This window comes from Gemmatimonadales bacterium (assembly GCA_036279355.1).
Classification (GTDB): Bacteria; Gemmatimonadota; Gemmatimonadetes; order Gemmatimonadales; family GWC2-71-9; genus DASQPE01.
The window spans coordinates 1-57,671 of the sequence record DASUJH010000014.1; the positions used below are offsets into that span (position 1 = coordinate 1).

42 protein-coding genes and 1 CRISPR repeat array (1 of these 43 running past the window's edge) are annotated in these 57,671 nt (G+C 71.2%); of the genes, 24 read left to right on the plus strand and 18 right to left on the minus strand.

Features of this window, described 5'->3' with window-relative positions; all coding sequences use genetic code 11:
* Positions 1-5: 5 nt before the first annotated feature.
* Positions 6-327: direct repeats of the CRISPR family, unit length 36 nt; unit sequence ATTTCCGCGGGCGATCGTCCGCGGCTCCATTGAAGC.
* A gap of 352 nt (positions 328-679) precedes the next feature.
* From VFW66_03095 to VFW66_03125, 7 genes are read right to left on the minus strand one after another with little or no spacing between them, the layout of a single operon-like run.
* On the minus strand, positions 680-1,504 hold the full coding sequence (locus VFW66_03095) for a hydrogenase maturation protease (protein HEX5385669.1): 825 nt from the start codon (positions 1,502-1,504) through the stop codon (positions 680-682).
* A 5-nt stretch (positions 1,505-1,509) separates the two neighbouring features.
* Positions 1,510-2,529, minus strand: a complete 1,020-nt coding sequence (locus VFW66_03100) for a hypothetical protein (GenBank protein HEX5385670.1) — start codon at positions 2,527-2,529, stop codon at positions 1,510-1,512.
* Positions 2,526-2,747: a hypothetical protein gene (locus VFW66_03105; protein HEX5385671.1), complete on the minus strand. Its 222-nt coding sequence runs from the start codon at positions 2,745-2,747 to the stop codon at positions 2,526-2,528. Before VFW66_03105 ends, VFW66_03100 begins: the two co-directional genes overlap by 4 nt.
* A complete protein-coding gene (locus VFW66_03110) occupies positions 2,744-3,403 on the minus strand; it encodes a DUF5947 family protein (GenBank protein ID HEX5385672.1) in 660 nt (219 codons plus the stop codon). The genes VFW66_03105 and VFW66_03110 overlap by 4 nt, the downstream gene beginning before the upstream one ends.
* A complete protein-coding gene (locus VFW66_03115; protein HEX5385673.1) occupies positions 3,400-3,972 on the minus strand; it encodes a NifU family protein in 573 nt (190 codons plus the stop codon). Before VFW66_03115 ends, VFW66_03110 begins: the two co-directional genes overlap by 4 nt.
* Positions 3,973-3,979: 7 nt before the next feature.
* A complete protein-coding gene (locus VFW66_03120; protein ID HEX5385674.1) occupies positions 3,980-5,782 on the minus strand; it encodes a nickel-dependent hydrogenase large subunit in 1,803 nt (600 codons plus the stop codon).
* 38 nt (positions 5,783-5,820) lie between these two features.
* The gene (locus tag VFW66_03125) at positions 5,821-6,942 is read right to left on the minus strand and encodes a hypothetical protein (GenBank protein HEX5385675.1); all 1,122 of its coding nucleotides are present in this window, start codon (positions 6,940-6,942) and stop codon (positions 5,821-5,823) included.
* Positions 6,943-7,169: 227 nt separating this feature from the next.
* Between VFW66_03125 and VFW66_03130 the strand changes: the two genes are divergently transcribed.
* The 16 genes from VFW66_03130 to VFW66_03205 all read left to right on the plus strand — a co-directional run bounded on the left by VFW66_03130 (position 7,170) and on the right by VFW66_03205 (position 27,762).
* A complete protein-coding gene (locus VFW66_03130; GenBank protein HEX5385676.1) occupies positions 7,170-7,565 on the plus strand; it encodes a hydrogenase maturation nickel metallochaperone HypA in 396 nt (131 codons plus the stop codon).
* Positions 7,546-8,244: a hydrogenase nickel incorporation protein HypB gene (gene hypB, locus VFW66_03135; GenBank protein ID HEX5385677.1), complete on the plus strand. Its 699-nt coding sequence runs from the start codon at positions 7,546-7,548 to the stop codon at positions 8,242-8,244. Before VFW66_03130 ends, hypB begins: the two co-directional genes overlap by 20 nt.
* Before the next feature lie 101 nt (positions 8,245-8,345).
* Positions 8,346-10,649 carry a glycogen debranching N-terminal domain-containing protein gene (locus VFW66_03140; protein HEX5385678.1) on the plus strand — a complete coding sequence of 768 codons (2,304 nt, stop codon included), beginning with the start codon at positions 8,346-8,348 and terminating at the stop codon, positions 10,647-10,649.
* 1 nt (position 10,650) lies between these two features.
* Positions 10,651-11,664: an SDR family oxidoreductase gene (locus VFW66_03145; protein ID HEX5385679.1), complete on the plus strand. Its 1,014-nt coding sequence runs from the start codon at positions 10,651-10,653 to the stop codon at positions 11,662-11,664.
* On the plus strand, positions 11,661-13,463 hold the full coding sequence (locus VFW66_03150; protein ID HEX5385680.1) for a thiamine pyrophosphate-requiring protein: 1,803 nt from the start codon (positions 11,661-11,663) through the stop codon (positions 13,461-13,463). The genes VFW66_03145 and VFW66_03150 overlap by 4 nt, the downstream gene beginning before the upstream one ends.
* Before the next feature lie 25 nt (positions 13,464-13,488).
* A complete protein-coding gene (gene larA / locus VFW66_03155) occupies positions 13,489-14,790 on the plus strand; it encodes a nickel-dependent lactate racemase (protein ID HEX5385681.1) in 1,302 nt (433 codons plus the stop codon).
* 19 nt (positions 14,791-14,809) lie between these two features.
* The gene (locus tag VFW66_03160; GenBank protein ID HEX5385682.1) at positions 14,810-17,950 is read left to right on the plus strand and encodes an FAD-binding and (Fe-S)-binding domain-containing protein; all 3,141 of its coding nucleotides are present in this window, start codon (positions 14,810-14,812) and stop codon (positions 17,948-17,950) included.
* 9 nt (positions 17,951-17,959) lie between these two features.
* The gene (locus VFW66_03165; GenBank protein ID HEX5385683.1) at positions 17,960-18,646 is read left to right on the plus strand and encodes a cytochrome c3 family protein; all 687 of its coding nucleotides are present in this window, start codon (positions 17,960-17,962) and stop codon (positions 18,644-18,646) included.
* Between the two features lie 32 nt (positions 18,647-18,678).
* Positions 18,679-21,729, plus strand: coding sequence for a TAT-variant-translocated molybdopterin oxidoreductase (locus VFW66_03170; GenBank protein HEX5385684.1), 3,051 nt, complete (start codon positions 18,679-18,681; stop codon positions 21,727-21,729).
* On the plus strand, positions 21,716-23,107 hold the full coding sequence (gene nrfD, locus VFW66_03175) for an NrfD/PsrC family molybdoenzyme membrane anchor subunit (protein ID HEX5385685.1): 1,392 nt from the start codon (positions 21,716-21,718) through the stop codon (positions 23,105-23,107). Before VFW66_03170 ends, nrfD begins: the two co-directional genes overlap by 14 nt.
* On the plus strand, positions 23,104-23,682 hold the full coding sequence (locus tag VFW66_03180) for a DUF3341 domain-containing protein (GenBank protein ID HEX5385686.1): 579 nt from the start codon (positions 23,104-23,106) through the stop codon (positions 23,680-23,682). Before nrfD ends, VFW66_03180 begins: the two co-directional genes overlap by 4 nt.
* Positions 23,679-24,353: a cytochrome c gene (locus tag VFW66_03185; protein ID HEX5385687.1), complete on the plus strand. Its 675-nt coding sequence runs from the start codon at positions 23,679-23,681 to the stop codon at positions 24,351-24,353. Before VFW66_03180 ends, VFW66_03185 begins: the two co-directional genes overlap by 4 nt.
* Complete coding sequence (locus VFW66_03190) at positions 24,350-25,552, plus strand: hypothetical protein (GenBank protein HEX5385688.1); 1,203 nt, start codon at positions 24,350-24,352, stop codon at positions 25,550-25,552. Before VFW66_03185 ends, VFW66_03190 begins: the two co-directional genes overlap by 4 nt.
* Complete coding sequence (locus tag VFW66_03195; GenBank protein HEX5385689.1) at positions 25,549-26,868, plus strand: Xaa-Pro peptidase family protein; 1,320 nt, start codon at positions 25,549-25,551, stop codon at positions 26,866-26,868. The genes VFW66_03190 and VFW66_03195 overlap by 4 nt, the downstream gene beginning before the upstream one ends.
* Positions 26,865-27,437, plus strand: coding sequence for a vitamin K epoxide reductase family protein (locus tag VFW66_03200; protein ID HEX5385690.1), 573 nt, complete (start codon positions 26,865-26,867; stop codon positions 27,435-27,437). The genes VFW66_03195 and VFW66_03200 overlap by 4 nt, the downstream gene beginning before the upstream one ends.
* Positions 27,418-27,762 (plus strand): hypothetical protein, encoded by a 345-nt coding sequence (locus VFW66_03205; GenBank protein HEX5385691.1) that lies wholly within the window; start codon positions 27,418-27,420, stop codon positions 27,760-27,762. The genes VFW66_03200 and VFW66_03205 overlap by 20 nt, the downstream gene beginning before the upstream one ends.
* A 76-nt stretch (positions 27,763-27,838) precedes the next feature.
* Here the strand turns inward: VFW66_03205 and VFW66_03210 are convergent, their stop codons facing one another.
* Entirely contained in the window at positions 27,839-28,288 is a 450-nt protein-coding gene (locus VFW66_03210) for a Uma2 family endonuclease (GenBank protein ID HEX5385692.1), read from the minus strand.
* Positions 28,289-28,521: 233 nt separating this feature from the next.
* Here VFW66_03210 and VFW66_03215 point away from each other — a divergent pair, with 233 nt between their 5' ends.
* Positions 28,522-37,392 carry a glucoamylase family protein gene (locus VFW66_03215; GenBank protein ID HEX5385693.1) on the plus strand — a complete coding sequence of 2,957 codons (8,871 nt, stop codon included), beginning with the start codon at positions 28,522-28,524 and terminating at the stop codon, positions 37,390-37,392.
* A 221-nt stretch (positions 37,393-37,613) separates the two neighbouring features.
* On the opposite strand, the gene VFW66_03220 is transcribed toward VFW66_03215, so the two are convergent.
* Positions 37,614-38,891: a pyridoxal phosphate-dependent aminotransferase gene (locus tag VFW66_03220; GenBank protein HEX5385694.1), complete on the minus strand. Its 1,278-nt coding sequence runs from the start codon at positions 38,889-38,891 to the stop codon at positions 37,614-37,616.
* Between the two features lie 106 nt (positions 38,892-38,997).
* On the opposite strand from VFW66_03220, the gene VFW66_03225 reads away from it, so the two are divergent.
* The 7 genes from VFW66_03225 to VFW66_03255 all read left to right on the plus strand — a co-directional run bounded on the left by VFW66_03225 (position 38,998) and on the right by VFW66_03255 (position 50,114).
* Positions 38,998-39,606: a hypothetical protein gene (locus VFW66_03225; protein HEX5385695.1), complete on the plus strand. Its 609-nt coding sequence runs from the start codon at positions 38,998-39,000 to the stop codon at positions 39,604-39,606.
* A 79-nt stretch (positions 39,607-39,685) separates the two neighbouring features.
* On the plus strand, positions 39,686-41,311 hold the full coding sequence (locus tag VFW66_03230) for an electron-transfer flavoprotein:ubiquinone oxidoreductase (protein HEX5385696.1): 1,626 nt from the start codon (positions 39,686-39,688) through the stop codon (positions 41,309-41,311).
* 105 nt (positions 41,312-41,416) lie between these two features.
* A complete protein-coding gene (locus VFW66_03235) occupies positions 41,417-41,659 on the plus strand; it encodes a hypothetical protein (GenBank protein ID HEX5385697.1) in 243 nt (80 codons plus the stop codon).
* A gap of 1 nt (position 41,660) precedes the next feature.
* Complete coding sequence (locus VFW66_03240) at positions 41,661-43,052, plus strand: class I SAM-dependent methyltransferase (protein ID HEX5385698.1); 1,392 nt, start codon at positions 41,661-41,663, stop codon at positions 43,050-43,052.
* On the plus strand, positions 43,049-44,611 hold the full coding sequence (locus VFW66_03245; GenBank protein ID HEX5385699.1) for a sulfatase-like hydrolase/transferase: 1,563 nt from the start codon (positions 43,049-43,051) through the stop codon (positions 44,609-44,611). Before VFW66_03240 ends, VFW66_03245 begins: the two co-directional genes overlap by 4 nt.
* A gap of 51 nt (positions 44,612-44,662) precedes the next feature.
* On the plus strand, positions 44,663-47,368 hold the full coding sequence (locus tag VFW66_03250) for a protein kinase (protein HEX5385700.1): 2,706 nt from the start codon (positions 44,663-44,665) through the stop codon (positions 47,366-47,368).
* Positions 47,369-47,393: 25 nt separating this feature from the next.
* Positions 47,394-50,114 (plus strand): protein kinase, encoded by a 2,721-nt coding sequence (locus VFW66_03255; protein ID HEX5385701.1) that lies wholly within the window; start codon positions 47,394-47,396, stop codon positions 50,112-50,114.
* Here the strand turns inward: VFW66_03255 and VFW66_03260 are convergent.
* The 9 genes from VFW66_03260 to VFW66_03300 all read right to left on the minus strand — a co-directional run.
* Complete coding sequence (locus tag VFW66_03260; GenBank protein HEX5385702.1) at positions 50,092-50,514, minus strand: secondary thiamine-phosphate synthase enzyme YjbQ; 423 nt, start codon at positions 50,512-50,514, stop codon at positions 50,092-50,094. The two genes, VFW66_03255 and VFW66_03260, sit on opposite strands and share 23 nt — an antisense overlap.
* Positions 50,515-50,575: 61 nt before the next feature.
* The gene (locus VFW66_03265) at positions 50,576-50,860 is read right to left on the minus strand and encodes a hypothetical protein (GenBank protein HEX5385703.1); all 285 of its coding nucleotides are present in this window, start codon (positions 50,858-50,860) and stop codon (positions 50,576-50,578) included.
* A 138-nt stretch (positions 50,861-50,998) separates the two neighbouring features.
* Positions 50,999-51,892: a 2,3,4,5-tetrahydropyridine-2,6-dicarboxylate N-succinyltransferase gene (locus VFW66_03270; protein HEX5385704.1), complete on the minus strand. Its 894-nt coding sequence runs from the start codon at positions 51,890-51,892 to the stop codon at positions 50,999-51,001.
* Positions 51,885-52,790, minus strand: coding sequence for a 4-hydroxy-tetrahydrodipicolinate synthase (dapA, locus tag VFW66_03275; protein HEX5385705.1), 906 nt, complete (start codon positions 52,788-52,790; stop codon positions 51,885-51,887). The genes VFW66_03270 and dapA overlap by 8 nt, the downstream gene beginning before the upstream one ends.
* Entirely contained in the window at positions 52,787-53,488 is a 702-nt protein-coding gene (locus tag VFW66_03280) for a dihydrodipicolinate reductase C-terminal domain-containing protein (GenBank protein ID HEX5385706.1), read from the minus strand. Before VFW66_03280 ends, dapA begins: the two co-directional genes overlap by 4 nt.
* Entirely contained in the window at positions 53,482-54,831 is a 1,350-nt protein-coding gene (gene lysC, locus VFW66_03285; protein ID HEX5385707.1) for a lysine-sensitive aspartokinase 3, read from the minus strand. The genes VFW66_03280 and lysC overlap by 7 nt, the downstream gene beginning before the upstream one ends.
* Positions 54,828-55,883, minus strand: coding sequence for an aspartate-semialdehyde dehydrogenase (asd, locus tag VFW66_03290; protein HEX5385708.1), 1,056 nt, complete (start codon positions 55,881-55,883; stop codon positions 54,828-54,830). The genes lysC and asd overlap by 4 nt, the downstream gene beginning before the upstream one ends.
* The gene (locus tag VFW66_03295) at positions 55,880-56,986 is read right to left on the minus strand and encodes a M20/M25/M40 family metallo-hydrolase (protein HEX5385709.1); all 1,107 of its coding nucleotides are present in this window, start codon (positions 56,984-56,986) and stop codon (positions 55,880-55,882) included. The genes asd and VFW66_03295 overlap by 4 nt, the downstream gene beginning before the upstream one ends.
* Positions 56,987-57,185: 199 nt before the next feature.
* Positions 57,186-57,671 carry the 3' portion of an ornithine cyclodeaminase family protein gene (locus tag VFW66_03300; GenBank protein HEX5385710.1) on the minus strand. 417 nt of this gene lie beyond the right edge of the window, so the window shows 486 of its 903 coding nt (coding positions 418-903); its start codon lies beyond the right edge, outside the window; the stop codon is at positions 57,186-57,188.

Below are 57,671 nucleotides of genomic sequence, written 5' to 3' on the forward strand. Positions count from 1 at the left end.
CCCAGATTTCCGCGGGCGATCGTCCGCGGCTCCATTGAAGCGCGTAGGTCTAGGGCACCTGGCCGACATGCTCGCGAATTTCCGCGGGCGATCGTCCGCGGCTCCATTGAAGCCATGAGCGGGGAGCGGGGCACGCCGACGTTGACGTATTTCCGCGGGCGATCGTCCGCGGCTCCATTGAAGCAGCATCGAGATCGAGCGGGCCGACGATGCCCTCGGGATTTCCGCGGGCGATCGTCCGCGGCTCCATTGAAGCCCGACCCGCGGCCGAGCGTATCCCCGACCACGTTTATTTCCGCGGGCGATCGTACGGCCGGCCCCGCATTTTCATTTCGCACGGCACGCCCGACCCCGTGCTCCCCATCGAGCGGTGCAGCCGGCGCATCGTGCCTGAGTTAGACGCGCGGGATACGACGTGCGCTACCGCGAGTTCGACGGCGGACACGCGGTGCCGCCGTCGATCGCCCGAGATGCAACGGAGTGGGTCATCGGCCCGGCGGGTTGAGGGCACAAGACGTCCGCGCGCGCGGCCACGCGCACCGCGCGCCTCACGCCACGCACCCAACGCCCGCCCTACATATCCCGCATCCGCAGGTATCGCCGAAGGTCCGGGAACTGCGACACCAGGATCGCGCCGGCACCGGCCGCGAGGGCGATCAGGAGCGCGCGCCGCATAGGCTCACCGTCTTTCATTGAAAAGAGTCGCCACGACCGATTCCACCAGCTCCACCGCCGCATCGAGCGCCGCCCGCACCGGCGCGCTTAGCTCGGCCACGATCTCGCTCGGATCGAGATCGGCCGGCAGCGGCTCGGGCTCACACCCCACCACGAGCGTCCGCGGTGGCTCGCCGCCCAGCGCACGGGCCAGGTGCAACACCTTGACCGGATCCATCCCGTGCGCGTCGACCGCCACCTCGGCCGCCAAGTCGAGCGCGGGCTCGATCACATAGAGCGTGCCCGGCGCGCCGCCGCGCGGCACCGCGTCCACCAGCACCGCGGCGGCGTAGCCCCGCTGCAGCTCGTACGCGAGGTCGAGCCCGCGGATGCCGAACTCGCGCACCTCGACTCCGACGGGCCACGGGCGCGACGCGAGCCGCTCCGCCATCGCCACGCCGAAGCCGTCGTCGCCCAGGAAGATGTTGCCGATGCCGGCGACGAGGATGCGCGTCGCCATGGCACCCGCTACCGTCTCCGCTGTTCCGGGCGGGCCGTCCGGCTCGAGCGGCTCGACTTCATCGGATGCGAAGAAGAAGCGATGGCCGGGAAAGCGGCCGGCGCCGAGATCGCGCCCCGGATCGTCGTCGAGCGTCACCGCGAGATGTATGGCACCGCTCACGTCATGCTCCACGCTCTCCACCCGCGCCGCGCGTCCGGCGAGTATGGCATCGAACGCATCGCGCCCCGGCTTGGGCCGGAGCCGCACGCGGCTCCCCGCCCGCAGCTCGACGCCGTCCACCTCGACCGAATCGGCGCCCGGCCGCGCCAGCTCCTGCCAGAAGTCCATCGGACTCACTCCGCGCCGAGCACGCGAAACTCGCGCACCGCGCCGTGGAGCCGCCGCATCTCGTCGGGCGCCAAGGCGGCGCAGCGCTCCAGGATCTCGCGGGCGCGCGGGTCGGAGTCGGCCATCTCGCGCCGCTCGTCGTCGGTGAGCGCCAGGACGTTGAGGATCAGCAACTGGTCGATCTCGCCGCCGTCGAAGAGGTCGCCCGGACTCTCCGGCGCGATGCGGGGATAATCGCCCAGGATGATCGGCGCGGCGAGCAGCGTGTGACGCTCGCCCGGCTCGCCCACGAGCGCGGGCCAGCTACCGATGCTCCGGCACGCCGCTGAGGCCGCGCGCAATTCGGGGGGCGGATCGATGGGAGACACGAATGCGCCGCCCTCGATGCGCAGCACCGCGTGGGTCGAGACGAGCGCGTGTCGGAGCGCCAGCTCGCGCGGGCCGCCGGTCCAGGGCGTGGTGTTGACGACCTCGACGTGGACGCGCCACACGCCCGGCTCCGCCTCGTCGGCGCGCACGGTGAGGGTGCCGAGGATTCGGCGCCACGAGCGGACGAGCGCAGCCACGCGCGCGCCCGCCTCCTCGATCGGTTCCTCCAGCTCGCCGGCCGCGATCTCGATCGGCACCGAATGCCCGGCACCGAGCGCGGCGAGCTCAAGCCCCGTCGCCACGATCTCGCGCTCCGTCGCCTCCTCCCAGGTGAGATGGCGCCGTCCCGACACGGCAAGCTGATCCACCGCCACGCGCTCGCCGCCGCGCTCGTCCATCACCTGTCGATCCACCACGTGCAGAAACCGCACGCGCACGTCGAGTCGCGCGCGTTCATCGGCTTCGACCAGGCACTCGACCGTCATCCGCCACGGATCGTCCTCGCCCCGCGCACGGCTGTACGTCTCGGGAAAGACCCCGCCGAACGTCCAGCGCTGCCGGTTCTTGAGGGCCGAACGCCGGTAGGGCCAGAGCAGGTACCCCTCGTACAGCACCGCCTGCGCGATGCGCGCGACCGGGTCCGCCGCGGTGATCACGCCGGCGACAGGTTCGGCGCCCGCGGATCGATCGGGTTCCGCGCCCCCGCATTGATGCCGGTCGAGCGCTCGGCCGTCGAGTTGCCGTTGGGCAGGTGACCGCCCTGCCGCGCGTAGTTGCCCGGCGCGTTGCCTTCCTTTATACCCGACACATGCGCCGGCTTGGTCGGCGTGGTCTGCGGCCGGCCGACCCGCAGGTTGACGTGCTTTGCGGTCATCGTGTTGCCTCCGATCTGATGAGCTCGCCGAAGAAGCGATCGATTTCCGTCCAGACTTCATCGCCGCCCGTGAGCCCGGTCCATTGCGTGCGCACCAGCGCCACCAGCCGGTAGCAGAGGTCGATCGGCGCGATCCAGCACTCGCGATCGCCGCGCATCCGATTCACCAGCAGCGCCTCGACCTCGGGCTCGAGCGCGCGCACCGCCGGCTCCGCGGCTTCGAGTGCCGCCCACGCCTCCGGTGCCACCGGCGCGTCGGTGGGGCCCAGCGCGCCCGGAAAAATCGCCGTCACGGCGTCGCCGCGCCGCACGAGAAACGCGAGCGACACCGGAAGCCCCAGGTCGCGCCAACGCGCGTCGTCGCGCGCGAGGTCGGGCAGCTCCACTCGACGCTCCGGCACGAGACGATACCTGCCGCCGCCCGCCGCCGGCTGGCCCAGGACGAGCGCGCACGCCCGGCAGGCGCAGCGGAGCCCGCCCGTCGTGGTGTCGAGGAGGTGCGGGTGCTCGGCGCCGATCGGTACGGCGCAAAGCTCGCAGCGCTGGTTGGGCGCCTCCCCGACTTGCGTACCGCCGGCCGGCGCGGCCGGCGCGGCCGGCGCGGGCGGCGCAACGGCGCGCCGGCGCCGCGCCAGCTGCTCGAGCCGCCCGGTCACGCGCCGTTCCGCGCCGCTCCGGCGAGCTGCACCAGTGCGGCGGGTTCCGGCGCGGTTCGCGCGGGCGGCGCGGTGCCCTCGGCGACGATCCCGTCCAGCTCGGGCGCCGCCTTCCGCACCGCCTCTTCGATGGCGTGCCGCAGCGTGGCGGTGGACGACGGACAGCCGTGACAGCTCCCCTCGAGCTTCACCCGCGCCATGCCGTCGGCCACGCCGAGCAGCTCGACGCCTCCGCCGTGCGAGCGAAGGTAGGGGCGCACCTCGTCGAGCCCGCGCAGTACCCGCGCCTCGACGCTGTCCGGGTGCAGGTCGTGCACCAGCAGCAGGTGGCCGATCAGCTCGTCGTCGGCGAGGCGACGCACGGCCGCCGCGCCGCACGACTCCGACACGCCGCCCAGCACGCGGGCGAGCGCCTCGCCATACAGCTCGACCACCGCCTGCACCGCATCGAGCGCGGTGGTGCGCGCGCGATCGTCCGGCAATGCGTCGAGTGCCGAGAGCAGCGCCTCGACCTCCTCCACCCGCGCGCGCACCTCGCGATCGTCCAACGCGCCTCTCGAGGGCGTCATCCGCCGCTCACCCGTGCTGCCCGAACATCGGCGCGTGCACCTGCTTCACCACCCGGCCGCCGCCCAGGTACATGTGCACGCCGCAGGGCAGACAGGGATCGAAGCTGCGTACCGCGCGCATGATGTCGACGCCCTTGAAGTTGTCGGGCCCGTTCTCCTCGAAGATCGGCGTGCCCTGCACGGCATCTTCGTAGGGGCCGGGGGTTCCGTAGGAGTCGCGCGGGCTCGCGTTCCACGGCGTGGGCGGATACGGGTGGTAGTTGGCGATCTTCTTGTCCCGGATCACGAGATGGTGCGAGAGCACGCCGCGCACCGCCTCGTGGAAGCCGCAGCCGATGGCCTCGTCGGGCACCGAGAAATCGGTGAACACCTTGGTGCGGCCGGCGTGCACCTCGTCCATCGCCTTCTCCAGGAAGAAGAACGCGAGCGCGGCCGAATAGGCCACGAAGTACATCCGGGCCCGGTCGCGCTCGATGGCGTTGGAGTGCTGCGGCACCTTCCACTCGAGCTGCATTTCGGGATGCTTGGCGCTCTTCGGCAGGTTGATCTGGACGCTGTGCCCCGTCGCCTTGACGTAGCCGGTGTCGACCAGGCCCGCGAGCGCCGTGACCCAGAGCCGCGCGATGGCGCCGCCGCCGGTGTCGAGCGCGAGGTGATCCTTGCTCTTGGGATCGTACCACCGCGGGCTCATGACCCAACTGTAGTTGCCGCCGTCGAGGTCGCGCTTCTGCGGCTTGGGGAGCGTCGTCTGATTCCACGGATGGCGCCGATCGACCGGATTGCCCAGCGGGTCGCGGGTCACGAACATCGGCTCCTGCTCCCAGTCGTCGTAATACGAGCTGCCGAGCAGGATCCGCATGCCGAGGTTGATGTCGACCAGGTTGGTGGTGATGAGCTTGCCGTCGATGAGGATGCCGGGGGTGACGTACATCGCGCGGCCCCAGTCGTTCATCGTCTCGTACTTGTAGTCGCACACCTTCGGGTTCTGGAACGAACCCCAGCAGCCGATCAGGATGCGGCGCTCGCCGACTCTCTCGTAGCCGGGCAGCGCGTCGAGGAAGAAGTCGAAGATGTCGTCGTTCATCGGCACGGCCTTCTTCACGAAGTCGAGCACCCGGATGAGGCGGCTCGCGTAGTCGGTGAAGACCTGCGGCGTCGCCACGGTGCCCACGCCCCCCGGGTACATCGTGGACGGGTGGACGTGACGCCCTTCCATGAGGCAGAACATCTCGCGGGTCACCCGGCTCATCACCAGCGCTTCCTGGTAGATCGAGCCGACGAACGGGTTGCACGCCCGCATGATGTCGCCGATCGTGCGGAAGCCGTGGATGGCGGCATGCGGCGCGTCGGTGCGGTTGGCGCGGTCGAGCAGGCCGGGGTTGGTCTGCTTTACCATCTCCTCGCACCAGTCCACGAACACCAGGTTGTCCTGGAAGATCGTGTGGTCGAACATGTACTCCGCCGCCTCGCCCAGGTTGATGATCCACTCGGCCAGGTCGGGCGGGCGGATGCCGTACGCCATCTGCTGCGCGTAGTGGGAGCAGGTGGTGTGATTGTCGCCGCAGATGCCGCAGATGCGGCTCGTGATGAAGCCGGCGTCGCGCGGGTCCTTGCCCTTCATGAACACGCTGTACCCGCGGAAGATCGACGAGGTGCTGTGGCACTCGGCGACTTCCCGGTTGTCGAAGTCGATCTTGGTGTAGATGCCGAGATTGCCGACGATACGGGTGATCGGGTCCCAGTTCATCTCGACCAGCCGGCCGCGCTCTTCCCGGGTGCCCGGGCCCGCCGGCATCGTGCTTGTGGCCATGACCGCTGCTCCTTGTGCTTGCGTGTAGCGTCTGTCCGTCAGCCGCGCCGGCTCACCGCGCCGTTGGAGGCGTAGCGCTCGCCGCCGTTGCCGCCGGTGGGCGACGCCGGACCATGCCGCGGATAGCGCGGCGCGTAGCCGGTGGTGAGCGCGGGCCCGTTGTGCCGCCAGCGGGGCTCCTTGTTCACCGTATGATTGGTGATGCCGCGGAGGCGCCGGATGAGCGCGCCATAGCTTCCGATGAGAGTGGCGGACACCGTGCCGCCGGGCGGCTGGTCCATGAAGGGCATGAACTTGTCGGGGAAGCCCGGCATGGTGCAGCCGATGCAGATGCCGCCCACGTTGGGGCAGCCGCCGATGCCGTTCATCCAGCCGCGCTTGGGGACGTTGCAGTTCACCACCGGCCCCCAGCAGCCGATCTTGACCTGGCACTTGGGCGAGTTGTAGTCCCCCGCGAAGTCACCCTGCTCGTAGTAGCCCGCGCGGTCGCAGCCCTCGTGCACCGTCTTGCCGAAAAGCCATTGGGGCCGGAGCTGATCGTCCAGCGGAATCATGGGCGCCTTGCCCGCCGCCTGCTTGAGCAGCCAGACCAGCGTCTCCATGAAGTTGTCGGGTTGGATGGGACAGCCGGGGACGTTGACGATGGGGAGGCCGCCGGCCGAGCGGAAGTTCCAGCCGAGGTAGTCGGCGAGCCCCATACACCCGGTGGGGTTGCCCGCCATGGCGTGGATGCCGCCGTAGGTGGCGCAGGTGCCGGCCGCGACCACGGCCCAGGCGCCCGGGGCGAGCCGATCGATCCAGGTGTTGAGTGTGATCGGCTGACCGGTCTCGGGGTCGTTGCCCATCGAGGTCCAGTAGCCGTCTCCATCGATGTGCTCGTTCGGAATCGAGCCCTCGACCACGAAGACGTAGGGGCCGAGCTCGCCGCGCGCCGCCTGGCGGAACGGCTTGAGGAACTCCTCGCCGCCCTGCGTGGGCGAGAGCAGCTTGCTATGGAGGTGGACCTTGGGCAATCCGGGCACGAGGCCCAGGATCACGTCCTCGATGCTGGGCTGCATGGCGGCGGTGAGCGACACCGAATCGCCGTCACAGCTCATGCCCTCGGAGGTCCAGAGGATATGGACTTCGTCTACCCCGTGCCGCTCCCTGGTTTCGGCCATGATCTACGCCTCCCGGAAACGACCTGAGCCGGTCCCTGCCGGGCGAAGTTCACCCCGGAAAGACCGGCTCAAGCCTGTTGCATTGCGTTGTCATCGTGCCGTGCGACCTTCCCGCCGCCCCGCCCGCTGCTGCTTGCCATCACGAACGCTGCCAGCCATTGTAGGAAAGCGCTCGGCACCCGTCAATAGACGCTGCAGCGGATTGTAGCTTCCGGCAGGGCACCACGATGCACGAACTCTCGATCGCCATGAGCCTGGTGGACGCCGCGTGCGAAGAGCGGCGGCGCCTGGGCGCGGTGCGGGTCCAGGCGCTCCGCGTACGGCTGGGCGCGCTCTCGGGCGTGGTGCCGGACGCGCTGCTCTTTGCCTTCGACCTCGCGGTGTCCGACAGCGAGATCGCGGGTGCCAGGCTCGAGATCGAAGAGGTGCCGGTCGTGATCCATTGCGGCACCTGCGGCGAGGAGCGGCCGCTCGCCGGCATCCAGCACTTCCGCTGCCCCGTGTGCAACACGCCCGCCGTCGAGGTCCGGAGCGGCCGCGAGCTGCAGCTGGTAGCGCTGGAGGTGTTCGACATGAATCCCGGAGAGGTGGAGGCGCACCACGATGCACCCGCGAATCGTTGAGGTCCGGCGCGACCTGCTCAAGAAGAACGACGTCCTGGCCCGCGCGCTGCGAGAGCGATTCAGCCTGGCCGGCGTGCGCGTCGTGAACGCCGTCTCGGGGCCGGGCGCCGGGAAGACCACGCTGCTCGAGGCGACGCTTTCCGCGCTGGCTCCGCGCCGCCGGGTCGCCGCGCTCGTGGGCGACCTCGCCACCGATAACGACGCGCGCCGGCTCGGCCGGAGCGGCGCGCCGGTCCGCCAGATCACCACCGGCACCGTCTGCCATCTCGATGCCGAAATGGTGGAGCGGGCGCTCGAGGGCTGGGACCTCTCGGCGCTCGACCTCCTCTTCATCGAGAACGTGGGCAATCTCGTCTGCCCGGCGAGCTTCGACCTGGGCGAGCAGCTCCGGGTGGTGCTCTTCTCGGTGACGGAGGGCGAGGATAAGCCGCTCAAGTATCCCACCATCTTCAACAGCGCCGACATGGCCATCGTGACCAAGATCGACCTGGCGGACGCGGTGGGGTTCGACCGCGCGGCCGCGCACCGGAACGTCCGCGAGGTGCGCCCCGACATCGAGATTCTCGAAGTGTCGGCGCGCACGGGCGCCGGAATGGGCGCGTGGCTCGCGCGCCTCGAGTCGGCCGAGGCTGTGGCACCGGCGGCTGTTCCCGTGACCCCAATCACTGTCCGCACCTGATCCACGCCCCTATATGCATTGCCATACTCCGATCGGCTTCCACGCTCCGCCGCCATGCCGCTCCCGCGCGCCGGCACCGGGGCGCGACCCGGGATTCCGTAATGGTGAACCAGCAGGCGACCGACCAGGCGACCGGCGACAAGGCGGCGAAGCCGAAGGCGGCTGATCACGAGGCAGCCGACCGGAAGGCAGCCGACCAGAGCTCACGCAAGTGGCAGGTCCTCACCCGCGGTCCCGAATCCGTCGCCCGCACCATCGCCGATGCCGTCGTCATCAAGTCCGGGGACATCTTCCTCCTCACCGATCCCGACGGGCGCGTGCCTCGAGGCCAGGAACACGGCCTCGGCCTCTATTATCACGACTGCCGCTTTCTCCGTTCCTACGACTTGAGGCTCGCCGGCACCGCGCCCGTGGGGCTCGGCAGCACCGCGGTCGCGGGCAACAAGGCCGTTTTCCAGCTTACCAATCCCGACCTCCGGCTCGCCGGCGGCTACGCGCTTCGCCGCGACGTCATCGGCATCAAGTGGGTCCGCGAGCTGTCCGACCAGACCCTGGTGCTGGCCGAGCACCTCACCTTCCAGAACTGGAGCGAGGACGCGGTGAGCGTTCCGGTCGAGTTCCGCTTCGATGCCGAATTTCAAGACGTGTTCGAGGTGCGCGGGCTCATCGACCAGCATCCCGGCACGCTCCACCCCCCCGAGTGGCATGGCGAGACGCTCCAGTTCGCCTACGACGGCCGGGACGGGATCCGGCGCACGCTTTCGGTGAGCGTGCCGGGCGAGCTTGCGGCCACCGGCGATCACAGCTGTGCCGGCACCATCCGCCTCGACCCGCGCGGGCACCGGACGCTCGCGCTCCGATTCGAGGTGAAGGAGTCGCCGGAGCACGGCGCGCCCGTCGATCCCGCCGCCGTCCAGGTCATGCCCACGCGCTCGGCGCCGAGCGCGCCGCCGGAATCGCGCGCCACGGTGCACTCCGACAGCGTCCTGTTCAACGCATTGCTCGATCGCTCCTTCACCGATCTCGACCTGCTCCGCACCGAGGAGGACGGTTGCACCTTCTTCGCCGCCGGGGTGCCCTGGTTCGCCGCCCTGTTCGGGCGCGACAGCCTCATCTCCGCGCTGCAAGTGCTGCCCTACCAGTCGCGCATCGCGGCGGAGACGCTCCGGCTCCTGGCCAGGCATCAGGGCACCAAGATCGACGACTACCGCGCCGAGCAGCCGGGCAAGATCCTCCACGAGCTGCGCGTGGGCGAGCTGGCGCGCACCGGCGATATCCCCCACAACCCGTACTACGGCTCGATCGACTCGACGCCGCTCTTTCTCATCGTCCTCGCGCGCTACGTCGCGTGGACCGGCGACCTCTCGCTCTTCTCCGATCTGCACGACAACGTCGAGCGCGCGCTCACCTGGATCGCCAAGTACGGCGACACCGACGGCGACGGCTTTGTCGATTACCCGAGCACGGACAGGTCCGCCGAGTCGAAGGACGGCGGGATCATCAACCAGGGGTGGAAGGATTCGGGCAACGCCATCATCGACGAGCAGGGGCACATCGCGACGCCGCCGATCGCGCTGGTCGAGGTCCAGGGCTACGTGTACGCCGCCAAGCTCGGTATGGCGGATCTTTTCGAGCGCGCCGGCGACAAGACCGGCGCCAACACGCTCCGGAAGGAAGCATCCGAGCTGCGCACCCGATTCAACCGCGCTTTCTGGCTGCCCGACCTGGGTTTCTACGCGATGGCGCTCGAGGCGGGCGACAAGCCGCTCCGGGTGATTTCGTCCAACCCGGGCCACGCGCTCTGGACCGGCATCGCCGACGGCGACAAGGCCGAGTCCACCGCCAAGCATCTCATGGCCGACGACATGTTCAGCGGTTTCGGCATCCGGACCCTCTCGTGCGAGGCGGCCGGCTACACGCCGATCGGCTACCATCTCGGCACCGTCTGGCCGCACGACACCGGCTTCTGCGCGGCGGGGCTGCATCGGTACGGCTTCGGCGACTTCGCCCGCAAGGTGCTCGAGGGCATCGTCGCCGCCGCGAGCGATTTCGAGCACGAGCGGCTGCCCGAGCTGTTCACCGGATTTTCACGCAAGGAATACGGGACGCCGATCCGTTATCCCGTGGCCTGCCATCCGCAGGCATGGGCCGCGGGGTCCGTGCCGTTTCTGCTCTACCACCTGCTCGGCCTCGAGCCCGACGCCTTCAGCCGCCATCTCCGCGTCGTCCGGCCGCTGTTGCCGGAGTACGTCGACACGATCGAGCTGCGCGGGCTCCGCGTCGGCAACTGCTCGGCCGATCTCCGATTCGAGCGCACCAAGGATCGCGACGTCGCGGTGCGCCCGCTCTCGGTGAAGGGCGGGCTGGAGGTGACGGTGGAGCTGGATCCGAAAGGGAAGGACTGAGATGCCCCACCCGGATGCACGTCCAGATGTCGTCGTCGTCACCGGCGCAGGTGCCGGGGTGGGCCGCGCGGCGGTGCGCGCGTTCGCGAAGGAGCGGGCCCGCATCGGGCTCGTGTCGCGCAACGCGCACCGGCTGGAGCAGGCCCGACTCGAGGTCGAGGCGGCGGGCGGCGAGGCGCTGGTGCTGCCGACCGACGTGGCCGACGCCGACGCAGTCGAGGCGGCCGCCGCGGCGGTGGAGCAGCGCTGGGGGACGATCGACGTCTGGGTCAACGACGCGATGGTGTCGGTCTTCTCGCCGGTGAAGAAGATGCGCGCCGACGAGTATCGCCGGGTGACCGAGGTGACGTACCTCGGCTACGTGTACGGCACGCTGGCGGCGCTCAAGCGGATGCTCCCGCGCGATCACGGCGTGATCGTGCAGGTGGGGTCGGCGCTCGCGTATCGCGCCATCCCGCTGCAGTCGGCGTACTGCGCCGCCAAGCACGCGGTCCAGGGATTCACCGAGGCGCTCCGCTCCGAGCTGTATCATGACGGGAGCCGCGTGCGGGTCTGCATGCTGCAGATGCCGGCGCTCAACACCCCGCAGTTCCGCTGGAGCCGGAGCCGAATGCCGTTCAAGGCGCAGCCGGTCCCGCCCATCTTCCAGCCCGAAGTCGCGGCCGACGCGATCGTGTTCGCGGCGCACCACCATCGCGAGGAGATGTACGTCGGCTTTCCCTCGGCGAAGGCGATCGTGGGCAACCGGATCGCCCCGCGCCTCCTCGACCACTACCTCGCCCACACCGGCTACAAGTCGCAGCAGACCGACCAGCCCGAAGACCCGAACCGCCCCGACAACCTCTTCGAGACCGTGAACGGCGATCAGGGCGCGCACGGCGTGTTCGACGCGCGGTCGCGCGACCGGAGCTGGCAGCTCTGGGCCACCGAGCATCGCGGCGCGCTCGCCCTCGGTGCCATCGGCGCTCTGGGCGGCGCGCTCGCGATCGGCGCCGCATTAAGGAGAACGACATGAGCGACAACGTCAGCGACTTCCTGCTCGAGCGCCTGCGCGACTGGGGCATCCACCGGATCTTCGGCTACCCGGGCGACGGGATCAACGGGATCATGGGCGCGCTCAACCGCGCCGACGGCGATCCCGATTTCATCCAGGTGCGCCACGAAGAGATGGCCGCGTTCAACGCCTGCGCCCACGCCAAGTTCACCGGCGAGATCGGCGTCTGCCTCGCCACCTCGGGCCCCGGTGCCATCCATCTGCTGAACGGGCTCTATGACGCCAAGATGGACCATCAGCCGGTGCTCGCGATCGTGGGTCAGTCGGCTCGCGCCGCGCTCGGCGGCTCGTTCCAGCAGGAAGTCGACCTGATGTCGCTCTTCAAGGACGTGGCCGGCGAGTACGTCCACATGGCGAGCGTGCCGGCGCAGATCCGGCACCTGGTGGACCGCGCGGTGCGCATCGCGCTCGACGAGCGCACCGTCACCTGCCTCATCATCCCGAACGACGTGCAGACGATGGACGCGGTGAAGACGCCGCCGCGGAAACACAGCACCATCCACTCGGGCGTGGGCTACAAGCGGCCCAGCGTGGTGCCGAAGGATGACGACCTGAGGCGCGCGGCCGACGTGCTCAATGCCGGCGAGAGCGTCGCGATGCTGGTGGGCGCCGGTGCGCTCGGCGCGACCGACGAGATCATGGAGGTTGCCGACCGGCTCGGCGCCGGCGTCGCCAAGGCGTTGCTCGGCCGCGCGGCGGTGCCCGACGACCTGCCGTACGTCACCGGCTCGATCGGGCTCATCGGCACCAAGCCGAGCTGGGACCTGATGACGAGCTGCGACACGCTGCTCATGGTGGGCAGCAGCTTTCCCTACTCGGAATTTCTGCCGAAGGAGGGCCAGGCGCGCGGCGTCCAGATCGACATCGACGGCAAGATGCTCAGCATTCGCTACCCGATGGAGGTGAACCTGGTGGGCGACAGCGCCGAGACCCTGCGGGCGCTGCTGCCGCTGCTGGAGCAGAAGAAGGATGGGGGTTGGCGCCGCACCATCGAGTCGAACGTGGCGAATTGGTGGAAGCTGATCGAGGAGCGGGCGCACGTCGAGGCGGACCCGATCAACCCCCAGCTCGTCTTCTGGGAGCTGTCATCCCGGCTGCCGGACAACTGCATTCTCACCTCCGACTCCGGCACCTCGGCCGACTGGTTCGCGCGCGACCTCAAGCTCAGGCGCGGCATGATGGCCTCGCTGTCGGGCAACCTCGCGACGATGGGGCCCGGCGTGCCGTACGCCATCGGGGCCAAGTTCGCGTATCCCGACCGCGTGGTCATCGCCCTCGTGGGCGATGGTGCCATGCAGATGAACGGGATCAACGAGCTGATCACGATCGCCAAGTACTGGCACCGCTGGTCGGACCCGCGGCTCATCGTGCTGGTGCTCAACAACCGCGACCTGAACCAGGTCACCTGGGAGCAGCGGGTGATGGAGGGCGATCCCAAGTTCGAGGCCTCGCAGGAGGTGCCCGACTTTCCCTATGCGCGCTACGCCGAGTCGCTCGGACTCGAGGGGCTCCGGGTGGCGAAGCCCGGCGACATCGGCGACGCCTGGGACGCGGCCCTCGACGCCGACCGGCCGGTGGTCTATGAGGCGTACACCGATCCCAACGTGCCGCCGCTCCCGCCGCACATCACCTTCGAGCAGGCGCGGCACTTCGCCGAGTCGATGGTCGAGGGCGATCCCGACGCGGGTGGCGTCATCAAGCAGGCGTTCCGCGACATCGTCGAGCCGCACCTGCCGGGGCACGGGCGGTCGGACACGTGAGCGGCACCGGCCGCGGGGCTCGCCCGTGAAGATCGACTTCCCCTACCCGGGCTACGAGGACATCGCGCCGTGCGAGGTGCCCGACCCGAATCTCATGGGCGTCTTCGCGCCGCGCGCGCTCCCCGGGCTCGACGAGGCGAGCGTGCTGGCCGAGGGGTTCACCCATCCGGTCGGCGCGCCGCGGCTCCGCGAGGCGGCGGGCGCCGGCGACCGCGTTCTCATCCTGATCGACGACGCCACCCGGAGGACGCCCACCGCGCGCATCCTGCCGCACGTGCTGGACGAGCTGCATGCCGCCGGCGTGGCCGACGACCGGATCGAGCTCATGCAGGCCACCGGCACCCACCGGCCGATGACGGCCGAGGAGCGGCGCGAAAAGCTCGGACCTCTCGACGGCCGCTATCCGGTCCACGAGCACCACTACCTCGACCGCTCGTGTCTCCACGACTTCGGCCGGACGAGCGACGGCACGCCCATCACCGCGAGCCGCCGCATCACCGAAGCCGACTTCGTGCTCGGGGTGGGCTCCATCCTGCCGCACCGGGTCAAGGGAATGTCGGGCGGCGCCAAGATCATGTTTCCCGGTGTCTCCGGCCCCGAGATGATGGACCGGAACCAGTGGGAAGCGTCGATGCAGATGTCGGTGACCGTGATGGGCGTGCCGGAGAACTCGATGCGGCTCCGCATGGAGGAGGCGGCGCGCATCGCGGGGCTGAGCTACATCGTGAACGTGGTGTACGACATCCAGCAGCGCATCGTCGGCTGCTTCACCGGCGACATCGTGCGCGCACATCGCGAGGGTTGCGTGCGGGCGCGCGAGGTCTACGCCGTCCACGTCCCCACCCGCGCCGACATCGTGCTCATCGATTCGCACTCGGCCGACCGCGACTTCTGGCAGTCGGCCAAGGGGCCGTACGCGGGGACGATGGCGGTGAAGACGGGCGGCTCGCTCATCCTGGTGTCGCCCAACCCCGAAGGCGTCGCGAGCAATCACAAGAACCTGCTCGAGATCGGCTACAAGCCGCACGCGGAGCTCGTGCGCATGGTGCAGCAGGGCGGGGTGAAGGACCTCGTCGGCGTCGCGATCCTGGCCGACGTGGCGCAGATCGTGGACCGCGCTGATTGCATCATGATGTCCCCCGGGGTGAAGCGGGAGGAGGCGGAGCGGATCGGCTTCCGCTACGCGGAGTCGGCCCAGCGCGCGCTCGAGATGGCGTTCGAGCGCCAGGGCGCAAATGCCACCGTGGCCGTGCTCCGCTACGGCGGCCACATCCTGCCGGTCGTGGACGATCAAGAGGTCGACCGCGTGGCCGATCTCGTCGCATGAACAACGCAATGAGGATGCAATGCCCCGGTTGACGGTGGAACGCGGCAGGCAGGAGGGACGGCGGTTCGAGCGGTTGCGGAAGGTGGACCACAAGGCGGAGCCGCGCGATCTCGACGTGCAGGCGCTCGAGGCCGAGCTCAGGGAGACCGTGCGCGGCGAGGTGCGATTCGACGCGGGGAGCCGCGCGCTCTACGCGACCGACGGCTCCAACTATCGCCAGGTGCCGATCGGCGTCGTGATCCCGCGCGACCTGGAAGACGTGGTCCACACCGTGGGGGCGGCGCGCGCGCATCGCGCTCCGGTGCTGCCGAGGGGCGGCGGGACCAGCCTCGCGGGGCAGTGCTGCAACGTCGCGGTCGTGCTCGATTTCACCAAGTACCTGCACGGCGTCATCGAGATCGACGCCGAGCGCCGGCTCGGCCGGGTGCAGCCGGGGTGCGTGCTCGACGACCTGCGCAACGCCGCCGTAAAGCACGGGCTCAACTTCGGACCCGATCCCGCGACCCATGACCACTGCACGCTGGGCGGAATGCTGGGCAACGACTCCTGCGGCTCGCATTCGCTCCTGTCGGCCAAGTACGGGCTGGGGCTTCGCACCGCGGACAACACCCACTCGCTGCACGTGCTCACCTACGACGGGCTCGGGCTTCGCGTGGGGCCGACCTCGCCGGAGGAGCTGAACGGCATCATTTCGGCGGGCGGCCGCCGCGGCCAGATATACGCCGACCTCAAGGCGCTGCGGGACGAGTACGCCGACGACATCCGCCGCTGCTTCCCCAAGCTGCCGCGCCGGGTGTCGGGCTACAACCTCGACGAGCTGCTGCCGGAAAACGGGTTCAACGTCGCCCGCGCGCTGGTGGGCACCGAAGGCACCTGCGTCACGATTCTCGAGGCGACGCTCATGCTGGTGCCCGACCCCGGGGCGCGCGCGATGCTGCTCCTGGGCTATCCCGATATCGTCGCCGCCACCCGGCACCTGATGATGATCCTCGAGCACCAGCCCACCGCGCTCGAGGGGATGGACCGGATGCTCTTCGACTGGGTGCGCGCCAAGGGCGACGAGGACGCCGACATCGCGCTGTTGCCTCCGGGCGGCGGCTGGCTGCTGGTCGAGTTCGGCGGCGACTCGAAGCAGGATGCCCACGACCAGGCGCACCGCCTGATGGAGCGGCTCGGCAAGGCCGACCACCCGCCGTCGATGAAGCTGTACGACGATCCGGGCGCGGAAGCGAAGATCTGGAAGGTGCGCGAGGGCGGACTGGGCTCGACCGCGTGGGTGCCGGGACATCCCGACACCTGGGAGGGATGGGAGGACTCCGCCGTTCCGCCCGAGAACGTCTCCGACTACCTGCGCGACTTCCGCGCGCTGCTCGAAAGGTACGATTACAACACGGCGATCTACGGCCACTTCGGCCAGGGCTGTATCCACTGCCGCATCCCGTTCGACCTCTACACCACGCCCGGCATCGAGAAGTACCGGCGGTTCCTCGACGACGCGAGCGATCTCGTCGTCAGGTACGGCGGCTCGCTCTCGGGCGAGCACGGCGACGGGCAGTCGAAGGCGGCGCTCCTGCCCAAGATGTTCGGCGACCGGATCGTGCGCGCGTTCGGCGAGTTCAAGCGCATCTGGGACCCGGGCAACCGGATGAATCCCGGCAAGGTGGTCGATCCCTATCCGCCCACCTCGAACCTGCGCCTCGGCGCCGATTACAACCCGCCCGCGCCGAAGACGTACTTCAAGTATCCGGGTGACCGGAACACCTTCGCGCGCGCCGCGCTCCGCTGCGTCGGCGTGGGCGAGTGCCGGCGCGAAGGCGGCGGCACCATGTGCCCGAGCTACATGGCAACGCGCGAGGAGGCGGACTCCACCCGCGGGCGCGCGCGGCTTCTCTGGGAGATGCTCAACGGCGAAGTCCTCACCGAGGGCTGGCGGAGCGAGGCGGTGAAGGACGCGCTCGACCTCTGCCTTGCCTGCAAGGGCTGCAAGCACGACTGCCCGGTGAACGTGGACATGGCCACCTACAAGGCCGAGTTCCTCGCGCACTACTACGAGGGACGGGTCCGTCCGCGAAATGCCTACGTGTTCGGCTGGATTCATCTCTGGGCGCAGGCGGCGGGCACGTTGCCGGCGCTCGCGAACCTCGTCACCCACTTGCCGCTCGTGCGCAGCGTGGCCAGGTGGGCGGCGGGAATGTCGCAGGAGCGGAGCGTGCCGGCGTTCGCGGGCGAGAGCTTCCGGAGCTGGTTCCAGCGGCGGCAGCGCTCCGCTCCGGTCGACGACACCCGGCCGCCGGTCGTCCTCTGGGCCGACACGTTCAACAACTACTTCCATCCCGAGACGGCAAAGGCGGCGATGCGGGTGCTGGAGCGCGCGGGATTCCGCGTCGAAGTGCCGGCGCAGGACCTCTGCTGCGGTCGCCCGCTCTACGACTACGGATTCCTCGGCATGGCCGAGCGGTGGCTCAGGGACATTCTGGACGCGTTGCAGCCTTCGATCGAGGCGGGCATACCGGTCGTGGTGCTGGAGCCGAGCTGCGCCACGGTATTCAAGGACGAGCTGGGCAATCTCTTCCCCAACGACGAGGACGCGAAGCGGCTCGCCAGTCAGACGTTTCTGCTGAGCGACTTCCTGAAGAAGAAGGCGCCCGACTTCCGCGTACCCAGGCTCAGCCGCAAGGCGCTGGTGCAGGTGCACTGCCATCACAAATCGGTCATCGGGGCCGATGCCGAGAACACGGTCCTCTCGGAGATGGGGCTCGACGCCGAGCAGCCTGAGCTCGGGTGCTGCGGCATGGCGGGCGCGTTCGGGTTCGAGACCGGGAGCCACTACGACGTCTCGATGACGTGCGGCGAGCGGAACCTGCTGCCCGCCGTGGCGCGCGCGGCCGACGACACGTTGATCATTGCCGACGGGTTCAGTTGCCGCGAGCAGATTTCGCAGGGCACCAACCGGGTGGCGCTGCACCTGGCGGAGGTGATCGAGCTGGCGTTCGCGGGCGATGGATCGGCGAGGGACGGCGGTCGGCCCGAAGCCGGGCTCGTTCGCCGGCGCCGTAAGGCCGCGCGCGCGGGGAACCTCCGGCTCGCGGCGGTGGTGGGCGGCGGGCTCGTCGGGGCAAGGCTCGCCACGCTGCTCGCGACCCGGAGGCAACGGAGATAGCCGCGCACCATGCCCGCGCTCTTCCGGCCCGGCAGCAACGGCGTGATGCGGCGCACGCTGCTCGCGATCGCGGTCGTGATCGTGGCCGTGCCGCTGCTGCTCATGGCGTGGGTGCGGACGCCGCTGGTCACGCGCGAGGGCGATTCGCCGGCGCAGCCCGTCCCCTTCGACCACCGGATCCATGCGCACGCGCTGCGGATCGACTGCCGCTACTGCCACAGTGACGTCGAGCGGTCGGCCGTGGCGGGGATGCCGTCGACGCAGACCTGCGTGCCGTGCCACAACCAGACCTGGTTCAACGGTCCGCAGTTCGCGCCGGTGCGCCAGAGCCTCGCCAGCGGCCGGCCGATTCCCTGGCGGCGCGTGAACGGCCTGCCGGACTTCGTGTTCTTCAACCACGCCGTCCACGTGAACGGTGGCGTGGGTTGCGAGACCTGCCACGGCCAGGTCGACCGGATGGCGCGGGTGAAGCAGGCCGCGCCGCTCACGATGGCGTGGTGCATCGACTGCCATCGCAACCCGAACCCTCGCCTGCGGCCGGTGGCGGAGATGACGGCGATGGGATGGGATCCGCACGCGGGCGGCGGTCGCGGTGACCGAGCGGCGGGCGCCGGCGGTCAGCTCGCGGCGCGCACGCCGGTGGTGAGCGACGAGCGCATCCGCGAAATCACCAACTGCTCGGCGTGCCACAGGTGAGCGGGGCGGCGCGACATTCGGCGGGGTGACGCATGGGTGAAGGGTGGCGGGAACGCTGGGAGGCGTGGGCCGCGCGGCACGAGGGGCGGGAATACTGGCGCGGGCTGGACGAGCTGCTCGACGAGCCGGAGTTCACGGCGGCGCTCGCGCGCGAATTTCCGGCCGGCGCGGACGAGCTGCGCGGAGGCTTGAGCCGCCGGGAGTTCGTCAAGCTGCTCGGCGCGAGCATGGCGCTCGCCGGTGTCAGCGGCTGCGTGAGCCGGCCCACCGAGCGCATCCTCACCTACGTCTCGCGTCCGCCTGAGGTCACGCCCGGCACGGCCAATCACTACGCGACGTCGATGGCGATGGACGGCTACGCCACCGGCCTGCTGGTGGAGAGCCACGTCGGCCGGCCCACCAAGGTCGAGGGCAACCCCGACCATCCGGCGAGCCTCGGCGCCGCGGGCGTGTACCACCAGGCATCGGTGCTCGAGCTGTACGACCCGCACCGCGCGCGCGAGGTGCGGCGGGGCGGCAAGGCCACGAGCTGGGACGCCTTTGCCGCGGCGCTCGCGCCGGCCGCCCTCGCGCGCCAGGCGGGTGCGCGCGGAGCGGGGCTCCATCTTCTGCTCGAGCCCACCGCATCGCCGATGGCCGGCGAGCTGCTCTCGCGCGTGCGCGAGCGCTACCCCGACGTGCACGTGCACTTCGACGCCCCGCTCGCGAGCGACGCGCCGCTCGACGCGGCGCGTGCGGTCTTCGGGCGCGCCGTGCAGCCGGTGTATGACTTCCGCCGCGCCGACGTCGTCCTCGCGCTCGACGCGAACTTCCTCGCGGCCGGCCCCTTCTTCCTCCGCTACGCGCGGCAGTTCGCCGAGCGGCGGCGGCTGCGCGCGCCGGATGACAGCATGAACCGGCTGTACGTCGTCGAGGGCGTGCTGAGCGAAACCGGTGCGAGCGCGGATCACCGCCTCCGCGGGCGCACGCGCGAGGTGCGGGACGTAGCGGCGATGGTGCACGCGGCCGCCGCGTCGAGCGGTGCGGCGGGGGCGGCTGGCACGGGCGCGCGGCCGGCCACGGACGCGGGCAAGTCAAGCGAATGGGTCCGTGCCGCCGCCGCCGATCTGGCCGCGCATCGGGGACGGAGCATCGTGATCGCGGGCGAGCGGCAGCCGGCGGCCGTTCACGCGACGGCGTACCTGCTCAACGCGGCGCTCGGCAACGAGGGCCGGACCGTTTCGTACATCGAGCCGCAACTCATCGGCGCGGGAGGTGCCGGCGGCGCGCGCGCCGAGTCGCTCGCCGCGCTGGTCGACGCGATGCGCGGCGGCTCCGCGGGCGCCGTCATCGTGCTCGGCGGCGATCCCTGCTTCACCGCGCCCGCGGACTACGACTTCGCGCGGCTCTTCGCGCGCGTCCCGTTCACCGCGTACCTCGGCCTTTTCCGCAACGAGACCGGGGGGCGTGCACAGTGGTTCGCGTCCGCGCTCCACTACCTCGAGGCGTGGGGCGACGAGCGCGCCTGGGACGGCACGGCGTCGCTGGTGCAACCGCTCATTGCGCCGCTCTACGGCGGCCACGCGCGGGACGACGTGCTGGCCCTCGTGGCCAGCGTCGGCGGCGACGCGCATACCCGGCTCCGCGACGCGTGGCGCACGCGCGCGGGAGCGGGAGCGGGAGATTTCGACGCGTTCTGGGATGCGGCGCTCGAGGGCGGCGTGATCGAGGGGAGCGCCGCGGCGCCGGTGCGCGTGCAAGCCAACCCTGCGGCGCTTGAAGCACTCCAATCGAATGCCGCGCCCGCAACGGACGGGCCCCCCGCCGCCGGGATGGAGATCGTGTTCGCCCAGAGCGCGGCCATCTACGACGGCCGCTTTGCCGACAACGCGTGGCTCCAGGAGCTGCCGGACCCGATCACCAAGCTCACCTGGGACAACGCCGCCCAGTTGAGCCCGCGCACGGCGTCGCAACTCGGCGTCGAGACCAACGACGTGCTCGAGCTCACCCTCCGCGGCCGCAGCGTGCGGGTGCCGGCGCTCGTCGTTCCGGGTCATGCCCACGATTGCATTTCCGTCGCGGTGGGCTATGGCCGAGCCGGCGGCCCCGAGCTGGTGGCGAACGGCGTCGGCGCCAACGTGTACCGGATCCGCCCGAGCGACGCGCCCTACGCCGCCGCGGGGCTTTCGGTGCGCCGCGCACCCGCATCCGGTGGCCCGCTCCGCCACGTGCTCGCCACCACGCAATCCCACTGGGGGATGCACGGCCGCTCGCCCATTCTGGCGGCAACGCTGGAGGAGTACCGGCGCAACCCGAGCTTTGCCGCCTCCGAGCGGAAGCGCACGCTCACGCTGTACGAGCCGTCGCTCACCGCGCCCGACCAGTGGGCCATGGCCATCGACCTCTCGCTCTGCACCGGATGCAGCGCGTGCGTCGTCGCCTGCCAGGCGGAGAACAACATTCCCGTAGTGGGGCGCGAGGGCGTGCTCCACAGCCGGGAGATGCACTGGATCCGGATCGACCGCTACTTCAGCGGCGCGCCCGACGATCCGGCCACCGCCGTGCAGCCGATGCTCTGCCAGCAGTGCGAGAAGGCGCCCTGCGAGTACGTCTGCCCCGTGGGCGCCACCTCGCACAGCGTCGATGGGATCAACGAAATGGTGTACAACCGCTGCGTCGGTACCCGGTTCTGCTCCAACAACTGCCCCTACAAGGTCCGCCGGTTCAACTGGTTCGACTACAACGACGAGCTGGCGGAAACGGAGCGGATGGTCAAGAACCCCGACGTGACGGTGCGCGCCCGCGGTGTGATGGAGAAGTGCACCTTCTGCATCCAGCGCGTGCGCGAGGCGCAGATCGCGGGCCGAGTGGAGGGGCGCCCGCTCCGGCCGGGCGAGGTGCGGACGGCCTGCCAGCAGTCGTGCCCCACCGAGGCGATCATCTTCGGCTCGCTCACCAACCCGAGGGACGAGGTCGTGCGCCGCTGGGCCGACCCGCGGCGCTACGAGGTGCTGCACGAATTGAGCACGCAGCCCAGGGTGCAGTACCTCGCCCGCATCAGCAACCCGAATCCCGCGCTCGGGCCTTCCGATGACCTCGCTTAGCTCGGCGCCTCGGCGCGGCGTGGCGGGCACCCCGCCGCACGACCCGGTGCTCCAGGGGCGGCCCGACGACGCGGCCATCACCGACCAGCTCCTCGCGCCGATCATCCAGCGTGCCTCGCTCGGCTGGTGGCTGCTGCTCGCCATCGCCGCGGCGGGCGCGCTGCTCCTGGTCGTCGCGGGGACGTACACGATCGTCACCGGCATCGGCGTCTGGGGCAACAACATCCCCAATGCCTGGGCCTACGCCATCACCGACTTCGTCTGGTGGATCGGCATCGGCCACGCGGGCACGTTCATCTCGGCCTTCCTGCTGCTCTTCAACCAGCGGTGGCGCGCGTCGATCAACCGCGTCGCGGAGGCGATGACGCTCTTCGCGCTGGTGAACGCGGGGCTCTTTCCGATCCTCCACCTCGGGCGGCCCTGGTTCTTCTACTGGCTTCTGCCGTACCCTACGCGGTTCGGCGTGTGGCCCCAGTTCAAGAGCGCGCTGCCGTGGGACGCGGCGGCGGTGGCCACCTACTTCACGGTCTCGCTCCTCTTCTGGTACATGGGCCTCGTACCCGACTTCGCCACCGCGCGCGACCGCGTGCCGGGCCGCGTGCGCCGGCGGATTTACGGAGTCCTCGCGCTCGGCTGGCGGGGCGCGGCGCGGCAATGGCACCAGTACAAGTTTGCGTACCTCATGCTGGGCGGGCTCGCGGCGCCGCTCGTGATCTCCGTCCACAGCATCGTGAGCCTCGACTTCGCCATCGCGCAGCTCCCCGGCTGGCACTCGACGATCTTTCCGCCGTACTTCGTGGTCGGCGCCATCTATTCAGGCTTCGCGATGGTGCTGATCCTGATCCTGCCGGTCCGCCGGATCTTCGGGCTCGGCACGGTCATCACCCCGCGGCATCTCGACAACATGGCCAAGCTGTTGCTCGCGATGGGGTGGATGCTCACCTATTGCTACATCGTCGAGATCTTCATCGCCTGGTACAGCGGGAACGCGTACGAGCGCTATACCTATCTCGTGGCGCGGCCGCTCGGCCACTACGCCTGGCTCTTCTGGGCGCTCATCGCCTGCAACGTGCTCACGCCGAATCTCTACTGGTGGCGCCGGATGCGGCGGAGCCCCGTGGCGCTCTTCCTGGGCTCGCTGCTCATCCTCGCGGGGATGTGGATCGAGCGGTTCGTCATCATCGTGGGCTCGCTCAGCCGCGATTTCCTCCCGAGCTCGTGGCACAACTACGCGCCGAGCTGGGTGGACTGGTCGATCCTGTTCGGGAGCGTGGGACTGTTCGGGTTCTTCTTCCTGCTCTTCCTGCGCTTCGTGCCGTTCATTCCGATCAGCGAGGTGAAGGAGCTGCGCCACGAGCTGGCGGAGGCGGAGGCATGAAGCGCAGGCGGCTGGCGCACGGGCTCATGGCGGAGTTCCGCGGGCCGGACGAGCTGGTGGCGGCGGTCGCGGCGCTCCGCGCGCTCGGCTATCGCGAGCTGGAGACGTTCACGCCGTTCGCGGTGCCGGGGCTCACGGAGCGGCTCGGCCTCCCGTGGCCGGCGCTGCCCAAGTTCGTCCTGCTCGGCGGCATTCTGGGCGGGATCGCGGGCTACCTGATCCAGTGGTACTCGGACGTGGTCGCGTACGTGCAGATCGTGGGCGGCCGGCCGGCGCACGCGGTGCCCGCCTTCATTCCGGCCACGTTCGAGGCGACCGTGCTGGGCGCCTCGCTCACCGCGTTTTTCGGCCTGTACTTCGTGCTCGGATTGCCCGCACTCTGGCACCCGGTGTTCGAGGTGGAGGGATTCGATCGCGCGTCGGACGACCGGTTCTGGCTGGCGGTGTCGGCCGAGGATCCGATCTATGACCGCGAGCGCACCGGCCAGGCGCTCGCGGCGCTGGGCCCGCTGCGGGTCACGCCGGTGCCGGAGAGGACCGCGCCTGCGGTAGCGGTGCCGGGGGAGCTGCAATGACGGCGGCCCCGCGGCGGTTGGCATTGCGCATCGCGCGAACGCGCCGGCGCGCGGCGCCCATCGCGGCGCGCATCGCGGCGGGGCTCGCCGCGGGCCTCGTCGTGCTCCTCGCCTCCGGCTGCCATGGCTGGTCCGCCGACCTCGACCGCGCGCTCGAGCGCATGCGGGAGCAGCCGCGGTACGACCCGTACGAGCACAGCGCGTTCTTCTGGAATGGCGCGGTGATGCAGACACCGCCCGAGGGTACGATCCCCCGTGGCGGCAACGTGCCGAGCGCGATCGGTGCCGCGGCGCCGGCGGGGCCTGAAATCGCGAACGGCGTGGACGCGCAGGGGAGCTACCTGGCGCGGATCCCCGTGACGGTCACCGATACGCTCCTCGCCCGCGGCCGTTCGCGCTTCGACATCTTCTGCGCCGCGTGCCACGGTGAAGACGGCCGCGGCCACAGTGCCGTCGCCCAGAACATGATCGAGCGGCCGCCGCCTTCGCTCCGCTCGGCCGCGATCGCGGCGCTGCCGCCGGGGCTTGTTTATCACGTGATCGGCGCCGGCTTTGGCCGGATGCCGCCGTACGCGGCGCAGCTCTCGGTCGTGGACCGCTGGGCGGTGGTGGCCTACGTGCAGCGCTTGCAGCGGAGCGACACGACCGCTGCACCCGGAGCGCCGTCGTGACCCGCCGTGGCATGGGCGCGCTCGCCGCCGCGCTATACGTGGGCCGCCGCTGGTCCGAGGCGGGGCCGGGCGAACCACCGCGGCATGCGGGGCGCCTCGCGCGCATCGCGTTCGTCATCGGCATCGTGGGTCTCGTGCTCTCCGCGTTGGGCCTGCTGGTCGACGCGCGCCAGGCGTACACCTCGTTCCTCACCGCGTACGCGGCGGCGATCAGCGTGGCGCTCGGCGCACTCATCCTCGCCATGTCGACGCACCTCACCGGCGCGCGCTGGTTCATCCCGCTCCGCCGGGTCACCGAAGGCGTCGCCGCGACGATGCCGGTCTTCGCCATCCTCTTCATCCTGCTCCTGCCCGGCCTGGGCGAGCTATATCCCTGGGTGCGTTCGTCGGCGGGCGTTCCCGCTGCGGCATATCTCAACGTGCCGTTCTTCGTGATCCGCGCGGTGATCTACTTCGCCATCTGGATCACGATCACCCTGCTGCTCGATCGCTGGTCGGCGGAGCGCGCGCGGGCGCCGGCGCCCGGCGCGCTGGGCAAGTCGCGGGCGCTGAGCGCGGCGGGTCTCCCGCTCGTCTCGCTCGCGCTCACCTTCGCGGCCTTCGACTGGCTCATGTCGCTCGCACCGCGCTGGTTCTCGACCATCTACGGGCTCTACTGGTTCTCCGGCGGTTTCCTCGGTGCGCTGGCACTCGTGGCGCTTGCGGGGTGCGTCGCGAGCGGCGGCACGCTCGCCGGCGCCATCGAGTCGAGGCAGTACCGCGCGCTCGGCACGCTGCTCGTCACCTTCATCGTGTTCTGGGCGTACATCGCCTTCTGCCAGTTTCTCATCATCTGGATCGGGGACATTCCGGTCGAGATCGCCTGGTACGTGCCACGTATGCGCGGAAGCTGGGGCGTGCTCGCGGTGGTGCTGATCGTGGGGCAGTTCGCGCTTCCTTTTCTCCTGTTGCTGCCGCGGGCGGTGAAGACCAACCGCACGGCGCTCGGCGTCATCGCCGTCTGGCTGCTGGTGATGCACTACCTCGACGTGTACTGGCTGGTGCTGCCGGCGCTGCACCCCGACGGCATTCACCCGCACTGGCTCGATCTCACCGGGCTCGCCGCGGTGGTCGGGCTCACGGTGGCGTACGGCGCGTGGCGCATCGCGGGCCAGCCGCTCCTGCCAAGGCCGAGCGTGGCCGAGCCGTCGCCGTCATGATGCGCGACGCGGAGCGGATCGGGCGGATCGTGGACGGGCTGCGCGACGCGGGGCTCGATGCGCTCGTCGTTGCCCATCCATCGAACGTGCTGCTCGCGTCCGGATACTGGCCGGTGCTCGGCACCGCGATCGCGATCGTGAACCGCGACGGCGCCGTGGGCGTGCTCGCGCCGGAAGACGAGCGGGAGCTCGCTGACCGCGGTTGGGCCGATGACCTGCGCACGGTTTCGCCGGGCTCGCTCGACGCGCTCACGCCGCTCGACGACGTCGTCCGCGCGCCGCTCGGCGCGATGCTCGAGCGGCTCGGCGTGGCGCGCGGCCGCGTCGGTTACGAGCGCGGCCCGCTGCTCGAGCCCAGCTCGTACGCGGGCGTCAATCGCTATGGGGCTGCGCTGCCGGACCTCATCGCGCACGCCGCGCCTGCCGCGCGCCTCGCCGGCGGCGACGCGCTGCTGCACCGGCTCCGCGCCGTCCTCACCCGCCGCGAGATCGATTGCGTCCGCCACGCCTGCCGCATCGCGGGCGAGGCGTACTGCGCCGGCACTCGCGCAATCCAGGTTGGCGCAGCGGAGCGCGAGGTGGCGGCCGCGTTCCGTGCGGCGCTCGCCGCGGCCTCGTCCGCGGGCGCGTCGAGCGTCGCCGCGCCAGCCACCGCCGCGTCCTCCGGAGGCGCAACCTCCGCCGGCGCAACCTCCGCCGGCGCAACCTCCGCCGACGTAGCCCCTGTGGGTGCGGATGAGACGGACGTGCGTGCGGGCGGCTTCTTCTTTTGCATGTCCGGGCCCGATGCCGCACACGCCGGCCGCGCCTACGCGCGCTCGAGCGACCGCCCTCTCGCCGGCGGCGACCTGGTGCTCGTCCATTGCAACACCTGCCTGGGCGGCTACTGGACCGATATCACCCGCACCTTCATTCTGCGGCCTGCGCACGACCGCGCGCGCGAGCTGCACGAAGCGGTGCTCGCCGCGCGGGGGGCGGCGCTCGACGCGCTGGTGCCGGGCGCCCGCGCGGCCGACGTGGACGGCGCCGCGCGGGCGGTGCTCGCGCGGCACGGACTGGCGCATGCGTTCACCCACGGCACCGGCCACGGCGTGGGTTTCGCCGCCATCGACGGCAACGCGCGCCCACGGCTGCATCCGGCATCGCCCGACGTGCTCGAGGCGGGCATGGTCATGAACGTGGAGCCGGCCGCGTACCTCGCGGGCTTCGGCGGCGTGCGACATTGTGACGTGGTGGCGCTGGGAGCGACGGGCGCCGAGCTGCTCACGCCCTTTCAATCCGACGCGGGCGAGCTCCGGCTCGAGGGGCGCGCATGACCGCCGCCGAGACACCGCCCGGCTGGAGCTACAATCCGTCGAGCTGGTCCGAGCGCTTGCCGCTCATCGCGGTGGCCGTGGTCGGCTTCTGCATCGCGGGCTATCTCGCGCTCTACCAGCTCGGCGTGTTCGACGACGTGTGGGAGCCGTTCTTCGGCCGAGGCAGCGTGCGCATCCTGCACTCGCCGGTGTCGCGCCTGCTGCCGATTCCCGACGCCGGGCTCGGTGCGCTGGGCTATGTGGTGGACGCCGTGACCGGCGCCGTTGGCGGGACCGGCCGGTGGCGCACCAAGCCGTGGATCGTGATCGTCTTCGGCATCGCGGTAGGCCCGCTTGGCGCGGTCAGCATCATGCTGGTCATCTTCCAGCCGGTGCTTTTCGGCGCCTGGTGCACGCTCTGCCTCGCGTCGGCGGTGATTTCGGTGCTCATGATCGGCCCCGCGATGGACGAGCTGCTGGCGAGCCTGCAATACCTGAAGCGCGTGCACGATGCGGGGCGGGCGCTCTGGCCCGCGTTCCGGGGCGAGGCGAATCCGACGGAGGCGGCCGGTGTGGGCGCAAGCCGTTAGCGCGCTGCTCGGCATCTGGCTCATGGCGGCGCCGGCGGTGCTCGGCGTAGGAGGCGGCGCGCGGGACAACGATCTCGTGGTGGGGCCGATCGCCGCAGCCATCGGCATCGTCGCGGTTTCGGAGGTGACGCGCCCGGTGCGCCGGGTCAACCTCGTCATCGGGCTCTGGCTCGTGCTGGTGGCCTGGGCGTTCGGGGGCGGAGCGGCGGCGCGGGTGAACGATGCCGCGGTGGGGTTGCTGCTCATCGGGCTCGCGACTGTCCGCGGGCGCATGGGTACCGCGTACGGCGGCGGGTGGTCCACCCTGTGGCGGACGCGCGGGTAAGTGTCGCCGGAGGCGCAACCGGCGCGAGCGCCGGGCGCGCAACCCGCGCGAGCGCCGGCGGCCCGGCGCGCCTCACTCAGGCGTGGCGCAAGAGGTCGGAGAGCAGGGGCACTCCCGCCTCCTGATAGCGGCGGCGCTTGATGAAGCGATCGTACCGCGAGGTCGCCCGGCTCAGCACCTCGGCCACAAGGAGGAGCTCGCTGATGTCCGACCACTCCAGCTCGCGGACTCGAGCGCGGCCCTGGACCGGGGGCACGACGAACACATCGGGCTGCACCAGCACGTCGGGGCCCCAAGAGACGTCGGCGGGCGACGCGAAGACCCCACCCAAGCGGTGTGCGAGCACGTACTGCGTAAGCGCGAACACCAGCCGCCCGACGATTGCCTGATGCCAGCGCCGCGGCGCCGGCGTCACGAGCAGCTCGCCGTGGACGACCTCGTACCGATTCCCGTCGTCAGGCAACGCGCGAACCATGTCCGCGGTGTAATAAGGAAGGCGGAGACCCTCGCCGACGCGATCCACCATCGTTGAATCTTGCGCTCCTCGGCGCCGAGACGACAAGGGGTAGGCACGCCGGAAGCTCGCGGCGGCGAGCGCGAGACACGCAACCCGATTCGCGCGGTCCGGCGCGCTTCGCAACATCCCGCGAGCGGACCGCCCCGGTGCCGTCCGGCATCGATTCCCGCTTATGTTGCACGCGACGATGCCCATCCACACACCCGCACCGCCCGCCGCGCCCGCCGCCGGTTAGGCTCCGCGTGCCCTTCAACTTTCCGACCGCGGCGCCGCTGCGCCACCTCGCGCGGCGCCTCTCGCGCCGCGCCGACCGCCGCGACGATCTCGTCGCCGGCCCGCTCCGCGGCGAGCTGCTCGGCGCCGAGCACCTGGCAGAGCGCGGCCGCGCGGTGGCGCGCGCGCAGGCGGTGGTGCCGCGCGGACGGCGGGCGCGCCGCGCGCTGCTGCTCGAGCGGCTTACCGGCACACGCCGCGTGCTCGACGATGCCTACGCCCGGCTCACCGCGGCCGCCGAGCACGATGCGGACGTGGGTCCCGCCGGCGAATGGCTGCTCGATAACGCTTACGTGGTGCAGGAGCACATCCGCGAGGTGCACGAGAGCCTGCCGCGCGGCTATTACCGCGAGCTACCCGAGCTCGCGAGCGGGCCGCTCGCCGGCTATCCGCGGGTGTACGAGCTTGCCATCACACTGATCTCGCACACCGAAGGCCGCATCGACCTCGAAAACGTGAGCCGCATCGTGGCCGCGTTCCAGCAGGTGACACCGCTCTCGATCGGCGAGCTCTGGGCCATTCCCGCCATGCTCCGCGTGGGCCTGCTCGAGAGCGTGCGCCGCATGGCGCTCCGCACCCTGCACCGGCTCGACGATCTCGAGCGCGCCGACCGCTGGGCCGCGCGCTTCACGGCCGCCGCGGAAGAAGGCGCCGCGCCGGGCAACGCCCACGGCGCCGCCGCCCACGGCGCCACGCTCCATGAGTTCCTCGCCCACCCGCCGCCGCTCACCCCCACCTTCGTGGCCCGCTTCCTCCAGCAGCTCCGGCTCGCGCGCGGCGACCTTCCCTCGCTCGCCTGGCTCGAGCAGTGGATCGGCGAGGAGGGCCTGAGTGCCGAGGACGCGGCCGCGAGCGCGGGCCAGCGCACCGCGCTCACCCAGGTCATGGTGGCCAACAGCATCACCAGCCTGCGCGCCGTCGCCCGGATGGAATGGCAGACCTTCGTCGAGCGGCAGAGCGTGATGGAGGCGGCGCTGCGCGAGGATCCAGCCGGCGTGTACGGGCGAATGACCTTCGCCACCCGCGACCGCTACCGCCACGCGATCGAGCGGATCGCGAAGCGCACCGGCCGCAGCGAGGACGCGGTGGCGCGGAGCGCGGTCGACCTGGCGCGTGCCGCGCGCGACGACGCCGGCACGCACGACGCCGACCCGCGCCGCGCCCACGTCGGCTACTACATCGTGGGCGAGGGGCGCCCCGCGCTCGACCGCGCCACCCGCTATCGCCCGCCGGTGAAGGAGGCGGTGCACCGCTGGGTCCTGCGCCACCCCAACGTGGTGTTCGTGGGTGGCATCGTCGTGAGCACCATCGTGGCGCTCGCCATCGTGCTCTGGCCAGCCTGGTCCGCGGCGCGGGCCGGCTGGTGGGCGGTGCTGCTCTTCGCCTTCATCCCGGCCACCGAGATCGCCGTGAGCGTGGTGAACCAGCTCATCACCGCGTTCCTTCCGCCGAGCGAGCTCCCCAAGCTGGACCTGAGCGAACCCGGCGGCTTGCCGCCCGAGTACCGCACCGCGGTGGTGATCCCGACGCTCTTCGGCAGCGTCGAATCGGTCCATGAGGCGCTGGGCGATCTCGAGGCGCAGTTCCTCGCCAACCGGGAGCGGCACCTGCACTTCGCGCTCCTGAGCGACTTCACCGATGCGCCGTCCGAAGCGGTCGGGGGCGACGCGGCGATCGTCGACGCCGCGGTGGCCGGCGTGCGCGCCCTCAACGCGCGGTATGCCGGAGGCGCCGCCGGCACACCCGCGGACGCCGAGGACGCCTTCTATCTCTTTCATCGGCCCCGCCGCTGGAACCCGCGGCAGGGCGTCTGGATGGGTTGGGAGCGGAAGCGCGGCAAGCTGGCCGAGTTCAACCGGTTTCTCCGCGGCGGCGCCGACGGCGCGTTTTCCGCCGTGGTCGGCGACGCGGCGCGCATCCGGCAGGTGCGCTACGTCATCACGCTCGACGCCGACACCGTCCTGCCACCCGACACGGCGCCGCTCCTGATCGGCGCGCTGGCCCACCCGCTCAACCGCGCCGTCTACGACCCCAAGCGCGGCCGGGTCGTGCGCGGCTACGGCATCCTGCAGCCGCGGGTCGGCGTGACACTGCCGAGCGCGCACCGTTCGTACTTTGCCGCGATCCACTCCGGGCATCCGGGCGTGGACCCCTACACCACCGCCGTGTCCAACGTGTACCAGGACCTCTACGGCGAAGGCAGCTTCACCGGCAAGGGCATTTACGACGTCGACGCCTTCGAGCAGGCCACCCATGGCCGCTTTCCCGAGAATACCCTCCTCTCGCACGACCTCATCGAGGGAAGCTACGCCCGCGCGGGCCTCGCCACCGACATCACGGTGTACGACGACTACCCGGCCCGCTATCTCACGTACGCCCGCCGCAAGCATCGCTGGATCCGAGGAGACTGGCAGTTGCTGCCGTGGCTCACGCCATGGGTGCCGGGGCCCACCGGCCGCGAGCGCAACCGGCTCTCGCTGCTCTCGCGCTGGAAGATTCTCGATAACCTGCGACGCAGCACCGTCGAGATCGCGCAGCTCGCCTTCCTGGTGGCCGGCTGGACCATTCTGCCCGGCTCACCGCTTCACTGGACGGTGCTCGGGCTCGCGGCCATCGCGGCGCCGTGGATCGTGGCGCTGCTGCTCGCCGGACTCCGGCCGCCGTTCGACAAGTCATGGCGCGCCTACTACGCGGCGGTCGATCGCGACGTGGTGACGAGCGCCGAGCAGGTAGGGCTCGCCATCGCGTTCCTGCCGCACCAGGCGTGGAACTCTGCCGACGCGATCCTGCGCACGCTGTGGCGGCTGCTGGTCTCGCGCCGCCGGCTGCTCGAGTGGCAGGCCGCATCGCAGGTGGAGCGCACCGCGTCGACGTCGGCGCGCGGCGCATGGTACGCGATGGCGCCGGCGGTGGCGCTCGCCGCCGGCATCCTGGCCGGAGTAGCGTGGCGTGTACTGTCGCACGCGGGCGCCACCGCCTCCGCGGCGCCGGCGCCCTGGCCGCTCGCGCTCGCGACGCTGCCGCTGGTGGCGCTCTGGATCGCGTCGCCCGCCGTGGCGCACGCGCTGGGCGCGCCCGCCGCGCGGCGCGAGCGGCGGCTGCCGCGCGCGCGCCGCGCCGAGGCGCTGCGCTACGCGCTGCTGCACTGGCGATTCTTCGACCGCTTCGTCAACGAGACGACGCACTGGCTGGCGCCCGACAACTTTCAGGAAGACCCGGCCCGGGCGGTGGCGCTTCGCACCTCGCCCACCAACATCGGGCTCCAGCTCCTCGCCACGGTGAGCGCATACGACCTCGGCTTCCTTACCGTGGACGCGATGGTGCGCCGGCTGGAGCTGGCCTTTCGCTCGCTCGAGCGGCTCAGGCGCTTTCGCGGCCACCTGTTCAACTGGTACGATCTGCGCGACCTCTCGGTGCTCGAGCCGGCCTACATCTCTACCGTCGACAGCGGCAATCTCGCCGGCCACCTGATCGCGCTGCGCCAGGCCTGCCTCGCTATCGCAAACGAATCCACGCTCGACGCGCGGGTCTGGCGCGCGCTCGACGCCGCCCTCGCGCTCGCCGACGAGCGGCTGGCCATCGTGCCGGGGGCGCCCGCGGTGATCGCGCGCGAGGAGCTGCGCGCGGCCCGCACGGCACTCGCCCTGGCGGACGCGCCGGCCGGCGCGCTCGCTGGCCTGGCGGCCCCGCTCGAGCGGGCCCGCGCCGCCATGGCCGGCGCCGCGCGCGACGCAGAGCCGCACGCGGTGCCGGACGCGGTGCCGGACGCGGTGCCGGACGCGGTGCCGGCGGCCGTCACGCTCGAGCCGGAGCTCGAGTGGATCGAGTGGAGTCTGTGTCTCGTCGCCGAGCACACCGCGCGCCTGCACGCCCCGCCCCCTCCCGCGGTGCTCGCGGCCCGGCTCGAGGCGCTGGCCGAGCGGGCCTACGCGTGGGCGATGGAGATGGAGTTCAGCTTTCTCTTCGACCGCACCCGGAAGCTCTTCGCCATCGGCTACGACCAGGGCACCCACACCCTCGACGACTCGTACTACGACCTGCTCGCCTCCGAGGCCCGGCTCGCGAGCTTCGTCGCCATCGGCAAGAACGACGTGCCCGTCGAGCACTGGTTCCGGCTGGGCCGCGCGCTCACCTACGCCGCCGGGGAGCCCGCGCTCGTGTCGTGGAGCGGGAGCATGTTCGAGTATCTCATGCCGGTGCTCGTCATGCAGTCGTTTCCCGACACGCTGCTCGACCAGACCTACCACGGCGCGCTCCGCCGGCAGATCGCCTACGGCGTCGCGCGCGCCGCGCCCTGGGGCGTGAGCGAGAGCGCCTACAACCTGCGCGACCGCCACCTGACGTATCAGTACCGCGCCTTCGGCGTGCCCGACCTGGCGCTCAAGCGCGGGCTCGGCCGCGACCTCGTGGTGGCGCCCTACGCCTCCGCGCTGGCGCTCATGGTGGATCCTGAGCGCGCCCTCGCCAATCTCACGGCGCTCGAGCGCCGCGGCGCGCTCGGCCGCTACGGCTTCCGCGATGCGATCGACTACACCCGCCCCGATCCGGGCGAGCGCTACGCCGTGGTGCGAACCTACATGGCGCACCACATCGGCATGGGGTTCGTCGCGCTCGCCAACGCGCTCACGGCCGACCGCTGGCAGCGGCGCTTCCACGCCGACCCGCTGGTGCGCTCGGTCGATCTCCTTCTTCAGGAGCGCATCCCGCGCCGCCTCGTGCCACAGGAGCCCCAGGCCGTGCGGCCCGACGAAGCGCTGCCCGATCCCGACCTCGAGCGCCCCGCTGTGCGCGAGCTCGACACCGCCGACACCGCGACACCGCACGTGGCGCTGCTCGGCCGGCTGCCGTACACCATCATGGTGACCAACGGGGGCGGCGGCTACAGCCGTTACGGGGAGCTGGCGGTTACCCGCTGGCGCGCGGACGGCACCCGCGACCACACCGGCCAGTTCTGCTATGTGAAGGACGTGACCCGCGGCCGCGTCTGGTCGGCGGCGCACCAGCCGGTGGCGGCCCCGGCCGACTGGTACCGGGCGCAGCTCGCCAGCGACCGGATCACCTTTCATCGCGCCGACGGGCCGATCGAGACCCGCACCGAGATCGCCGTGGTGCCCGAGGACGCGGCCGAGGTGCGCCGCGTCACCGTCACCAACAACGGCGGCGAGCCGTGCGACGTCGAGCTCACGAGCTACGGCGAGATCGTGATGGCGCCGCCCGACGCCGACCGCGTCCACCCGGCGTTCGCCAACCTGTTCGTCGAGACCGAGTGGCACGAGTGGTGTACCGCGCTCACCGCCACCCGCCGCCCGCGCGCCGCCGCCGACGCGCCGCTTTGGTGCGTGCACGTGGTGGCCGCGGGACCCGAGCGGACGGGCCCCGTCTCGTGCGAGACCGACCGCGCGCGCTTCGTCGGCCGCGGGCGCTCGACCCGTGATCCGGTCGCGCTCGAGGCCGATGGCCCGCTCTCGGGCAGTACCGGGGCAGTGCTCGATCCGATCGTGTCGCTGCGCGCGCGGGTGCGGCTCCGGCCGGGGCAGTCGGCGGCGGTGGCGTTCACCACGCTCGTCGCCACGACGCGTGAGCGTGCCTTCGAGCTGGCCGACCGCTACCGCGAGCCGCACGCTGCGCAGCGCGCGCTCGACCTGGCGTGGACCTCCACCCAGATGGAGCTGCGCGAGCTGGGCGTGGCGCCCGCAGAGGCGGCGGTGTTCCAGGACCTCGCGGGGTCGCTCTTCTTCGGCAGCCCCGCGCTGCGCGCGCCGGCCGACGAGCTGGCGCGCAACGACGGCTCGCAGCCGCTGCTCTGGGCTCAGGGCATTTCGGGTGACTGGCCCATCCTGCTCGCCACGATCGACTCGCCCGACGGCTTGCCGACGCTGCGCCAACTGTTCGCGGCCCATCACTACTGGCGGCGGCACGGCATGATGGTCGACCTCGTCGTGCTCGACGCGCAGCCGTCGGGCTACCTGCAGGCGCTGCACGAGCGGATCATGGCCGCGCTGCTCGCCTCCGCCGACGCGGGCGCCGCCGACCTGCCCGGCGGTGTGTTCGTGCGCCGGCGCGATCGGCTCCGCCCCGACGAGCTGCTCATGCTGCGCGCGACCGCGCGGGTCCACCTGACCTGCGACGGCCGCGCGCTCGGCCGCGTCATGGACACCGTGCGCCCGGTCCCGGAGGCGCCGCCCGAGATCACGACGCCCGAGCCGCCGCCGCTCGCGCACCGCGCCGCTGGGCGAATCACGGCGGCCGCCACGCTCACCCTTCAGTGGGTCCGGGAGCACCTGGCCGAGCCGCCCACGGCGCCCGAACCGCTCCGGCCCGCGCGGCCGTCGGGCGCAGCGCTCACGCGCGATGGCGTGCCCAACGCGTCGCCCGGCGCGGCGCCGCTCCGGTTCGACAACGGGCTCGGCGGGCTCGCGGCCGACGGCGCCTACGAGATCCGCATCGATGAAAACCGGGTGCCCCCCGCGCCCTGGGTCAACGTCGTCGCCAACCCGCACGGCGGGTTCATTGTCTCCGAGAGCGGTGCCGGCGCCACCTGGGCCGGCAACAGCTACTTCTACCGGCTGACCCCGTGGCACAACGATCCCGTGGCGGACCCGGTGAGCGACGCGATCTACCTGCGCGACGACGAAACCGGCGAGGTGTGGTGCCCGACGCCCGCGCCGATCCGCGACGGCGGCCGCTGCACCGTGCGCCACGGCGCGGGCACGTCGTCGTTCGAGCGCACCCAGTCGGACATCGCGACGCATCTGACGCTCGGCATGGCTGACGACGCGGCGGTGAAGCTCGCGTTGCTGCGGCTCACCAACGACGGCTCCGTCACGCGCCACCTCACCGTCACCGCCTACGCCGAGTGGACGCTCGGCGTGCTGCGCGAGCACACCCAGCACCAGGTGCGCACGTTGTTCGACCCCGAATGCCGCGCCATGTTCGCGCGAAACACCTTCGCGCCCGAGTTCGCGGACTGGGCCGCGTTCTGCGCCCTGAGCGAGCCGGTCACGAGCCAGACTGCGAGCCGGCGCGAGTTCCTCGGGCGGAACGGCACCGTGGCCGCGCCGGCGGGCCTGCGCCAGTCGCCGCTCGCCGGGGTCACCGGCGCGGGCATCGATCCGTGCGCCGCATTGCAGTGCGAGCTCACCCTCGCGCCCGGCGAGACCCGCGAAATCGCCGTGGCGCTCGGCGCCGCGCCCGGCGAGGCCCGCGCCCGCGAGGCCGCGGAGCGCTACGCGGACGTGGCGCGGGCGCGCGCCGCGGTGATGCGCTCCACCAAACAGTGGGCCGACCGGCTCTCGGTCGTGTCGGTGCGCACCCCCGAGCCGGCGTTCGACGCGATGCTCAACCAGTGGGCGCTCTACCAGGCGCTCGGCTGCCGCATGTGGGCCCGATCGGCGCTCTACCAGAGCAGCGGGGCGTACGGCTTCCGCGATCAACTGCAGGACGCGATGGCGTTCGTCTACGCCGAGCCCGCGCTCGCGCGCGAGCACATCCTCCGCTCGGCCGCGCGCCAGTTCGTGGAGGGCGACGTGCAGCATTGGTGGCACCCGCAGAGCGGGCGCGGGGTGCGCACCCGGTTCTCCGACGATCTCGTGTGGCTGCCGTACGTCGTCCGCCACTACGTGCGTGTCACGGGTGATGCATCGGTGCTCGACGAGGTCGTGCCGTTCCTTACCATGCGCCCGCTCGCGCCCCACGAGCAGGAGGCGTACGACCTGCCCGAGGTCGCCGCCGAGCGCGCCTCGGTGTACGAGCACGGTGCGCGGGCGCTCCGGAAGGCGTGTACCGCGGGCGTGCGTGGGCTGCCGCTCATCGGGTGCGGCGACTGGAACGACGGGATGAACCGCGTGGGCGTCGAGGGGCGGGGCGAAAGCGTGTGGCTCGCGTGGTTCCTCGCGGCAACGCTCCGCGCCTTCGCCGACCTGGCCGACGCGCGGGCCGATGTCGTCACCGCGGCCGACTTCCGGGCGCGCGCCCGCGCGTACGCCGAGGCAGCGGACCATCACGCGTGGGACGGCGAATGGTACCGCCGCGCCTACTTCGACGACGGCACGCCGCTCGGCTCGGCGATGAACGCCGAGTGCCGCATCGACTCGATCGCGCAAAGCTGGAGCGTCATCTCGGGCGCCGGCGACGGCGAGCGGCAGGCGCGGGCCATGCGCTCGCTCGAGCGGCACCTGGTGCGCGAGGACGCGCGGCTCATCCAGCTCCTGGCCCCGCCCTTCGATGTCACACCACACGACCCCGGCTACATCCGCGGCTACCTGCCCGGCGTGCGGGAGAACGGCGCGCAGTACACCCACGCGGCGCTCTGGGCGGTGCTGGCCACCGCGCTCCGCGGCGAAGGCGACCGCGCGTTCGCGCTTTACCAGATGCTCAATCCGTTCACGCACGGTGCCACGGCCGCGGGCGTGGAGACCTATAAGGTCGAGCCGTACGTCGTGGCGGCGGACGTGTACACGGCGGCGGGGCAGGTCGGCCGCGGCGGATGGACCTGGTACACCGGCTCGGCGAGCTGGATGTACCGGGTGGGGCTCGAGGCGATTCTGGGATTCACCAAGCGCGGCGACCGGCTCGAGATCAGTCCCTGCGTGCCGGCCGAGTGGCGGGAGTACGCGATCGAGTACCGCTACGGGCGGAGCGTGTACGCGATTACGGTATTTCCGGCCGGCGGCACGGCCGGCGACTGCGCCGGCCTCACGGTTGATGGCACGGTGGTGGCCGGCGCGACCATTCCACTGGTGGACGACGGCGCGCGGCACGAGGTCGTCGTGCGCACGACGGCCCGAGCGTCAGGTGGGGCGGAAGAGCTCGGAGAGCGACAGGGTGAACGGCTCGAGTGAGCCGGCCGGCAGCCACGAGCCGATGCTCGGGGTCCGGCAGCGGATCGGTCAGCTTGATGCCGCACATGCCCAGGCGCGGCGCGCCGATCGACACGAGCAGCGCTTCGATCGTTCCGCGGCCGCGGCCGCGGGCGAGGTCGTCGAGCCCGGCATGAATGAGCTCGGCCCCCGGCAGCGCGGCTCCCGGCGGTCCCGCTCCCGGCGGTCCCGCGTCCACCTCCTCAGCCACGCCGCACCACCTCGCGCACGCGCCGCACCCCTTCCACCACCTGCGCCTCCTCCGCCCCGAACGAGAAGCGAACATAGCGCTTGAACCGCGACGGGCGCCCGCTCCGCCGCTTGCCCGGATTTACGTCGAAGAATTCGCCCGGCACGCAGATAACCCCGCGCTCAAGCAGCGCGCGAAAGAGCGACATTCCGTCATCAAGGCCCGCCGGGAGCCCCGACACGTCGGCCCAGCAGTAGAACGTCCCCTCGGGCTCGAGATCGAACCGCATGCCCGCATCGCGAAGCCCGTCGAGCAGAAGCTGCCGCTTGCGGCTGAACGCGCGCCGGATCGCGCCTGTCTCCGCGCACGCGATGTCGGGCGACAGGAGCGGCACCGCCGAGCGCTGGAGCGGCTTGCTGCCGCCGCCATCGAGAAAGGAGCCGCTGCTCGATACCGCATCGATCACCGCCTCCGGCCCCACGATCCAGGTGCACCGCCATCCGGGGTAGCGCCAGTTCTTGGTGAATCCGTCGAACAGCACCACCGGATCGGCGTCGACGTCCTCCACATACCGCGCGGCCGACACCATCTCGGCGCCATCCTCGGAAGACCAGATGTAGTGCGAGTAGAACTCGTCGATCAGGAGCGAGCATTGCAGCTCGCGCGACGCCGCGACCCACGCCTCGAGCTCCGGTCCCTGGATCACCTTGCCGGTCGGGTTGCACGGGTTCGACAGCAGCACGGCCGAGAGTCCGCGCCCCGTGATCTCGCGGCGCAGCTCGTCCACGCCGAAACGATAGCCCGTCGCGCCGTCGAGCAGGATCGGGATTGCGGTGAAGAGCTTGAAGATGTCGAGCAGCTCCTCGTACGCGGTGTAGTCCGGCAGGAAGTGGCCGAGGTTGATGTGGCCGAGCGCCGCGACGGCGCGGGTGAGCGAGGCGCGGCCGCCGCCCGAGATGCAGACGTTGCGCTCGGTGTAGAGCGACGCGCGCCCCTGCCGGTAAAGCCGGTTGTAGAGATCGGCCACGGCACGCCGGAGCTCGGGAATCCCCGCCACCGGCGCGTACTCCTGGTCATCCGGAGCGATCGCGACCTGCTCCACGCGGGGCGGCGCGCCGGGGAGCGGCCCCGTCTCCGGCTGTCCCTGTCCCAGGTTGCACCAGTCGGGATGCCCGTAGCGGTACCCGTGGCGCGCCGCTTCGGCCATCACGTAGATGACGCCGGTGAACGGCACCGCGCGGAAGCCGGGAATCCGGTGGCTCGTCGGGCTTCGTGGGGTCGGGGAGGTCATGCGGCAAACATAACGCGCCGCGGAGGGTGTCGGGGGTCACACGCGCAAACGCCGTCGAAATGAATATTCGAAGTGGCGGACGGGTTGCGGGCGATGGGAGGGCGGCATGACGGTGCAGGGCGAGGCGGCCGAAGCGATCCCCGGCAGCGAGCAACGTTGGACGTTCGATGGGCGGGCCGCCGTCTGGGGCGGCATCGTGGGCGGCGTCGTCTACGTCGTGCTCCAGATCATTCTCACCGCCGCGGCCATGGGCGGCGGAGCCGCGAGTCCGCTGCGCCGGATGGCGGGCATCATCTCGGGTCGCGGCGTGTTCACGGGCCCGGTCCCGGTGGGCGCGGGCGTCATCATCACCGGATTCATCGTCCACTTCGTGCTCGCCATCATTTACGGGCTCATCCTCGGCCTCATCATCGCGCGGATGCGCCGCGGGTGGGCACTCCTCGCGGGGCTCATCTTCGGGCTCGCGCTCTACTTCATCAACTTCTATTTCTTCACGGCCGTGTTCCCCTGGTTTGCCAACGCCCGCACCTGGGTGACGGTCGTGAGCCATCTCGCCTACGGTCTCGTGGCGGCGTGGGTGTACGTGGCGCTCAGGCGTCCGTCGTTCGCGCGAATGCGGTATCCCACGCTCAACCTCCGGCGGGCCATCTGGGACGGCACCGAGCGGCGGCACACCATCGGCGTCTGGGAAGGGCCTGAGCGGCGGCGGACGTAGAGGCGAACGGTCGCCGGGCCGCGGCTATATTGCCCGCGGTCCGCCGCACCGTTCCCCACCATCCGAGGAGCCGCCGCTCGTGCCGCCCATTCTCCCCGTCCGACACCAGCGCGACCTCCCCCTCGACCGCATCATCCGCCGCGAGCCGCCGGGCGCCGAGGCGATCGAGATGGACGTGCTCGTCGTGGGCGCGGGGCCCGCCGGCCTCGCCTGCGCCATCGAGCTCGCGCGCCGCCGGCCGGAGGCGCAGATCGGCGTGCTGGAGAAGGCGGGGAGTCTGGGCGAGCACAGCCTGTCGGGTGCAGTGGTGAACCCGCGCGCACTCCGCGAGCTCTTTCCGGACGTCGACGTGAGCGAGCTGCCGTTCCGCCAGCCGGTGAGCGGCGAGGCTGTGTACGTCCTCACGAAAACCCGCGCGCAGCGGATCCCCACGCCGCCCACGATGCACAACGCCGGCTTCTACACCGCGTCGATCTGCGAGATCGTCCGTTGGCTCGGCGAGCGCGCGGAAAGCGCGGGCGTGAATCTGTTCCCGGGCTTTCCGGTCGAATCGTTCCTGGTCGAGGGCGACAGGGTCCGGGGCGTGCGCACCGCGCCCTCGGGCCTCACGCGCGACGGCGAGCCCGGTCCCAATTACCAGGAGCCCACCGACCTCACCGCCAAGGTCACCGTCATCGCCGAAGGCACCCGCGGCATGCTGGCGCAGGCATGGCGCTCGTGGCAGAAGGTGGGCTCGTCCAATCCGCAGATCTTTGCCCTCGGCGTGAAGGAGGTGTGGGAGGTTCGGCGCCCGCTCGACCAGATCGTCCACACCCTGGGCTGGCCGCTCCCGCGCGACGCCTTCGGCGGGAGCTTCATGTATCCGCTCGGGCCCACGCAGGTGGCGCTCGGCCTCGTTGTCGGCCTCGACTATCACAATGCGCGGCTCGACGTGTTCGAGCTGATGCAGCGGATGAAGCTGCACCCGCTGTTTCGCCGGCAGCTCGAGGGCGGCCAGATGCTCGAGTGGGGCGCGAAGACGATTCCCGAGGGCGGCTACTTCGCGCTGCCCGAGCGCAACCACGGCGACGGCATCCTGCTGATCGGCGACGCCGCGGGCCTGGTGGACGTGCCCTCGCTCAAGGGGATTCACTACGCGATGCAATCCGGGATCTTCGCCGCACGCGCGGCGGCCGGGGCGCTCGAGCGCGGCGCGCACGACGCGGCGGCGCTCGCGGGCTACGACGCGGCGCTCCGCGGGAGCTACGTGGTCTCCGACCTGCACCGCACGCGCAACATGCGACTCGCGTTCAAGGACGGCTTCTTCGTGGGCGGCGCCAAGGCGGTGCTGATGACGGCGACGGGCGGCCGCTTTCCGGGCGCGCCCATCGCCATGGCCGCCGACGCGAGCACGCCGCGCGCCGTGGAGCCGGTCGAGCCCTTCACGCCCGACGGCGCGCTGACGTTCAGCAAGGTGGATGCGGTCTTCAAGTCGGGCAACGCGACGCGCGATACGATCCCGAGTCATCTGCTCGTGGGTCCCGATGTGACGCCCGCGGTGGCCGAGTTCTACTCGCATGTCTGTCCGGCGGCGGTGTACGAGCGCGTTGGCGACGAGCTCCGGGTCAACGCGCCGAACTGCGTCGATTGCAAGGCGACCGACGTGCTGGGGCCGAGGTGGACGCCGCGGGAGGGGGGGAGCGGGCCGAAGTATCGGATGATGTGAGGGCGCTTGGCTGGCACCGCATTTGCGCCTGGACCGCTTGTGTCCCCATCGGAAAACTGACAATCTGCCGGCGCGCCTCCGCGCCGCGCCGGAGGTCCCTGCTCGATGCCATCCGCTCCCCGCGCCGAGTCGCCCGGCTCCAAGCTGCTGACCTGTCTGGGCTTGGTCGGCGTCGTGGCGCTGCTGTTGCCGCGCTCGCTCCACGCCTACGTTGATCCATCGGTCGGCAGCATCGTGTTCCAGGTCGCCGCGGCCGGCTTCCTGGCGGGGCTCCTCACCGCCAAGCGGTGGTGGAGGCGCGCCACATCCCTAGTGCACGGACTCGTCGCGCGCATCGCGGGCCGGTAACTTGGAGCGGCTCGCGGCCTCCTTTCGCGACCCGAGCGGTTTCGTCTTCGAGCACGACGGGATCCTCTACCGATACATCGCTCGGGATTACGCCGAGCACTACACCCAGCTCATGTCGGGCGGCCTCTACGACGACCTCGTCGCCGCCCAACTTCTCGTCCCGCACGCCGAGGTCGCGACGCCCCACCCGGCGGCGGCCGGCGCCTTTCGCATCATCGCCCCCACGCGCGTCGATTTCGTGTCGTATCCCTACGAGTGGTGCTTTGGCCAGCTTCGTGCGGCCGCGCTCTGCACGCTCGCCGTTGCGCGCCGGGCGCTCGCGCGCGGCATGCTGCTCAAGGACGCGTCCGCCTTCAATGTGCAGTTCGACGGCGCGCACCCGGTCTTCATCGACACCCTCTCGTTCGAGCGCTACGTCGAGGGCACGCCGTGGCCGGCATACCGCCAGTTCTGCGAGCACTTTCTCGCGCCGCTGCTGCTCATGGCGCACGTCGCGCCCGATCTGAGTCGGCTGCTTCGGGTCTATCCCGACGGGCTGCCGCTTGGGCTGGCGAGCCGTCTGCTCGGCTGGCGCGCGCCGCTCTCGGTGAGCGCCTGGGTGCACCTGCGGCTGCACTCGCGCAGCATCGCCCGCGGTGAGGCAGCGCAAGAACCGCCGTCCAAACCAGCTGCCGTCTCCCGCCGCGGGCTCGAATCGCTGCTCGAGCACCTGGAAGAGGCCGTGTCGGGCTGCCGCTGGCAGCCCGCCGGAACGGTGTGGGCCGACTACGACCGCACCCACAGTTACAGCACCGCCGCGTTCGAGGCCAAGCGTGAAATCGTGGACCGGTGCGTGCGCGCCGCCGGCGCGCGCCGCATCTGGGACCTCGGCGCGAACACGGGGACGTTCAGCCGGATTGCGGCCGATGCCGGCGCGAAGGTGCTCTCGCTCGACGCCGACGCCGCGGCGGTCGAGCTCAATTTCAGGAGAGTGGCGGAGCGCACCGACCGGAACGTGCTCCCGCTCCTCGTGGACCTCACCAACCCGACGCCGCCGCTCGGCTGGGCGCTCCGCGAACGCGCCAGCCTGCCGGAGCGCGGGCCGGCCGGCATGGCGCTCGCACTGGCGCTGGTTCACCATCTGGCCATCGGGCACAATCTCTCGTTCGCGCAGATCGCCGGATTTTTCCGCCGACTGGCCCCGGCTGTGCTGGTCGAGTTCGTGCCGAAGGATGACCCGATGGTGCAACGGCTGCTCGCCGCGCGCCGCGACATCTTTCCGGACTACACCGAGGCCGCCTTCGTCGCGGCGCTCGAGCGCGAGTTTCCGGCAGTAGAGCGGCAGGCACTGCCGGAATCGGAGCGGGTGCTGTTCTTCGCGCGGGCGGGTGCGCGTAAAGGTGCCGGCGCATGAGGCGATTCAACATCGTCCCATATCCGTTCCTGTTCGCGCTCTACTCCGTCCTTGCAATCGCTTCCGCGAACGCCACGGAGCTCATCCCGCTCCACGACCTGCTGCGGCCGCTGCTGCTCGCGACGGCAATCGCCGACGCGGCATATCTGGTCGCGCTCTCGGCCGGTCCCGATCCGCACCGCCGGGCCGCGGGCGCGGGCTTCGCCGTGCTCGTCTGCGTCACGTTCTGGTTCTGGGGTGACTTGTTCGCGTGGCGGCAGGAGGTGGCCGGCGAAGTTGCGGCGGTGGTCTGCGCAGCGCTCTTGATCATCGTGCTCAACCTGTTCCTGCGCCGCAGCCGCCGCACCTTCGCAGGCGTGTCCAGATACCTGAATCTGTTTGGCGGAATACTGCTCTTCTGGTCGGGGGGCACGTTGGCGTGGCGCCACCTGCACCACGTATCGGTCGCGGTGGCGCAGCCGCTGCCGGTCCGGAGCGCGCCAGTCCGTGGGGTGGATCCGGATTCGTCGCAGCGCGAGCTGCCACACGTCGTGGTCGTGATTCTCGACAAGTACACCGGCGCGAAGAGCCTGCGCGCGAACTTCGGGTTCGACGATACGCCGTTCGAGGACGGACTCAGGCGCCGCGGTTTCTTCGTGCCGGGCAATGCGCACGCCAACTACGTACAGACGTTCCTCGCCTTGTCCGCGATGCTCAACTGGGACTACCTCGACGCACAGACGAAGGCGCTGGGCCCGGATTCTCATTGCTGGGAATGTTTCTACCCGGTGCTCGAGGACAATCGCACCTGGCACGCCCTCAAGGACCGGGGATACGAGTTCGTATTCCTCCCGACCGGACTGCCCGCGACCGCAAGTAACCGCTACGCCGATCTCGAGCTGCCGAGCTCGCGGGCGATCACACACGAATTCGAGGCGGCATGGGTCCGCACCACGATCCTGCTTCCGCTGATGGAGGCCGCCTGCGCCAGCATCCGCTGCTCGGACGCCGCGCTGCCGTACGCGCCGGAGTCCGCGGCATCGCTGGATTGGAAGTTCGAGCAGATCCCGCTACTTCTGAGGCAGCAGCGGCCGGTCTACGTCTTCGCGCACTTCACCGTGCCGCACGAGCCATACGTGTACGACGCCGAATGCCGCCACCGCCGGCCGTCCTGGCCCGAGCGTGACGACGGTCCCGACTCGCTCCAGATCAAGGCGGACTACGTGGACCAGATCCGCTGCGTGAATCGCAAGGTCGATCGCCTGGTGGACGCGATGGCGGCGAACAGCTCTCGGCCGCTCGTCGTCATGCTGCAGGCGGACCACGGGCATGGCCGGATGGGCCGTGACCAACCATCGCTCTCCAATGCGCCCCCCGACCGAGTCGCCGAGCGCCTCGACATCTTCGCCGCCTACCGGTTTCCCGGTGCGCCGGCCGGGCTGGTCTACGATTCGATCTCGCCCATCAACGCGATGCGCGCGCTCATGCGCTTCTACTTCCAGCTCGATTTGCCGCCGCTGGAAGACGCCAGCTATTGGTCATCGGCCGATCTCCCCTACAAGTTCGCCCGCGTCCGGTAGCCCTTCCGCGGGCACCCCCCTATACTCCTTGCTCCCCTTCGGGGCGCCTCCATGCCCGAGTCGTTCGACCGCTTGAAATCCGCGCTCGCCGATCGCTACGCGCTCCTCCGCGAGATCGGGAGCGGGGGCATGGCCACCGTGTACCTCGCCGAGGACCAGCGGCACCACCGCAACGTGGCCGTGAAGGTGCTCCGCCCCGAGCTTGCCGCCACCCTCGGCCCCGAACGCTTCTCCCGCGAAATCGAGATTGCCGCCGGCCTGCAGCATCCGCACGTGCTGCCGCTGCTCGACTCCGGCCAGGCCGACGGCTTCCTCTATTACGTCATGCCCTACGTCGAGGGCGAGTCGCTCCGCGATCGTCTTGCGCGTCAGGGCGAGCTGCCGATCGCCGACGCCGCGCGCATCCTGGCCGAAGTGGCCGACGCGCTCGCCTACGCGCACGGACGCGGCGTCGTGCACCGCGACATCAAGCCGGACAACGTGCTGCTCTCCGGCCGTCACGCGCTGGTCACCGATTTCGGCGTGGCCAAGGCCGTGAGCGAGGCGACGGGCCGCCAGCAGCTCACGACGGCAGGTGTGGCGCTCGGCACGCCCGCGTACATGGCGCCCGAGCAGGCCGCGGCCGATCCGCAGGTCGATCACCGCGCCGATCTCTACGCATTGGGCGCCGTGGGCTACGAGCTGCTCACCGGCGCGCCCCCGTTCACCGGCTTCAATGCACAGGCCGTGCTCTCGGCGCACATGACCCAGGCGCCGCAGGTGATCACCGAGCGCAGGCCCGGCATTCCGCCGGTATTGGCCGAGGTCGTGATGCGGGCCCTCGCCAAGCGGCCGGCGGATCGGTGGCAGAGCGCGCAGGAAATGGTCGAGCGACTCGAGCTGCTCGGCACGCCGAGCGGCGGCATGACGCCGACGAGCACTCGGCTCGTCGCGACACCGCGCCCGCGCCGCTCGCGCACGGCGCTCTGGGCGGGGTTCGCGGGCGCCGCCGTGGCGCTCGCCGCCGTGGCCGTTCTTGCGCTCCGCCGGCGCGAGCCGCCGACGCTCGTGCTGGGCCGCGCGACCCAGGTGACCTTCGACGCGGGGCTCGAGCTCGACCCGACGATCTCGCCCGATGGCAAGCTCGTCGCGTACGTCCGCGGCGCGCCGGAGCGGATGCGGCTCTTCGTGCGGCAACTGGGCGGCGCCGGCGCCGGACAGGCGATCGCGGTCACGCCGGACAGCGGCTCCGCGCAGCGGCAGCCGCACTGGTCGCCGGACGGCACCCGGCTGCTCTACCACACCGATGACGGCCTGTACGACGTGCCCGCCCTCGGCGGACGACCCCGACTCATCGCCCACGCGTCATCCTCCAGCGGCGGCGCCTCCGCCGCATGGTCGCCCGACGGCCGTCGCATCGTGTTCTCGCGCGGCGATACGCTGCTCATCCATGCGGAGGGCGGAACCGACCGCCAGCTCGCCGTGCTTTCGGGCAGCGATGTGCACTCGTACGCCTGGTCGCCCGACGGATCGCTGATCGCGATGGTCGCCGGCAACTCGCTCTTCACGCTGGGCGGCGCCGCGGCGCTCGGCAACATCGGGCCGAGCGCCATCTGGATCGTTCCCGCCGGCGGAGGGAAGCCGGTGCACGTCACCGACGCGGCTGCGCTCAACACGAGCCCCACCTGGCTGCCCGCGAGCCGCGGACTGCTGTTCGTCTCCAACCGCGACGGACCGCGCGACGTCTATCGGATCGCGGTCACGGCCAGTGGCGAACCGTCCGGTCCGGCCGCGCGCGTCACGTACGGCCTGGATGTCCATTCGATCAGCCTGACACCCGACGGGCGCCATCTGACGTATGCCTCGTTCCTCACCCGCTCGAATGTCTGGGCCGTGCCGGTGCCGTCCGAGGGATCCGTGTCGATTTCGTCGGCGCGCGAGATTACCACCGGCAACCAGTTCGTCGAGGGCTTCGCGGTGAGCCGGGACGGACGCTGGCTCTACTTCGACTCGAACCGCAACGGCAACCAGGACTTGTTCCGGATGCCGCTCGCCGGAGGCGAGCCTGAACAGCTCACCACCAACCCGGCGGACGACTTCCTGCCGGATCCATCGCCGGACGGACGTGAGGTTGCGTTTCACGGCGTGCGCGAGGGTGGGCGGCGCAAGATCCTGGTGATACCGGCGGCCGGCGGCGCCGAGCAGGTCGCCGCCGCCAGCGCGTGGCAGGACCGCTATGCGCAGTGGTCGCCCGATGGCCGCGCGATCGCCTTCTCGATCACGCCCGAAGCGCCGCCGGGCGAGGTCGGGCTGTTCGTCGTGCGGCGGAACGCCGACGGGTCGTGGGGAACGCCGAAGAAGCTCTATGATCGCTCGGGATTCGCCACGTGGTCGGCCGACGGCCGCTCGCTGCTGCTCAACGCCGATCCCGGTCTCACGCTTTTCAAGGCTGCCAGGGCAACGATCGTTCCCGTCGACGGCGGATCGCCCGTGCCGGTGCAGACGCAATTCGATTCGACGGCAATCACGGTGAACGCCGGGTGGTGGGAGAACGGGCGCACGCTCGGACTGCTGCCGATCCTGCCGACCGGCGCGGCGGGCTTCTGGCTGCAACCGGTGGGCGGACGTGCGCGCCTGGCCGTGCGCTTCGACGATCCGACTCGCGAAATCGCGAACCGCGGCAACTGGGCGGCGGACGGCAAGAACGTGTACGTCCTGGTCGAGGACCGCGAGAGCGACATCTACGTGGCCGACGTCGGCGCTCGCCCATCCCCTTGATGATGTCCCGCCTGCAACGCTCTCCGTGACCGATAGCCCACTCGACCGGCTCCGCGCGGCGCTCGCCGGCCGCTACGCGTTGCTGCGCGAGATCGGCAGCGGCGGCATGGCGACGGTCTACCTCGCCGAAGATGAGCGGCACCACCGCAAGGTGGCCGTCAAGGTGCTTCGGCCGGAGCTCGCCGCCACGCTCGGCCCGGAGCGGTTCTCCCGCGAAATCGAGATCGCCGCCGGCCTGCAGCATCCGCACATCCTGCCGCTGCTCGACTCGGGCGGCGCGCCGGACGCCGCCGGCGGCGCCGAGTTTCTCTACTACGTGATGCCGTACGTCGAGGGCGAGTCGCTCCGCGAGCGCGTGGCGCGGCAGGGCGAGCTGCCGATCGCCGAGGCCGCGCGCATCCTGGCCGAGGTGGCCGACGCGCTGATGTACGCCCACGCGCACGGCGTCGTGCATCGCGACATCAAGCCCGACAACGTGCTGCTCTCGGGTCGCCATGCGCTCGTCACCGACTTCGGCGTGGCCAAGGCGGTGAGCGAGGCCACCGGCCGCCAGCAGCTCACGACCGCGGGCGTGGCGCTCGGCACGCCCGCCTACATGGCACCGGAGCAGGCCGCCGCCGATCCCTCCATCGATCATCGCGCCGACATCTACGCGCTGGGTGCGCTGGGCTACGAGTTGCTCACTGGCGCGCCGCCCTTTACCGGGTTCAGCGCGCAAGCCGTGCTCGCGGCCCACATGACGCAGGCGCCGCAGCCCGTCACGGAGCGGCGCCCCGCCGTGCCGCCGGTGCTCGCCGAAGTGATCATGCGCGCGCTGGCCAAGCGCCCGGCCGATCGGTGGCAGAGCGCGCAGGAGATCGTCGAACGACTCGAGCTCCTCGGCACGCCGAGCGGCGGCACGACACCCACCAGCACGCGAGTCGTGGCGGCGCCCCGCCCGCGCCGCTCGCGCACGGCGCTCTGGGCCGGGCTCGCCGGTGCGGCCGTGGCGCTCGCCGCGGTCGCGGTGCTGGCGCTCCGGCGCCGCGGGCCGCCGGACCTCGTGCTCGGCCGCGCCACGCAGGTCACGTTCGATGCGGGACTCGAGCTCGACCCCGCCATCTCACCCGACGGCAAGTTCATCGCCTACGCCGCCGGCCCGGCCGAGCGCATGCGGCTCTTCGTGCGGCAGATCGGCGGCGGAGGCGCCGCGCAGACGATCGCGCTCACGCCCGACAGCGGTGCGTCGCAGCGGCAGCCGCGATGGTCGCCCGACGGCTCGCGCTTGCTTTACAGCACGGATGACGGCGTGTACGAGGTACCGGCGCTCGGCGGGCGGCCGCGCCTCATCGCGAGGGCTCAGCCGGAGGGGCGCCAGGAATCCGCCGCCTGGGCGCCGGACGGCCGGCGCTTCGTCTTCGCGCACGGCGACACGGTGATGGTGCACGACGAGAGCGGGGCGGAGCACGCGCTCGCCACGCTCGGCGGCAACGATCCGCACTCCTACGTCTGGTCTCCCGACGGATCGATGATCGCGCTCGTCGCCGGCAACGCGAACTTCAGCCTGGGCTCCGTCCTGCTCGGCAACATCGGGCCGAGCGCCATCTGGATCCTGCCGGCTCAGGGCGGCGCGCCGGTGCACGTCACCGACGGCGCCTCGCTAGACGTGAGTCCCACCTGGCTGCCCGACAGCCGCGGGCTCCTCTTCATCTCCAATCGCGACGGGCCGCGCGACGTCTACCGCGTCACCGTCACCTCGCACGGCGAGCCGGCCGGGTCCGCTGCGCGCGTCACCTTCGGACTCGGCGCGCACTCCATCAGTCTCGCCGCAGACGGACGCCGCCTTGCGTACTCCATCTTCACCACGCAGTCGAACATCTGGGCCGCCGCGATCCCGTCCGAGGGTGCGGCGTCGATGTCCGCGGCGCACCAGGTCACCATGGGGAATCAGCTGATCGAGTCGTTCTCGGTGAGCCCCGACGGCCGGTGGCTCTACTTCGACTCCAACCGGAACGGCAACCAGGACCTCTATCGCATGCCGGTCACCGGCGGCCAGCCCGAGCAGCTCACCAGCAATCCGGCCGACGAATTCTGGCCCGTCGCCTCGCCCGACGGGCGCGAGGTCGCGTTTCACGCGGTGCGGGCTGGCGGCCGGCGCGCCATCGTGGTGATGCCGGCGGGCGGCGGCCCCGAGCAGATCGCGGCGGCGGGGCGGTGGCAGAACCGCTACGCGCATTGGTCGCCGGACGGGCGCGCACTGTGCTTTTCGGAGACTGAGGCGCCGAACGGCCAGGGGGGCGTGTTCGTCGTGCGCCGAAACGCCGACGGATCGTGGGGTGAGCCGAAGAAGGTCTACGGCAAGACCGGCCCCGCGGCGTGGACGCGCGATGGCAAATGGCTCATTCTCTCGCCCGACAGTGGCACGCTTCCCGGCTCCGTCCACGCCATGCTCATCCCGGTCGACGGCGGGCCGGCGCAGCCGATTCGCACCGAGTTCGATTCGGCCGCGCTCGCCGTGCATGCCGGCACCTGGCCCGTGGGAAATGCGATCGGGCTGGAGCCGATCCTCCCGAACGGCATTCCGGGCCTCTGGGTGCTGCCGGAGGCCGGCGGCCGCGGCCGGATGATCATGCGATTCGACGATCCGGCGCGCGAGCCCTCGAGCCGCGGCTCGTGGGACTCGGACGGCAAGACCGCGTACGTCGTGGTCGAGGATCGCCAGAGCGACGTTTACGTCACCGACGTCAGCGCTCGCCCATCACCTTGACGATCACCCGCTTGCGGCGCTGCCCGTCCCACTCCCCGTAGAACACCCGCTGCCACGGTCCGAAATCGAGCTTGCCCGCCGTGATCGGCACGATCACCTCGTGCCCGATCGTGAGGCTCCGGAGGTGCGCCGCGGCGTTGTCCTCGCCGGTCTCGTTGTGGTGGTAGCGCGCGGGGTCCCACGGGGCGACGGTGTGCTCGAGCCAGTACAGGACGTCCTGCCACAGCCCCGACTCGTGGTCGTTGACGAACACCGACGCGCTGATGTGCATGGCCGAGACGAGCACCATCCCCTCGCGGATGCCGCTCGCGCGCACCTGCTCGGCCACCTGGTCGGTGATGTCGATGATCTCCTGGCGCTTCTTGGTCTCGAACCAGAGATAGTGGGTGTGGGTGGGCATGGCGCCTGGGCCCGTCGACGACGGGAGTTGATTGTCCGACGGGCCCGGCGCGATTATGCGATCAGTGGTACCGCCCGCCCCACCCCAGCGCCGCGATCAGCCAGATGATCGCGATGATCAGGATAATCCACAGGAAACAGCCGAGCCATCCCCATCCGGCGCCGACATCCGCTTCAGTCTCCGTGGTCGCGGTGCCCGGGGCCACGTCCGTGCGCCTCCGCCCCGGCGACCGCTGATACCAGGGGCCCCAGCCGCGATAACCCCACCCGTACCCGAGTGGAAAGATGAACAGGATGACCACGAAGAGAATCCACCACCACCACCACCCGCCGCCGTACCACCACATAGCCGCTCCTCCGATGGGTACAGCCTTCACGTTCGCAATCCGGCGGGTTGGCGCCGTGCGGAGGGTCACAATGGCAGGGCCGGCTCTGCGGAGGGAGATGCCGCAAGCGGAGACGTGACGACGCTGCGGGGGACAGCGCTAGCGCAACAGCTCCTCCAGCGCCACCGCCGCATCCGTCCGCTCGTCCCGGTACTTCACGATGATGGGCGCGTAGAGGCTCACGCCCAGTGCCTTGCCGGGGCCGCTCGTCACCGGCCGGGTGCCGGGCACCACCACTGCGCAGGACGGAATCTCGAGCGGCCGGTCGGCAGTACGGCGGTAGATCTTGTCGTGCACCAGGTCCACCACGGCGGTGCCCCCCGTGAGCAGCACGCCGGGTGCGAGCACCGCGCGCTCGCGCACCACCGTGCCCTCGTACACGCCGCAGTTGCCGCCCACCAGCACCTCGTCCTCGATGATCACGGGCAGCGCCCCCGCGGGCTCCAGCACGCCGCCGATCTGCGCCGCGGCCGAGAGGTGCACCCGGCGCCCGATCTGCGCGCAGCTCCCCACCAGCGCGTGGCTGTCGATGAGCGTGCCCTCGTCCACGTACGCACCGACGTTCACGTACATCGGCGGCATGCAGATGACGCCGGGGGCGACATAGCAGCCGTCGCGAATCGCCGAGCCGCCCGGCACGAGGCGCACGCCGTCATTCGGGCCGATGGCGCGAAGCGGATACGTGTCCTTGTCGTAGAAGGGAAAAGGGCCGCCGGTGGCCGCAGGCGCGAGCCGCCCGAGCCGGAAGCCGAGCAAAATGCCCTGCTTGACCCACGCGTTCGCCTGCCAGCGCCCGTCCGCGCCGCGCTCGGCCGCGCGCACCTCGCCGCGGTTGAGCGCGGCCTTGAGCGCGTCGAATGCCGCGCGGGCCTGCGGTTCCTCCCCCGGCGGCACGCCATCGGTGTAGCGCGCGAGCCGCGCGCGCAGCTCGTCGGCGCGCGGCTCGGTGCCGAGCGACCCGCCGCCGCGCACCGCCGCGCCGCGCTCAGACACCCTGCACGCCCGCCGTGCGGAGCGCGTCACGCAACGTGTCGCGCGTCGCGGCGCCCGCGGGCACCAGCGGCAGGCGCAGCACGTCCTCGATTTTCCCCATCATCGCGAGCGCCGCCTTTACCGGCCCTGGATTGGTCTCGGCGAAGTTGGCGTCGATGAGCGGCAGCAGTCGATCGAGGCACTGCCGCGCGGGCCCGAGCTTTCCGTCGAGCGCCCCGTGCACCATGGCGCGCATCGCGGCGGGCGCCTCGTTCGAGGTGACCGAAATGAGCCCGTCGCCGCCGGCCGCGACGATGGCGAAGGCGAGCCAGTCCTCGCCCGAGAGCACCGAAAATCCTTCGGGCCGGCCGCGGATCAGGTCCATCGCCTGGCGCAGGTCGCCGCTCGCCTCCTTGATGCCGAGGCAGTTGGGATGTGCCGCGAGCCGAAGCGCGGTTTCGGGCTTGAGGTTCACCGCCGTGCGGCCCGGCACGTTGTAGAGGCAGACCGGCCGGGTCGACGCGTCGAGCACCGCCATGAAGTGGCGGTAAAGACCTTCCTGTGTGGGCTTGTTGTAGTAGGGAGTGGCACTGAGGATGTGGCTGGCGCCGGTGGCGCACATGCGCCGCGTCTCGGCCACCGCTCTCGCGGTGTCGTTGTCGGTGGCGCCCGCCATCACCGGCACCCGGCCCGCCGCCACCTCGACCACCTTCGCCACGACGCGCTCGCGCTCGGCGTCGTCCATCGTCTGCGCTTCGCCGGTCGAGCCGCAGGGCACCAGGAAGTCGATCCCCTCGGCGATCTGCCACTCGGTGAGCCGCGCGAGCGCTGCGAAGTCCACCGCGCCGTCGCGGGTGAACGGCGTCACGATCGCGGTGCCGCAGCCCTGGAACGTCCCGCGCCCTCTGGCGCTGGTCATCGGTTATCTCCGAAAAGCATGTCCTCGAAGGTGAAGACGCCGCGCCGTCCCGGCAACCACTCCGCCGCGGCCACCGCGCCCTCGGCGAATCCCTCCCGGCTCCGCGCCGAGTGCGAGAGCCCGATCGTGTCGTGCGGGCCGTCGTAGGTGAGCGTGTGGGTGCCGGGGATGGCGCCGGCGCGGATCGACGTGATGGGGAACGCGCGCGCCGCGTCGGCCGACGTCGCGGCGTGCTGGAGCGCCAGCGCGGTGCCGCTCGGCGCGTCCACCTTCCGCGCATGGTGCGCCTCGACGATGAATCCGTCGTAATCCGCCCGGCCGGCGAAGCGGCGCGCCATCTCCGCCGCGGTCTTGAGGAACAGATGCACGCCGATCGAAAAGTTCGACGCGTAAAGCAGCGCGCCGCCCTTCCGCTCGACCAGCTTCGCGATGCGCGGCAGCTCGCCGTGCCAGCCCGTGGTGCCGGTCACCACCGGCACCCCCGCCTCGATGAGCCGCTCGATGTTCCCAACCGCCGCGGCGGGCGCCGTGAACTCCACCGCCACGTCCACGCCCTCGAGCCGCTCGCGGGTGAGCCCCGCGCCGCCCGCATTGTCGTCGATGTCGATGATCGCCCCGATCGTGTGCCCCCGCGCGGCGGCCGCCTGCGCCACCGCGCGGCCCATGCGCCCGTGCCCCACGATCGCGAGCGTCAACACGAGCCGAAGAACTCCCGGTGAAGCTGCCGCACCACCACGGGCCCGTCCTCTTCCTTCACCACGAACGTCATGTTGATCGCCGACGCGCCCTGCGAGATCACCTCGACGCAGGTTTCGCTCAGCGCACCGAACACCCGGCCCGCGAGCCCGGCGGTCTGCTTGAGCCCGATCCCTACCACCGCCACGATGGCGCGCCGCTCCTCCACCCAGACTTCGCCCAGGTCTTCCAGCTCGCGCACCAGCGCGTCGATGCTGTGCCCGCCCTCGATGGTAAGCGAGACGCTCACCTCGCTGCTCGCGAGCACGTCCACCACTACCTCGTGCCGCTCGAACACCTCGAACAGTTGCCGGAGAAATCCGTACGCGCCGAGCATGCGAGGCGCGCGGATGTTGACGACGGTGATGCCGCGCTTCCACGAGATCGAGCGGATCGGCGAGTCGCCCAGGCGCTCCAGCTCGGCGGCCGACTCGATCTTGGTGCCGGGCAGCTCGGGCCGGTGCGAGTTGAGCACGACGATCGGAATCCCCTCGCGCACGAGCGGCACCGCCGTCGCCGGGTGGAGCACCTTGGCGCCGAACGTCGCCAGCTCGGCCGCCTCCTCGTAGCTCGCCACCCGGAGCGTCCGCGCTGACGGGACGACGCGCGGGTCGGCCGTCATGAGGCCGTCGACGTCGGTCCAGATTTCGACCCGGCGCGCGTGCAGCGCCGCGCCGAGGAGCGCCGCGGTGAAGTCCGAGCCGCCGCGGCCGAGCGTCGTGGGGACGCCGTTGGCGGTGGCGCCGATGAATCCCTGCGTGATGGGGACGGCCCCGCCTTCCACCAGCGGACCCAGACACTCGCGCGCGCGGGTGGTGAAGAACTGCGCGTACGGCGTCGCGCGGCCGAAGCGGTCGTCGGTCACCATGATGGAGCGCACGTCGACCCACTCGGCGCGCACGCCGGCGCCCTCGAGCGCCGCGCCGATGAGCCGTGAGCTCCACAGCTCGCCACGCGAGGCGATCGCATCCAGCTCGCGCGGCAGCGCGCGGCGCCCCATCACGGCCTCGAGCTCGGCACCGAGCGCGTCGGCCTCCGCACGGATGTCGTCGAGCGCGGCCTCCGCGCCGGGCAGCGCGCGCGCCGTGTCCTCATGCCGCGCCACCAGCGCGGCCAGGCGCCCGCCCACACCGGCGTCGCGCCGCTCGGCCAGGCGCGCGAGGTCGAGCAATCCGTCCGTCACCCCCGCGAGCGCGGACACCACCAGCACCGGCCGCTCCGCCTCGCGCGCGCGAATGATGTCGATGAGCCGCCCGATCGCCTCCGCATGCTGCACCGAGGTGCCGCCGAACTTGCAGACGATCATGCGGACACGTACCCCTCAGCCACGAGCAGCTCGCCGATCTGTACCGCGGCGCCCGCCGCGCCGCGAATCGTGTTGTGGCTGAGCAGCGCCAGCCGAAGATCGAGCAGGGGACAGGGCCGAATGCGGCCCACCGTCACCGTCATTCCGTTGCCGCGCTCGAGGTCGAGCCGGGTCTGCGGCCGGTCGGGGCGGAGATCGACTTCCACCGGCACCGCGGGCGACGACGGCAGCCCGCGCACCGAGGGCGGCGCCGCGAACGCACGATACGCCGCGATGGCCTGCTCCGGCGTCGCCTTCTCCCGAAGTCCCACGCTCGCCACCTCGAGATGCCCGTCCACCGTCGGCACCCGGTTGGTGTGCGCGCTCACCACCATCGGCGCCGGCGTCACGCCGCCGCTCGTGACCGCGCCGAAAATCTTGGCGGTCTCCCGCTCCATCTTCTCCTCTTCGCCGCCGATGTGCGGAATCACGTTGCCCACGATGTCGAGCGAGGGCACGCCCGGATATCCCGCGCCCGACACCGCCTGCATCGTCGAGACGAACACTTTCTCCACGCCGAACGCCTGATGCAGCGGTGCCAGCGCCAGCACCAGTCCCGCGGTGGAGCAGTTGGGATTGGCGAGAATGGCGCCGGGCCAGCAGCGGTTGGTGCGCTGGCGGCCGACGAGCGTCACGTGGTCGGCATTGATCTCCGGAATCATGAGCGGCACGTCCGCGTCCATCCGGTGCACCCGCGTGTTGGTCACCACGAACGCACCCGCGCGAGCAAAGGCCTGCTCGATGTCGCCCGCGACATCGGCGTCGAGCGCGGAGAACGCGATGCGCGCGTCGATCGGCGGCGCCGAGCGCTGCACCACCATCCGTGCGATGCGCTCCGGCAGCGGCGCCGTCTCGCGCCAGCGCACCACCTCGCCGTAGGGCCGTCCCGCGCTCTGGCCCGACGCCGCGAGCGCGGCCAGCTCGAACCAGGGATGCTCCGCCAGCAACCGCACGAACTTCTGGCCGACGGTGCCAGTCGCGCCGAGCACCGCGACGGGAATCTTTGCACTCATCTGGTCTTCCGCGCCGGCTCTGAAGCGCTCGGCTCGCCGGCCGGGCGCTCGCCCGCGGCGCCTTCGCTCGCCAGCAGATCGTTGGCGAGCTTCACGTACAGCTCGACACCCCGGAGCAGCTCGCCCTTGGCGATGCGCTCGCGGTCGGTGTGTGCCACCCGGATCGAGCCGGGTCCGAGCTGGTAGCGCCGCCCCCAGTTGCGGAAGAACGGCAGATCGCTCGCGTAACCCACCACCGTAGTCTCCCACCCAGGCAGGCCCTCGCCCTTGTACGCGGGGATCTCGACCTCGGCGCTCACGCTGACCGCCGGATCGGCGGCGAGCCGCACCTGCTCCTTGAACTCCTTCGTGGGCCCCACGGTGCGCACCAGTATCTGCGCCGCCGCGTGCGCGGGAATCACGTTGGGCGCCACGCCGCCGCGGATGGTGCCGATGTTGAGGCTCGACTCGCCCAGCACCGGATCGAACGCGAGCGGAAGGCGCCGAATGGTGCGCAGCGTCTCGAGCAGCGGGATGATGGCCGACTGTCCCTCGGCCGGATACGCCGAGTGCGCGGCGCGGCCCGTCGCCTCGAGATCGATCCGGAGCGAGCCCTTCTGTCCGATGCAGAGCAGGTTCTCGGTCGGCTCGCCGTTGATGAAGAATTGCCCGCGCGGCTCGAGCGCGTGCGCCGCGTGCGCGCCGTCGGAGCCGTTCTCCTCGCCCACCACAAAGAGGAGCCCGACCCGCCGCTCGCCCGCCTCCGCGAGCCGCTCCGCCGCGGCGACCATCGCGGCGGCGATGCCCTTCGCGTCGCAGGAGCCGCGACCGTAGATCCACTCGTCGTCTTCGCCGAGCGGGACGTAGGGCGGCACGCAGTCGAGGTGGGTGGAGAAGACGACCGCGGGCGGCTCGCGCCAGGCGTAGAGGTTCCAGCGCTCGCCCGGGGGCGACGCGTCGATCACGCGCGGCGCGGCGACCCCCGCGGCGGTCGGCACCGACTGGCGCGTCACCCGGTAGCCGGCGCGCTCCAGCACCCCCGCGAGGTACGCGAGCGCGGGCCCCTCGTGGAAGGTGGGCGACTCGATGGCGACGAGCGTCTTCGTCAGTTCGATCGGGTCCATAAAAAACCTGCCCCGCCGGGCTCTCGCGCGGCGGGGCTCTCGGTTCGGAGTTGATCCATCACCCGTTACGCCAGGCCGCGCGCGATTCGATGCGGACACCTGTGCCCGCGCTTGAGCCCACGCTTGCACCCACGCGTGAGCGCGCGGAAGGCGGTCATGACGGGTCGAATGGTCGATGGAGGAATCATTTGTTGTGAAGCTAGGACGTGCCGCAACTCCGGGCAAGGGTCAGCGCCGCCGCCACCACGTCCTCCACCGCGACGCCGAGCGACTTGAAGAGCGTGATCTCGCCGGCATCGCGCCGGCCGAGCGCAGTTCCCGCCACGATCTCGCCCAGTTCCGCGTCCACCCGCCCGGCCGCGATGACGTCGCCGGACTCCACAAGCGCCGCGTCACGCGAGTCCACCACGATGCGGGCGCGGCGGAGCAGCTCGTCGTCCAGCTCGCGCCAGTCGGGGCGGCAGGCGCCGACCGCGTTCACGTGGGTGCCGGGGGCGAGCCAGGCGCCCTGGAGGACCGGCGCCGTCGCGCTCGTCGCCACCACCACCACATCGGCGCCGCGCACCGCCTCCTCGGCCGTGGCGGCCGCCGTGACGCCGTGCTCCCGCGCAAAGGCCGCCGCGCTTCGCGGGCTCCAGACGCGCACATCGTCGAATCGCCGCACCTGCGTAAGCGCCGCCAGGTG

Excerpts from the sequence above, each read along its gene's own strand:
- VFW66_03105 (HEX5385671.1), bottom strand. The coding sequence starts at position 2,747 with ATGACCGCAAAGCACGTCAACCTGCGGGTCGGCCGGCCGCAGACCACG.
- VFW66_03210 (HEX5385692.1), bottom strand. The coding sequence starts at position 28,288 with ATGGTGGATCGCGTCGGCGAGGGTCTCCGCCTTCCTTATTACACCGCG.
- VFW66_03220 (HEX5385694.1), bottom strand. The coding sequence starts at position 38,891 with ATGACCTCCCCGACCCCACGAAGCCCGACGAGCCACCGGATTCCCGGC.
- VFW66_03145 (HEX5385679.1), top strand. The coding sequence starts at position 10,651 with ATGCCCCACCCGGATGCACGTCCAGATGTCGTCGTCGTCACCGGCGCA.
- VFW66_03170 (HEX5385684.1), top strand. The coding sequence starts at position 18,679 with ATGGGTGAAGGGTGGCGGGAACGCTGGGAGGCGTGGGCCGCGCGGCAC.
- VFW66_03095 (HEX5385669.1), bottom strand. The coding sequence starts at position 1,504 with ATGGACTTCTGGCAGGAGCTGGCGCGGCCGGGCGCCGATTCGGTCGAG.
- VFW66_03115 (HEX5385673.1), bottom strand. The coding sequence starts at position 3,972 with ATGACGCCCTCGAGAGGCGCGTTGGACGATCGCGAGGTGCGCGCGCGG.
- VFW66_03130 (HEX5385676.1), top strand. The coding sequence starts at position 7,170 with ATGCACGAACTCTCGATCGCCATGAGCCTGGTGGACGCCGCGTGCGAA.
- VFW66_03265 (HEX5385703.1), bottom strand. The coding sequence starts at position 50,860 with ATGTGGTGGTACGGCGGCGGGTGGTGGTGGTGGTGGATTCTCTTCGTG.
- dapA (HEX5385705.1), bottom strand. The coding sequence starts at position 52,790 with ATGACCAGCGCCAGAGGGCGCGGGACGTTCCAGGGCTGCGGCACCGCG.
- VFW66_03245 (HEX5385699.1), top strand. The coding sequence starts at position 43,049 with ATGAGGCGATTCAACATCGTCCCATATCCGTTCCTGTTCGCGCTCTAC.
- VFW66_03150 (HEX5385680.1), top strand. The coding sequence starts at position 11,661 with ATGAGCGACAACGTCAGCGACTTCCTGCTCGAGCGCCTGCGCGACTGG.
- VFW66_03235 (HEX5385697.1), top strand. The coding sequence starts at position 41,417 with ATGCCATCCGCTCCCCGCGCCGAGTCGCCCGGCTCCAAGCTGCTGACC.
- VFW66_03125 (HEX5385675.1), bottom strand. The coding sequence starts at position 6,942 with ATGGCCGAAACCAGGGAGCGGCACGGGGTAGACGAAGTCCATATCCTC.
- asd (HEX5385708.1), bottom strand. The coding sequence starts at position 55,883 with ATGAGTGCAAAGATTCCCGTCGCGGTGCTCGGCGCGACTGGCACCGTC.
- VFW66_03200 (HEX5385690.1), top strand. The coding sequence starts at position 26,865 with ATGACCGCCGCCGAGACACCGCCCGGCTGGAGCTACAATCCGTCGAGC.
- VFW66_03260 (HEX5385702.1), bottom strand. The coding sequence starts at position 50,514 with ATGCCCACCCACACCCACTATCTCTGGTTCGAGACCAAGAAGCGCCAG.
- lysC (HEX5385707.1), bottom strand. The coding sequence starts at position 54,831 with ATGATCGTCTGCAAGTTCGGCGGCACCTCGGTGCAGCATGCGGAGGCG.
- VFW66_03165 (HEX5385683.1), top strand. The coding sequence starts at position 17,960 with ATGCCCGCGCTCTTCCGGCCCGGCAGCAACGGCGTGATGCGGCGCACG.
- VFW66_03160 (HEX5385682.1), top strand. The coding sequence starts at position 14,810 with ATGCCCCGGTTGACGGTGGAACGCGGCAGGCAGGAGGGACGGCGGTTC.
- VFW66_03295 (HEX5385709.1), bottom strand. The coding sequence starts at position 56,986 with ATGGACCCGATCGAACTGACGAAGACGCTCGTCGCCATCGAGTCGCCC.
- VFW66_03120 (HEX5385674.1), bottom strand. The coding sequence starts at position 5,782 with ATGGCCACAAGCACGATGCCGGCGGGCCCGGGCACCCGGGAAGAGCGC.
- VFW66_03250 (HEX5385700.1), top strand. The coding sequence starts at position 44,663 with ATGCCCGAGTCGTTCGACCGCTTGAAATCCGCGCTCGCCGATCGCTAC.
- nrfD (HEX5385685.1), top strand. The coding sequence starts at position 21,716 with ATGACCTCGCTTAGCTCGGCGCCTCGGCGCGGCGTGGCGGGCACCCCG.
- VFW66_03225 (HEX5385695.1), top strand. The coding sequence starts at position 38,998 with ATGACGGTGCAGGGCGAGGCGGCCGAAGCGATCCCCGGCAGCGAGCAA.
- hypB (HEX5385677.1), top strand. The coding sequence starts at position 7,546 with ATGCACCCGCGAATCGTTGAGGTCCGGCGCGACCTGCTCAAGAAGAAC.
- VFW66_03140 (HEX5385678.1), top strand. The coding sequence starts at position 8,346 with ATGGTGAACCAGCAGGCGACCGACCAGGCGACCGGCGACAAGGCGGCG.
- VFW66_03185 (HEX5385687.1), top strand. The coding sequence starts at position 23,679 with ATGACGGCGGCCCCGCGGCGGTTGGCATTGCGCATCGCGCGAACGCGC.
- VFW66_03180 (HEX5385686.1), top strand. The coding sequence starts at position 23,104 with ATGAAGCGCAGGCGGCTGGCGCACGGGCTCATGGCGGAGTTCCGCGGG.
- VFW66_03195 (HEX5385689.1), top strand. The coding sequence starts at position 25,549 with ATGATGCGCGACGCGGAGCGGATCGGGCGGATCGTGGACGGGCTGCGC.